Origin of the sequence: Rhizobium skierniewicense Ch11 (genome assembly GCF_023757665.1) — a bacterium.
Lineage (GTDB): Bacteria > Pseudomonadota > Alphaproteobacteria > Rhizobiales > Rhizobiaceae > Agrobacterium > Agrobacterium skierniewicense.
Genome location: NZ_RXPG01000028.1, coordinates 1,727 through 58,118, shown reverse-complemented (window position 1 = coordinate 58,118; position 56,392 = coordinate 1,727). Strand labels below are relative to the sequence as shown.

The 56,392-nt window shown below is 56.2% G+C and carries 56 protein-coding genes, 1 tRNA gene and 1 pseudogene (1 of these 58 only partly in view); 31 read left to right on the top strand and 27 right to left on the bottom strand.

The window, feature by feature from the left end:
* Nucleotides 1–362, bottom strand: partial view of a glutamine synthetase beta-grasp domain-containing protein gene (locus EKM04_RS16900; RefSeq protein ID WP_174153788.1) — the beginning only. 673 nt of this gene lie to the left of the window's left edge; 362 of the gene's 1,035 nt are visible here — the first part of the coding sequence; the start codon lies at nt 360–362; its stop codon lies beyond the left edge, outside the window.
* Nucleotides 363–846: 484 nt separating this feature from the next.
* Here EKM04_RS16900 and EKM04_RS16895 point away from each other — a divergent pair, with 484 nt between their 5' ends.
* The 17 genes from EKM04_RS16895 (at nt 847) to ureG (ending at nt 15,573) form a co-directional block, all read left to right on the top strand.
* Nucleotides 847–1,047 (top strand): DUF2735 domain-containing protein, encoded by a 201-nt coding sequence (locus tag EKM04_RS16895; RefSeq protein ID WP_183895785.1) that lies wholly within the window; start codon nt 847–849, stop codon nt 1,045–1,047.
* A gap of 185 nt (nt 1,048–1,232) precedes the next feature.
* The gene (gene urtA, locus EKM04_RS16890) at nt 1,233–2,522 is read left to right on the top strand and encodes an urea ABC transporter substrate-binding protein (protein WP_183895783.1); all 1,290 of its coding nucleotides are present in this window, start codon (nt 1,233–1,235) and stop codon (nt 2,520–2,522) included.
* Nucleotides 2,523–2,802: 280 nt separating this feature from the next.
* The gene (gene urtB, locus EKM04_RS16885) at nt 2,803–4,410 is read left to right on the top strand and encodes an urea ABC transporter permease subunit UrtB (protein WP_183895781.1); all 1,608 of its coding nucleotides are present in this window, start codon (nt 2,803–2,805) and stop codon (nt 4,408–4,410) included.
* Nucleotides 4,407–5,567, top strand: a complete 1,161-nt coding sequence (gene urtC, locus EKM04_RS16880; protein WP_183895779.1) for an urea ABC transporter permease subunit UrtC — start codon at nt 4,407–4,409, stop codon at nt 5,565–5,567. The genes urtB and urtC overlap by 4 nt, the downstream gene beginning before the upstream one ends.
* Complete coding sequence (gene urtD, locus EKM04_RS16875; protein WP_183895777.1) at nt 5,564–6,325, top strand: urea ABC transporter ATP-binding protein UrtD; 762 nt, start codon at nt 5,564–5,566, stop codon at nt 6,323–6,325. The genes urtC and urtD overlap by 4 nt, the downstream gene beginning before the upstream one ends.
* Before the next feature lies 1 nt (nt 6,326).
* A complete protein-coding gene (gene urtE, locus EKM04_RS16870; protein WP_183895775.1) occupies nt 6,327–7,022 on the top strand; it encodes an urea ABC transporter ATP-binding subunit UrtE in 696 nt (231 codons plus the stop codon).
* A gap of 253 nt (nt 7,023–7,275) precedes the next feature.
* Nucleotides 7,276–8,493 carry a CE1 family esterase gene (locus EKM04_RS16865; RefSeq protein WP_183895773.1) on the top strand — a complete coding sequence of 406 codons (1,218 nt, stop codon included), beginning with the start codon at nt 7,276–7,278 and terminating at the stop codon, nt 8,491–8,493.
* Nucleotides 8,424–9,251 carry an urease accessory protein UreD gene (locus tag EKM04_RS16860; protein WP_252094085.1) on the top strand — a complete coding sequence of 276 codons (828 nt, stop codon included), beginning with the start codon at nt 8,424–8,426 and terminating at the stop codon, nt 9,249–9,251. The genes EKM04_RS16865 and EKM04_RS16860 overlap by 70 nt, the downstream gene beginning before the upstream one ends.
* Before the next feature lie 76 nt (nt 9,252–9,327).
* Nucleotides 9,328–9,630: an urease subunit gamma gene (locus EKM04_RS16855; RefSeq protein ID WP_174153780.1), complete on the top strand. Its 303-nt coding sequence runs from the start codon at nt 9,328–9,330 to the stop codon at nt 9,628–9,630.
* 9 nt (nt 9,631–9,639) lie between these two features.
* The gene (locus tag EKM04_RS16850; protein WP_183895771.1) at nt 9,640–9,897 is read left to right on the top strand and encodes a DUF1272 domain-containing protein; all 258 of its coding nucleotides are present in this window, start codon (nt 9,640–9,642) and stop codon (nt 9,895–9,897) included.
* An 18-nt stretch (nt 9,898–9,915) separates the two neighbouring features.
* On the top strand, nt 9,916–10,221 hold the full coding sequence (locus EKM04_RS16845) for an urease subunit beta (protein ID WP_183895769.1): 306 nt from the start codon (nt 9,916–9,918) through the stop codon (nt 10,219–10,221).
* 2 nt (nt 10,222–10,223) lie between these two features.
* Nucleotides 10,224–10,658, top strand: a complete 435-nt coding sequence (locus EKM04_RS16840) for a lysozyme inhibitor LprI family protein (RefSeq protein ID WP_183895767.1) — start codon at nt 10,224–10,226, stop codon at nt 10,656–10,658.
* 48 nt (nt 10,659–10,706) lie between these two features.
* Complete coding sequence (ureC, locus tag EKM04_RS16835) at nt 10,707–12,416, top strand: urease subunit alpha (RefSeq protein WP_183895765.1); 1,710 nt, start codon at nt 10,707–10,709, stop codon at nt 12,414–12,416.
* A 420-nt stretch (nt 12,417–12,836) separates the two neighbouring features.
* Complete coding sequence (locus tag EKM04_RS16830; protein WP_183895764.1) at nt 12,837–13,628, top strand: GGDEF domain-containing protein; 792 nt, start codon at nt 12,837–12,839, stop codon at nt 13,626–13,628.
* 120 nt (nt 13,629–13,748) lie between these two features.
* A complete protein-coding gene (gene ureE / locus EKM04_RS16825; RefSeq protein WP_183895762.1) occupies nt 13,749–14,228 on the top strand; it encodes an urease accessory protein UreE in 480 nt (159 codons plus the stop codon).
* Nucleotides 14,229–14,231: 3 nt separating this feature from the next.
* Complete coding sequence (locus EKM04_RS16820) at nt 14,232–14,897, top strand: urease accessory protein UreF (RefSeq protein WP_183895760.1); 666 nt, start codon at nt 14,232–14,234, stop codon at nt 14,895–14,897.
* A 64-nt stretch (nt 14,898–14,961) separates the two neighbouring features.
* Complete coding sequence (gene ureG / locus EKM04_RS16815; RefSeq protein ID WP_174153772.1) at nt 14,962–15,573, top strand: urease accessory protein UreG; 612 nt, start codon at nt 14,962–14,964, stop codon at nt 15,571–15,573.
* 136 nt (nt 15,574–15,709) lie between these two features.
* On the opposite strand, the gene EKM04_RS16810 is transcribed toward ureG, so the two are convergent.
* From EKM04_RS16810 to EKM04_RS16770, 9 genes are all read right to left on the bottom strand, one after another.
* Nucleotides 15,710–19,036, bottom strand: coding sequence for an efflux RND transporter permease subunit (locus tag EKM04_RS16810; protein WP_183895758.1), 3,327 nt, complete (start codon nt 19,034–19,036; stop codon nt 15,710–15,712).
* A gap of 13 nt (nt 19,037–19,049) precedes the next feature.
* A complete protein-coding gene (locus EKM04_RS16805) occupies nt 19,050–20,231 on the bottom strand; it encodes an efflux RND transporter periplasmic adaptor subunit (RefSeq protein ID WP_183895756.1) in 1,182 nt (393 codons plus the stop codon).
* 345 nt (nt 20,232–20,576) lie between these two features.
* On the bottom strand, nt 20,577–21,569 hold the full coding sequence (locus EKM04_RS16800; RefSeq protein ID WP_183895754.1) for an ABC transporter substrate-binding protein: 993 nt from the start codon (nt 21,567–21,569) through the stop codon (nt 20,577–20,579).
* Nucleotides 21,570–21,591: 22 nt separating this feature from the next.
* Nucleotides 21,592–22,464, bottom strand: a complete 873-nt coding sequence (locus EKM04_RS16795) for an ABC transporter permease (RefSeq protein WP_183895752.1) — start codon at nt 22,462–22,464, stop codon at nt 21,592–21,594.
* The gene (locus EKM04_RS16790; RefSeq protein WP_183895750.1) at nt 22,461–23,336 is read right to left on the bottom strand and encodes an ABC transporter permease; all 876 of its coding nucleotides are present in this window, start codon (nt 23,334–23,336) and stop codon (nt 22,461–22,463) included. Before EKM04_RS16790 ends, EKM04_RS16795 begins: the two co-directional genes overlap by 4 nt.
* Nucleotides 23,333–23,713 (bottom strand): endonuclease domain-containing protein, encoded by a 381-nt coding sequence (locus EKM04_RS16785; protein ID WP_183895748.1) that lies wholly within the window; start codon nt 23,711–23,713, stop codon nt 23,333–23,335. The genes EKM04_RS16790 and EKM04_RS16785 overlap by 4 nt, the downstream gene beginning before the upstream one ends.
* 193 nt (nt 23,714–23,906) lie before the next feature.
* Nucleotides 23,907–24,701, bottom strand: coding sequence for an ABC transporter ATP-binding protein (locus EKM04_RS16780; protein ID WP_183895746.1), 795 nt, complete (start codon nt 24,699–24,701; stop codon nt 23,907–23,909).
* 2 nt (nt 24,702–24,703) lie between these two features.
* On the bottom strand, nt 24,704–26,158 hold the full coding sequence (hydA, locus tag EKM04_RS16775; protein WP_183895744.1) for a dihydropyrimidinase: 1,455 nt from the start codon (nt 26,156–26,158) through the stop codon (nt 24,704–24,706).
* Nucleotides 26,155–27,426, bottom strand: coding sequence for a Zn-dependent hydrolase (locus EKM04_RS16770; RefSeq protein WP_183895742.1), 1,272 nt, complete (start codon nt 27,424–27,426; stop codon nt 26,155–26,157). Before EKM04_RS16770 ends, hydA begins: the two co-directional genes overlap by 4 nt.
* A gap of 262 nt (nt 27,427–27,688) precedes the next feature.
* Here EKM04_RS16770 and EKM04_RS16765 point away from each other — a divergent pair, with 262 nt between their 5' ends.
* Nucleotides 27,689–28,348: a TetR family transcriptional regulator C-terminal domain-containing protein gene (locus tag EKM04_RS16765; RefSeq protein ID WP_183895740.1), complete on the top strand. Its 660-nt coding sequence runs from the start codon at nt 27,689–27,691 to the stop codon at nt 28,346–28,348.
* A 99-nt stretch (nt 28,349–28,447) separates the two neighbouring features.
* Complete coding sequence (locus EKM04_RS16760; RefSeq protein WP_183895738.1) at nt 28,448–28,858, top strand: DUF2325 domain-containing protein; 411 nt, start codon at nt 28,448–28,450, stop codon at nt 28,856–28,858.
* A 2-nt stretch (nt 28,859–28,860) separates the two neighbouring features.
* On the opposite strand, the gene EKM04_RS16755 is transcribed toward EKM04_RS16760, so the two are convergent.
* The 3 genes from EKM04_RS16755 to EKM04_RS16745 form a co-directional block, all read right to left on the bottom strand.
* Complete coding sequence (locus EKM04_RS16755; RefSeq protein ID WP_183895736.1) at nt 28,861–29,229, bottom strand: DUF423 domain-containing protein; 369 nt, start codon at nt 29,227–29,229, stop codon at nt 28,861–28,863.
* On the bottom strand, nt 29,226–29,627 hold the full coding sequence (locus tag EKM04_RS16750) for a group II truncated hemoglobin (protein ID WP_183895734.1): 402 nt from the start codon (nt 29,625–29,627) through the stop codon (nt 29,226–29,228). The genes EKM04_RS16755 and EKM04_RS16750 overlap by 4 nt, the downstream gene beginning before the upstream one ends.
* A gap of 104 nt (nt 29,628–29,731) precedes the next feature.
* The gene (locus EKM04_RS16745; RefSeq protein WP_183895733.1) at nt 29,732–31,147 is read right to left on the bottom strand and encodes a phosphomannomutase; all 1,416 of its coding nucleotides are present in this window, start codon (nt 31,145–31,147) and stop codon (nt 29,732–29,734) included.
* A 210-nt stretch (nt 31,148–31,357) separates the two neighbouring features.
* Between EKM04_RS16745 and EKM04_RS16740 the strand changes: the two genes are divergently transcribed.
* Complete coding sequence (locus EKM04_RS16740) at nt 31,358–31,567, top strand: hypothetical protein (protein ID WP_183895731.1); 210 nt, start codon at nt 31,358–31,360, stop codon at nt 31,565–31,567.
* Here the strand turns inward: EKM04_RS16740 and EKM04_RS16735 are convergent.
* The 3 genes from EKM04_RS16735 to EKM04_RS16725 are packed head-to-tail and all read right to left on the bottom strand — an operon-like array spanning nt 31,540 to nt 33,916.
* Nucleotides 31,540–32,091 carry a hypothetical protein gene (locus EKM04_RS16735; RefSeq protein WP_183895729.1) on the bottom strand — a complete coding sequence of 184 codons (552 nt, stop codon included), beginning with the start codon at nt 32,089–32,091 and terminating at the stop codon, nt 31,540–31,542. The genes EKM04_RS16740 and EKM04_RS16735 overlap by 28 nt on opposite strands.
* Before the next feature lie 3 nt (nt 32,092–32,094).
* Entirely contained in the window at nt 32,095–33,126 is a 1,032-nt protein-coding gene (locus EKM04_RS16730) for an SAM-dependent methyltransferase (RefSeq protein ID WP_174153755.1), read from the bottom strand.
* A gap of 1 nt (nt 33,127) precedes the next feature.
* On the bottom strand, nt 33,128–33,916 hold the full coding sequence (locus tag EKM04_RS16725) for a DUF1295 domain-containing protein (RefSeq protein ID WP_183895727.1): 789 nt from the start codon (nt 33,914–33,916) through the stop codon (nt 33,128–33,130).
* 180 nt (nt 33,917–34,096) lie between these two features.
* Here EKM04_RS16725 and EKM04_RS16720 point away from each other — a divergent pair, with 180 nt between their 5' ends.
* From EKM04_RS16720 to EKM04_RS16710, 3 genes are all read left to right on the top strand, one after another.
* Complete coding sequence (locus EKM04_RS16720; protein WP_183895725.1) at nt 34,097–34,468, top strand: DUF2147 domain-containing protein; 372 nt, start codon at nt 34,097–34,099, stop codon at nt 34,466–34,468.
* 24 nt (nt 34,469–34,492) lie between these two features.
* On the top strand, nt 34,493–34,909 hold the full coding sequence (locus tag EKM04_RS16715) for a DUF2177 family protein (protein WP_174153752.1): 417 nt from the start codon (nt 34,493–34,495) through the stop codon (nt 34,907–34,909).
* Nucleotides 34,910–34,987: 78 nt separating this feature from the next.
* Entirely contained in the window at nt 34,988–35,992 is a 1,005-nt protein-coding gene (locus EKM04_RS16710; RefSeq protein WP_234910929.1) for an alpha/beta fold hydrolase, read from the top strand.
* Nucleotides 35,993–36,011: 19 nt separating this feature from the next.
* Here the strand turns inward: EKM04_RS16710 and EKM04_RS16705 are convergent, their stop codons facing one another.
* Nucleotides 36,012–36,728 (bottom strand): SDR family NAD(P)-dependent oxidoreductase, encoded by a 717-nt coding sequence (locus tag EKM04_RS16705; protein WP_183895722.1) that lies wholly within the window; start codon nt 36,726–36,728, stop codon nt 36,012–36,014.
* A gap of 198 nt (nt 36,729–36,926) precedes the next feature.
* Here EKM04_RS16705 and EKM04_RS16700 point away from each other — a divergent pair, with 198 nt between their 5' ends.
* A complete protein-coding gene (locus EKM04_RS16700) occupies nt 36,927–37,076 on the top strand; it encodes a DUF2256 domain-containing protein (RefSeq protein WP_183895720.1) in 150 nt (49 codons plus the stop codon).
* A gap of 110 nt (nt 37,077–37,186) precedes the next feature.
* Here the strand turns inward: EKM04_RS16700 and EKM04_RS16695 are convergent, their stop codons facing one another.
* From EKM04_RS16695 to EKM04_RS16680, 4 genes are all read right to left on the bottom strand, one after another.
* Nucleotides 37,187–38,806, bottom strand: coding sequence for a diguanylate cyclase domain-containing protein (locus EKM04_RS16695; protein WP_183895718.1), 1,620 nt, complete (start codon nt 38,804–38,806; stop codon nt 37,187–37,189).
* 46 nt (nt 38,807–38,852) lie between these two features.
* Nucleotides 38,853–40,637: a methyl-accepting chemotaxis protein gene (locus EKM04_RS16690; protein ID WP_183895716.1), complete on the bottom strand. Its 1,785-nt coding sequence runs from the start codon at nt 40,635–40,637 to the stop codon at nt 38,853–38,855.
* A 193-nt stretch (nt 40,638–40,830) separates the two neighbouring features.
* On the bottom strand, nt 40,831–41,838 hold the full coding sequence (locus tag EKM04_RS16685) for a PAS domain-containing protein (protein ID WP_183895714.1): 1,008 nt from the start codon (nt 41,836–41,838) through the stop codon (nt 40,831–40,833).
* 723 nt (nt 41,839–42,561) lie between these two features.
* Nucleotides 42,562–42,638, bottom strand: a tRNA-Arg gene (locus tag EKM04_RS16680).
* A 458-nt stretch (nt 42,639–43,096) separates the two neighbouring features.
* Between EKM04_RS16680 and EKM04_RS16675 the strand changes: the two genes are divergently transcribed.
* On the top strand, nt 43,097–43,606 hold the full coding sequence (locus tag EKM04_RS16675; protein WP_174153745.1) for a MarR family winged helix-turn-helix transcriptional regulator: 510 nt from the start codon (nt 43,097–43,099) through the stop codon (nt 43,604–43,606).
* 97 nt (nt 43,607–43,703) lie between these two features.
* Here EKM04_RS16675 and EKM04_RS16670 read toward each other — a convergent pair whose 3' ends face one another.
* The 3 genes from EKM04_RS16670 to xylF all read right to left on the bottom strand — a co-directional run bounded on the left by EKM04_RS16670 (nt 43,704) and on the right by xylF (nt 46,995).
* A complete protein-coding gene (locus EKM04_RS16670) occupies nt 43,704–44,486 on the bottom strand; it encodes an ATP-binding cassette domain-containing protein (RefSeq protein WP_174153744.1) in 783 nt (260 codons plus the stop codon).
* Nucleotides 44,487–44,506: 20 nt separating this feature from the next.
* The gene (locus EKM04_RS16665) at nt 44,507–45,820 is read right to left on the bottom strand and encodes a sugar ABC transporter permease (protein WP_183895712.1); all 1,314 of its coding nucleotides are present in this window, start codon (nt 45,818–45,820) and stop codon (nt 44,507–44,509) included.
* Nucleotides 45,821–45,954: 134 nt separating this feature from the next.
* Complete coding sequence (gene xylF / locus EKM04_RS16660; protein WP_183895710.1) at nt 45,955–46,995, bottom strand: D-xylose ABC transporter substrate-binding protein; 1,041 nt, start codon at nt 46,993–46,995, stop codon at nt 45,955–45,957.
* Between the two features lie 227 nt (nt 46,996–47,222).
* Here xylF and EKM04_RS16655 point away from each other — a divergent pair, with 227 nt between their 5' ends.
* Complete coding sequence (locus tag EKM04_RS16655) at nt 47,223–48,440, top strand: ROK family transcriptional regulator (RefSeq protein ID WP_183895708.1); 1,218 nt, start codon at nt 47,223–47,225, stop codon at nt 48,438–48,440.
* 29 nt (nt 48,441–48,469) lie between these two features.
* A complete protein-coding gene (locus EKM04_RS16650) occupies nt 48,470–48,703 on the top strand; it encodes a hypothetical protein (RefSeq protein WP_174153741.1) in 234 nt (77 codons plus the stop codon).
* On the opposite strand, the gene EKM04_RS16645 is transcribed toward EKM04_RS16650, so the two are convergent.
* Nucleotides 48,704–49,159, bottom strand: a complete 456-nt coding sequence (locus tag EKM04_RS16645; protein ID WP_183895705.1) for a hypothetical protein — start codon at nt 49,157–49,159, stop codon at nt 48,704–48,706.
* 61 nt (nt 49,160–49,220) lie between these two features.
* Nucleotides 49,221–50,213, bottom strand: coding sequence for a LysR family transcriptional regulator (locus EKM04_RS16640; RefSeq protein WP_234900316.1), 993 nt, complete (start codon nt 50,211–50,213; stop codon nt 49,221–49,223).
* A gap of 266 nt (nt 50,214–50,479) precedes the next feature.
* Between EKM04_RS16640 and chvE the strand changes: the two genes are divergently transcribed.
* The 4 genes from chvE (at nt 50,480) to araD1 (ending at nt 55,455) form a co-directional block, all read left to right on the top strand.
* Nucleotides 50,480–51,544 carry a sugar ABC transporter substrate-binding protein ChvE gene (chvE, locus tag EKM04_RS16635; protein WP_174153738.1) on the top strand — a complete coding sequence of 355 codons (1,065 nt, stop codon included), beginning with the start codon at nt 50,480–50,482 and terminating at the stop codon, nt 51,542–51,544.
* Between the two features lie 86 nt (nt 51,545–51,630).
* Nucleotides 51,631–53,166, top strand: a complete 1,536-nt coding sequence (gene gguA, locus EKM04_RS16630) for a sugar ABC transporter ATP-binding protein GguA (protein WP_174153737.1) — start codon at nt 51,631–51,633, stop codon at nt 53,164–53,166.
* Nucleotides 53,166–54,362 carry a multiple monosaccharide ABC transporter permease gene (gene mmsB / locus EKM04_RS16625; protein WP_174153736.1) on the top strand — a complete coding sequence of 399 codons (1,197 nt, stop codon included), beginning with the start codon at nt 53,166–53,168 and terminating at the stop codon, nt 54,360–54,362. Before gguA ends, mmsB begins: the two co-directional genes overlap by 1 nt.
* A 97-nt stretch (nt 54,363–54,459) precedes the next feature.
* Nucleotides 54,460–55,455: an AraD1 family protein gene (araD1, locus tag EKM04_RS16620; protein ID WP_183895703.1), complete on the top strand. Its 996-nt coding sequence runs from the start codon at nt 54,460–54,462 to the stop codon at nt 55,453–55,455.
* A 261-nt stretch (nt 55,456–55,716) separates the two neighbouring features.
* Here the strand turns inward: araD1 and EKM04_RS16615 are convergent.
* Nucleotides 55,717–56,392, bottom strand: a pseudogene (locus tag EKM04_RS16615) (beta strand repeat-containing protein); the annotation flags it as partial.

Here is a 56,392-nt window from a genome sequence, read left to right as displayed (position 1 = left end):
AGAGGACGACCGTTTTCGTAGAAGAAATATTCCTGCTCGAAGCCGAACCATGCATCTTCATCGTCAAGGATAGTCGCGCGGCTGTTGGACGAGTGTGGCGTTACGCCATCCGGCATCATGACTTCGCACATAACGAGTGCGCCGTTGGTGCGGGCAGGATCCGGATAAAGAGCCACAGGCTTCAGAACGCAATCCGAGCTATGACCTTCGGCCTGCTGGGTGGAGGAGCCATCAAAGCCCCAGAGCGGAAGCTGCTCGAGTGTCGGGAATTCATCGAATTCCTTGATCTGCGTCTTGCCACGCAGGTTTGGTACCGGCTTGTAACCATCCAGCCAGATATACTCGAGTTTGAACTTAGTCATTACGAACCTCTCATAGGTTAAGATGCGGTGCCTTGATATCCTTCTGCGGGTAAAACCATTTTTTTGAACAGTCCCGCTTTCAAGTGCTGCGCCTATAGAAGCATTCCCCGTGCCAGTTTGACGGCGAGAAGGACAGCTTCGTTGTTTTTTGGCGCGACTGGGTTGCTGAAAGCAAAAAAACAAAAAATACGCACAGGATGAATTTTGGAAAATGCTGTGATTTTCCGTGTTTTTATGTGGGCAGGTCCAGTTTCTGATCAAAAATGAAGCCGTTTCCCCGACGAAGCATATTTTTCCCGCAGAAATGTCTGAAATTCTGAGGTGATCTGCATAAAGACTGTTCTTTGGACCTTCGCGATTTCGATGTGTCTATTTTTTAGGCGATGTGATATTTTTTTAATCAAAAGGGGTGCTTTTCGGCTTTTTTCGGCGTATATTCGAGATGAGGCACTAATGCTGGCTATTCAACGAAAGAGTGAATGTCATGAGAAGCGACCCGCAGATGGAAAGTGCAACGATCTACCAGTTCCCCGTCGGTGGCCGTGCAGGCTTTAAAGGTTTGCGTAAAGAGTCGATCCTCCATGGGCCGACCGCCGCCGCACCGAAAACCCATATCGATTTCGACAGTTGGTATCATCAGGAAGCGATCCAGGAACATTCGGACCTAGGCAAGCCTCACAACTGAGCGCTCGACCCACGCCGTGACCCGCGTTCATGCGCGGGCGAGGCACGGCCTGATTTCCTGTTTCGCCACCCCACCTACGTCAATTGACGTATACGGTTTTGCAGATGCGAGACCGATAGTCCCCTCCAGCAGCGGTAAAATAACCGCTGAGCCCAAAGAGGCTGAACAGGAGAGGGGTCCTTCCTATGACGTTAAAGAAAATGCTGTCCGGCGCTTTGCTCGGTGCCATTTTGTCTACAACCGCATTCCACGGCGCATTTGCCGCTGACGACACCATCAAGATCGGTGTTCTCCATTCACTCTCTGGCACCATGGCGATTTCCGAGACAACGCTTAAAGACGCCATGTTGATGCTCATTGATGAGCAGAACAAGAAGGGCGGCGTGCTGGGCAAGAAGCTCGAAGCCGTTGTCGTCGATCCCGCCTCTGACTGGCCGCTGTTTGCCGAAAAGGCCCGCCAGTTGATTAGCCAGGACAAGGTCGCTGCCGTCTTCGGTTGCTGGACCTCCTCTTCGCGCAAATCCGTTCTGCCGGTTTTCGAAGAGCTGAACTCCATCCTCTTCTATCCTGTGCAGTATGAAGGTGAAGAATCCTCCCGCAACATCTTCTACACCGGTGCCGCTCCGAACCAGCAGGCTATTCCGGCTGTCGATTATCTTGCCAGCACAGAAGGCGTCGAGCGCTGGGTTCTGGCAGGCACGGACTATGTCTATCCGCAGACGACCAACAAGATCCTGAAGGCCTATCTGATGTCCAAGGGCGTCAAGGAAGAGGACATCATGGTCAACTACACGCCATTTGGTCATTCCGACTGGCAGACGATCGTCTCGGACATCAAGAAGTTCGGCTCTGCCGGTAAGAAGACAGCCGTTGTTTCCACCATCAATGGTGATGCGAACGTGCCGTTCTACAAGGAACTTGCAAACCAGGGCGTGAAGGCTGAAGACATTCCAGTCGTTGCTTTCTCCGTGGGTGAAGAAGAACTTGCCGGTCTTGATACCGGACCGCTGGTCGGGCATCTCGCCGCCTGGAACTACTTCCAGTCTGTCGATGCGCCGGTGAATGCCGAGTTCATCAAGGAATGGCATGCCTTTACCAAGAACGACAAGCGCGTGACCAATGACCCGATGGAAGCCGCCTATATCGGCTTCAATGCCTGGGTAAAGGCCGTCGAAGCCGCTGGCACGACAGAGACCGACAAGGTTCTCGATAGCATCATCGGTGTTTCGGTACCGAACCTGTCGGGCGGCTACGCCACCGTCATGCCGAACCACCACATCACCAAGCCTGTGCTGATTGGTGAAATCCAGTCCGACGGCCAGTTCGAGATCGTGCAGCAGACTGCGCAGGTCGTGGGCGACGAGTGGTCAGATTATCTGCCTGACTCGAAGGACTTGATCTCTGATTGGCGCAAGCCGATGGAATGCGGCAACTTCAACGTCGCCACAGGCAAATGCGGTGGCAAGGGTAAGTAATCCTACGCCTCTCGGCCCCTCCACAGAATCGGAGAGGCCTCAATGTCTGCACTGACGCTTTCACCACTCTCGACGTCATCCTCGGGCTTGACCCGAGGATCTGCCACCACTCCTCCAAACTCTTCGTCAGCGAGAAAATGCCGCTGCTGTTGCAGATCCTCGGAGATAAGTCCGAGGGTGATGTTGGGTCGGGATTGCTCTGAGGGGGAAAGCGCCGTCGCTTACAGTTTTGCTTGCCGGTTTTCAAACACTGTGCTCGCTCCAAGGGAGACTTGGGATCATGTTTCTTCGTGTTTTGCTCATCATTGGCGTGCTGCTTGGCTTCGCTGCGCCCTCCGTTGCGCAGCAAACCGACCCCAAAGCCCTCATCAATGCGCTCGGCACCGCAGACTTCAAGCAGGCTGAGACACTCACCGGGCAAATTGCCGCAACAGGCGACCCGCGTGTCGTGCCAGCGCTCGAAGCATTTGCCGATGGTGACCTCTACATTCGCAAGTCCGACAACCTTGTCTTTATGACAGAGCCCGCTGGTGCCAGTTTCACGCTGATCGACCCATTGACAGGCGAGAGCGCGGGTGAAGCGCCCAAGGCTGCGGTGACGAAAATCCGCGTCAACAACAATCTCCGCCGGGTCATTCGCGCGGCCCTTGGTGGCCTGACGCTGCTGAGCCCGGACAAATCTGTGCGCCTCTCTGCTGCCGATGCCGTATTGAAGGCGCCGAGCGCTGAGAACCTCGCGCTGCTGGAAGCGGCACTCGCCAGGGAAACCGATGCTGACGTGCGGGCACGAATGGAGGAGGCAAAGGCTGTTTCCGTTCTGGCGTCACAGCGCTCCGTCGAGGAGAAACGCGCCGCTATCGAGACCATCAAGAATCTCGGTGGACGTGGTGCAATCAGCATTCTGATGGCGGCTTCATCCGTTACGGATCCAAGCCTGAAACCCGATGTCGACGCGGCGATTTTACATATAGAGAGCACGCTGGCGCTCTGGGATGCGGCGCAAAACATCTGGTACGGGCTGTCGCTCGGCTCTGTCCTGCTGCTAGCGGCCATTGGCCTTGCCATCACCTTCGGCGTCATGGGCATTATCAACATGGCGCATGGCGAGATGGTCATGATCGGCGCTTACTCCACCTTCATGGTGCAGGAGGTGATCCGCAGCCACTATCCCGCGCTGTTCGACTGGTCGCTGACCATTGCGCTGCCGGTGGCGTTTCTGGTCACGGGTGCTGTCGGCCTCGTGATGGAACGTGGCGTTATCCGTTTTCTCTATGGGAGACCTCTGGAAACACTGTTGGCGACCTGGGGCATCTCGCTCATCCTGCAACAGGGCGTGCGTTCCATTTTCGGGCCGACCAACCGCGAAGTCGGCAATCCAAGCTGGATGTCCGGTTCGTTCAGCGTCGGTTATCTGAACTTCACCTGGAACCGCGTGTGGATCGTCTGCTTCTCGCTGTCGGTGTTCTTTGCCTTGCTCGTTCTGCTCAAGCGCTCGGCTTTTGGTCTGCAAATGCGTGCCGTGACCCAGAACCGGCGCATGGCATCATCAATGGGGATCCGCACGCCGTGGGTGGATGCGTTCACCTTTGCGCTCGGTTCGGGCGTTGCCGGTCTGGCCGGCGTTGCACTGTCCCAGATTGACAATGTGTCGCCCAATCTCGGCCAGTCCTACATCATCGATAGCTTCATGGTCGTGGTGTTCGGCGGTGTCGGCAATCTCTGGGGAACGTTTGTCGGGGCGCTGACGCTCGGTGTGCTCAACAAGTTCCTTGAGCCGACGGTGGGCGCGGTACTCGGCAAAATTCTTGTTCTCGTCCTCATCATCCTGTTCATCCAGAAGCGACCCCGCGGTCTCTTCGCACTCAAGGGAAGGGCGATCGAAGCATGATTACCGGCTTCCTCCTTCGGGCGCTCGACCGCCGAATTCTTATTGCCATTGCCATCATTCTGGCCATTGCGGTGCTCGTTCCCGCATCCAACCTCCTGCTTCCCGCAGACAGTCCCTTCCGCATTCCGACCTACATCATGTCGATGCTGGGCAAATATCTCTCCTACGCAATTCTTGCGCTGGCGCTCGATCTGGTGTGGGGATATTGCGGCATTCTCTCGCTCGGCCACGGCGCATTCTTTGCCCTCGGCGGTTATGCCATGGGCATGTACCTGATGCGGCAGATCGGTACGCGCGGAACCTATGGCCATCCCATTCTGCCAGACTTCATGGTGTTCCTGAACTGGAAGGAACTGCCGTGGTTCTGGCACGGCTTCGACATGTTCTGGTTCGCCATGCTGATGGTGCTGGTTGTTCCAGGCTTGCTCGCCTTCGTCTTTGGCTGGTTTGCCTTCCGCTCGCGCGTCAACGGCGTTTATCTCTCCATCATCACGCAGGCCATGACTTACGCTCTGCTGCTGGCCTTCTTCCGAAACGATATGGGCTTTGGCGGCAATAACGGTTTGACCGATTTCAAGGATATCCTCGGCTTTTCTGTGCAGGCCGATGGGACGCGTGCGGTTCTGTTTGCAATGACAGCCATCATGCTGGCGGTGTGCCTCCTGATTGCATCCGGCATTGTCAATTCCAAGTTCGGCAAGGTGCTGGTCGGCGTTCGTGATGCGGAAAGCCGCGTGCGGTTTCTGGGTTTCCGGGTGGAAAACATCAAACTCTTCACATTCGTCGTGTCGGCCATGATGGCGGGTATAGCAGGTGCGTTGTTCGTGCCGCAGGTGGGCATCATCAATCCGGGCGAATTTTCGCCTGCCAACTCGATTGAGGTGGTCGTCTGGACTGCGGTGGGCGGACGTGGCACCCTGATCGGGCCAATTCTCGGTGCTGTCCTGGTCAATGGCGGCAAGAGCTATTTTACCGGCGCATACCCAGAGTTTTGGCTGTTTGCGCTGGGTGGCTTGTTCATCGCCGTGACGCTCTTTTTCCCAAAGGGTATCGTCGGCAGCGTCCAGCATTATCTGGCCGGGCGGCGTGAAAAGCGGCAGGTGGCTTCCTCAGACGCTGACAAGACGGCGCAACAGACAGCGGAGCAGGCAACATGAACACGGTTTCTGAAAACAGAATAAAAAGCCTGCTTTATCTTGATGGCGTATCGGTTTCCTTCGATGGCTTCAAGGCGTTGAATTCCCTGTCTTTCGTGGTCGAGCCAGGCGAACTGCGCGCCATCATCGGGCCCAATGGGGCAGGCAAGACGACGATGATGGATATCATTACCGGCAAGACCCGGCCCAACAGCGGTACTGTGCTTTTTGAAGACAGCATCGATCTGACCAAGAAGGATGAGGCCGATATTGCGCAACTGGGCATCGGTCGAAAATTCCAGAAGCCGACGGTGTTTGAGAGCCATACGGTGTGGGACAATCTGGAACTGGCCCTGAACCGCAAGCGGGGGGTCTTCGCCACGCTGTTCTACACGCTGACGAAAGAAGACAAGGTGCGGATCGAGGAGATTCTCGCAACCGTGCGCCTTGGCCATCGACGCAACGATCTGGCTGCAAACCTCTCTCACGGCCAAAAGCAATGGCTGGAAATCGGCATGCTCCTGGCGCAGGAGCCGAAGTTGCTTTTGGTCGATGAGCCCGTGGCGGGCATGACGGATGCGGAAACCGCAGAGACGGCAATTTTGCTGAAGGAAATCGCCAAGACCCGCTCGGTGGTGGTGGTTGAACACGATATGGGCTTCATCCGGGACCTTGGTGTCAAGGTGACCTGTCTGGCCGAAGGCTCGGTCCTGGCCGAAGGGTCGATTGATTTCGTGTCGAGCGATCCGAAGGTGATCGAGAACTATCTGGGGCGATAAAATGCTAAGCGTCGATAAAATCAATCTTCACTATGGTGCAGCGCAAGCGTTGCGCGGTATCTCTTTGAATGCGGAGATGGGCAAGATTACCTGCGTGCTGGGCCGCAACGGTGTTGGTAAAAGCTCCCTGTTGAGGGCCGTCACAGGCCAGCATGGGTTGAGTGCTGGCACAATCAGCTTCGGTGGCGAAAGCCTCAACGGTCTTGCACCTTACCAGCGCGCCAAGCGTGGCGTGGGTTATGTGCCGCAGGGACGCGAGATTTTTCCGTTGTTGACCGTGCAGGAAAACCTGCAATCGGGCTATGCGCCGCTGCCGCGTAAAGAGCGGTTTATTCCAGATGATATTTTTAGCCTGTTTCCCGTGCTGCAATCCATGCTCTCGCGCCGGGGCGGTGATCTTTCCGGCGGGCAGCAGCAGCAACTGGCGATCGGCCGTGCATTGGTGACACGCCCGAAAATCCTTGTTCTGGACGAGCCGACGGAGGGCATTCAGCCGTCGATCATCAAGGATATTGGACGGGCGATCAAGTATTTGCGGGATTCGACGGGTATGGCGATCTTGCTGGTGGAGCAGTATCTCGATTTTTGCCGAGAGCTTGCCGACTATGTCTATATCATGGATCGCGGAGAGATCGTGCACGAAGGGGTGGCAGAGACGCTGGATACACCGGAAGCAAGACGCCATCTCACAGTATAACCGACTATCTGAAGAGATTTTCCGCGTGCGGCGGCGCACAGATATTACAGGAATGTGATCCGCTATGCGCGGCTGCATGGCAATCATGCGCAATTTTAGCGTTTCATTGACTAAAAACGTGTGTTATTGGCAACGAAACTGCTGCACGCAAGACACAATGGCGAGGCCATCTGCATGCCGCTCCCGTCGATCCCTTACATTCCACGTATTTTCCGGCATACTGTCGGGGACTTGTGCCAATAAAGGCGTGCCGATGAATTTTACGACTGCTGCTGGCCGGATGTCCCGGTTTGTTCGTTCCGCTCGCGCCATTGCCGCGGGATTTGCCATTCTCACGGCAACAAGCTCCGCTGCTTTCGCGTCAAACTGCGGCCAGACCACTCAGCCGGGTAGACACGCGTTTTCGCTGATGTCTGAGGGATCTAAACGCAGCGGTGTTTATTTTGTTCCGTCTTCCTATGATGGTCGGAAAAAAATGCCGGTCGTGTTCGATTTTCATGGCAGCAACAGCAATCCGAACGGTCAACTCGACCGCAGCGGCTGGGACACGGTCGGCGAGCGCGAAGGCATCGTCGTCGTGGCGCTTCAGGGTAGCCTCAGCGGCGAACTGCCCGGCACGAATGCCTGGAACGTACCCGGCGTAACCAAGCGTGATGGCGGCCTGGATGAGCCCGCTTTCATTCGTGATGCGGTCAACATGATCAAAGCGAAGCTTTGCGTTGATGAGGCGCGTTTTTACGGCTCCGGCTATTCCGGCGGCGGGCGCATGTTGTCGCAATATCTCTGCAGTGGCAGCACCGATTTTGCTGCAGCAGGCTTCGTTGCCTCGTTACGCGCTGGTCTTCCTCAGGAAAATGAGGGCAAGTGGGCACCGGACGTAAAAAGCTGCGCGCCTGCAAAGCCGCTGTCCATTGTCGCTTTTGCTGGTCTGAAGGACCCGGCCAATCCCTATCAGGGTGGTGGAAAGCCTTATTGGCAATATAGCGGTGAGATAGCGTTGAAGCGCTGGGCGGAAATCGATGGCTGCAAGGGTGCGGTCAAGAGCAAGTCCACTGACAGCTTCACGGTCAACTCCTACGATGTCTGCAAAAGCGGTTCGCGCATCCATTCCTATGTCATCGAGGCCTGGGACCATGCATGGCCACGTGCGACGATGAAGGCGGATGTCGTTGCATCGGCGGCGGCCATCATCCGCAAGCCATCGAGCGACGTCACGGCGAAGGTACAGCAGGTGGTGGAGCGCAAATTGCCTTCGACCGAGATGGTCCAACGGCTTGATGCAGCCGAAAGAATGTGGGATTTCTTCCAGAACACGGAAGGGCAGATGGTTGTCGACGCAACTGCGAAGACCGATTGCTCTGTGAAAGCGGTTTCCGCATCCGCGAATGCTTCGGAGACGACGTGCAGGCAGACGAACAAATCATCCCTCAACACCGCCCGCAACGTGCCCGAGGCCGCGGGCGCGTTGTAACCAAAGCTCTGAATGGACGCAGCCGTCTGGACGAATTGTTCCAGGAAGGCTGCGCCAAGATCAGGCTACCCAATACCTTCTCCAATGAAATGGAGGCCATTCTCATCAACTCTTCCGGTGGTTTGACCGGGGGGGACGAGTTGGAGTGGCATGCCGTTGCCGGTGCTGGCACGTCGCTTGTTGTCACGACGCAGGCCTGCGAAAAAGTTTACAAGGCAGCAGCCGGCACGACCACGGTTACTGCCCGCGTCACCGCCGGGCCCGACGCCAGGCTTCACTGGCTCCCGCAGGAAACCATTCTGTTTGACCGCGCATCGCTGACCCGCCGACTGGAAGCGGATATCGATGCTTCCGCTGAATTCATCGCTGTCGAAGCCGTTCTTCTCGGTCGTCAGGCCATGGGAGAAGCGATGGAGGAGGGGTTGTTCAGGGATCGGTGGCGCATACGTCACGGCGGCAAACTGGTTCATGCAGAGGATATCAGGCTCGACGGGAGAATTGCCGAACTGACCAGTGCCGCCCCGGTTCTATCCGGCCAGGTGGCATTTGCGACGCTTCTTTATATCGGCCCTTTTGCGGAGGCTCTTCTGCCTAAAATACGGGCGGTTGCTGGGTTTTCCGGCGGTGCCAGCGAGTGGCAGGGAAAGCTCGTGGTGCGCCTGTCGGCTTCGGACGGATTTACCTTGAGAAAAATGCTGTTTCCGATCATTTCGCTCTTGCGGAATGGCGCGCCAGTGCCGAAAGTCTGGAATCTCTGATGCGCGAGTTGAATAAGAGTTCGAGTGCCCTTTATGCGTCCTAAAGAACGCATGGCGCTCTACAGACGGGACAAACATGAACCTGACCCCCAGAGAAAAAGACAAGCTTCTGATTTCCATGGCCGCCATGGTGGCGCGTCGGCGTCTGGAACGAGGCGTGAAGCTCAATTACCCCGAAGCCATTGCCTTGATTACCGATTTCGTCGTCGAAGGCGCGCGCGATGGCCGCGCTGTCTCTGATCTGATGGAAGCCGGCGCGCATGTCATCACCCGCGATCAGGTCATGGATGGAATTGCCGAGATGATCCATGACGTGCAGGTGGAAGCGACGTTCCCGGATGGCACCAAGCTGGTGACCGTTCACGAACCCATTCGCTGAGGACGCATCATGACACTTGAACTCCGCCCTAACTGTGAATGCTGTGACAGGGATCTGGCCCCCGATAGCCTGGATGCCGTCATGTGTTCGTTCGAATGCACCTATTGCAGCGATTGCGCCACCAACGTGCTGGGCGGCAAGTGTCCCAATTGCGGTGGCGAACTGGTGCGGCGTCCGGTCCGTCCGGCGGAAAAGCTTGTGAACAATCCGGCTTCGACCAAACGGGTCTTGAAAGCCCAGGGTTGTTTCCCAGTCAAAGCTGCGTGACGATGAGAGGACAAGATCATGATCCCAGGTGAAGTCATTGCCGCCCAAGGCGAGATCGAACTCAATGCCGGGCAGCCGACCGTTACGATCGAGGTTTCCAACACGGGCGACCGGCCGGTTCAGGTTGGGAGCCATTATCACTTTGCGGAAACCAATGCTGCCCTGCATTTCGAGCGGGAGACGGCGCATGGTATGCGGCTGGATATTCCTGCCGGAACCGCTGTTCGCTTCGAGCCTGGCCAGAAGCGCGAGGTGACGCTGGTACCGCTTTCCGGCAAACGCGAGGTCTATGGTTTTCGCAAACTCGTCATGGGAAAGCTGTGATCATGATTGCCCAGTCGCTCCGCTCCGCGCCACTCAGCCTGTTGCTTGCCTGCGCGGCATTCTTATCTGGCACACTAGCCTTTGAAGCACGAGCGCAAGATGAACCGAATTGTGCGGAGCCCTCGACGCAGAGCGACATGAATGCCTGTGCCGACCTCGACTATGAGAAGGCAGACAAGGATTTGAATGCGGCGTATCAGCAGGTTCGCAAAAAGATGAGCGATTGGGACAAGAGCGCCGAGGACGACACCAAGGGCGCGGTCGATGCGCTTGTGGTAGCCCAACGCGCCTGGGTTTCCTTTCGCGATGCCAATTGCGAATCTTTCGGTTTTCAAGCGCGTGGTGGGTCCATGGAACCTATGCTCGTGTCCTCGTGCCTTGCCGATATGAGCACAAAACGCGCCGAAGACCTTCGCGCGCTATCAGACGGTTTCTGATCTGACTTCTGCCTTTGTATTCTCCGCTTCCCAAGGAGCTTGATTTTCATGCCTTACAAAATTTCCCGCGCATCCTACGCCAGCATGTTTGGTCCCACCGTGGGTGACAAAGTCCGTCTTGCCGATACCGAACTCTTCATCGAAATCGAGAAAGATTTCACGACCTACGGCGAAGAGGTCAAGTTCGGTGGCGGCAAGGTCATTCGTGATGGCATGGGGCAAAGCCAGGCCACGCGCGCTGAAGGTGCTGTTGACACCGTCATTACCAATGTCGTCGTTGTCGATCATAGCGGTGTCTACAAGGCCGATATCGGTTTGAAGGATGGCCGCATACACGCCATCGGCAAGGCTGGGAACCCGGATACGCAGTCAGGTGTAACCATCATTGTCGGCCCCTCGACCGAGGCGATTGCGGGTGAAGGGAAAATTCTCACAGCTGGTGGTATGGATGCCCATATTCATTTCATCTGCCCGCAACAGATCGAAGAAGCCCTGATGAGCGGCGTCACCACCATGCTGGGCGGGGGCTCGGGTCCAGCGCATGGCACGCTGGCCACGACCTGCACGGGCGCATGGCACATCGAGCGGATGATCGAAAGCTTCGATGCCTTCCCGATGAATCTGGCACTGGCGGGCAAGGGCAACGCATCCCTGCCAGCCCCGTTGGAAGAGATGATCCTTGCAGGCGCGTCTTCGCTGAAACTGCATGAGGACTGGGGCACGACACCCGCTGCCATCGACAACTGCCTGACGGTTGCCGATCAGTTCGATGTGCAGGTGATGATCCACACCGATACGCTCAATGAGAGCGGCTTCGTGGAAGACACGATTGCGGCCATCAACGGGCGCACCATCCACGCCTTTCATACGGAGGGGGCGGGCGGCGGTCATGCGCCCGATATCATCAAGATTTGTGGCAACCCCAACGTCATTCCGTCGTCCACCAATCCAACGCGGCCCTATACGATCAACACACTGGCAGAGCATCTGGATATGCTGATGGTTTGCCATCACCTGTCGCCGTCGATACCGGAAGACATCGCCTTTGCGGAAAGCCGTATCCGCAAGGAAACCATCGCGGCCGAAGATATTCTGCACGATATCGGCGCGTTCTCGATCATTTCCTCTGATAGCCAGGCCATGGGCCGCGTGGGGGAGGTCGCGATCAGAACGTGGCAGACGGCGGACAAGATGAAACGGCAGCGTGGTCGCTTGACAGAGGAAAAGGGCGAAAACGACAATTTCCGTGTTCGCCGCTATATCGCGAAATACACCATCAATCCCGCTATTGCGCACGGTATCAGCCACGAAATCGGCTCTATCGAGGTCGGCAAGCGTGCCGATCTTGTTTTGTGGAACCCGGCCTTCTTCGGTGTGAAACCGGAAATGGTGCTGTTGGGCGGCTCGATTGCCGCAGCACCGATGGGCGACCCCAATGCCTCGATTCCAACGCCGCAGCCGATGCATTATCGACCGATGTTTGCGGCTTACGGTAAGCTGCGTACCAATTCCTCGGTGACTTTCGTATCACAGGCGTCTCTGGATGGTGGGCTGGCACAGCGCCTCGGCGTTGCCAAGAGGCTTCTGGCGGTGCGCAATGTGCGTGGTGGAATCTCCAAGGCGTCTATGATCCACAATTCGCTAACGCCGCATATCGAGGTCGATCCAGAGACTTATGAGGTTAGGGCCGATGGCGAGCTTTTGACGTGTGAACCGGCAACGGTTCTGCCGATGGCGCAACGTTATTTCCTGTTCTAGGAAGCGCCTTCGGTTGCACTGAAGCCCGCAGCCGGTCGAGCTTTCGTCGCATATGCTCACATCGAAGATCCAGACTGCACCATGAAATCGTTAATGATTGTCATAGGTTGCACCTGTTTTTCACTCTTTTGGAAATCGGTAAATTCCGGTTTAAATAAAAGCGGCATCTGCTTGATCGGGCCATAGACGTCGGCCCCTTTGCCCTCCATTCAAAGGCACTTAGCCTGGAACAGCATTTCAGTCACGCGCAGAATTAAGCGTATATTTACTGTCAAAAGTAATTTTAAAATATACCGATGGTAGATAAAAATTTATACAACCACTTTACTTTCAACCAATCTCTGAAGGTTATCGATAGGTCATGCAAGGGGAGGTGTGATGATTGAACATTTTAAAAAAATGATTTCGTTAGAAATGAGTTTGAGCGAGACCGGCCAAGGCCAGAATCTCCGCAACTTTGCAGCCAAGATGGTTTTTATTTCCATTATTCTGTCCGTTATCGTCAGTACCGCGGTTATCGCTGTGGGCGCATTTTTCGATGTCTTGCCGCTGCCGCTTTACAGCGCGCTGGCTTACAGCGTGGTCATGGCATGGATCGTCGGCGGCATCGTCACACTGATCTTGTGTGCTGTCCTATCCAAAGCGGTTCGTAAGCTGCACGATTCCCATGCGGAGTTCGAGCGGCTGAGCAAAACCGATACGCTCTCCGGCCTTGCCAACCGTCGTGCGTTCAATCAGTGTTTCGAGGAAGTCCTCAACGATGCTTCGCTCGCGATTTTCGATCTGGACCGGTTCAAGGGGATCAACGATAACTACGGCCATGCTGCCGGAGATGTCGTCATCAAGAAAGCTGCTGCAGCCATCGCCGATGTATTTGGTGAGTTTCACTGCGTGGCGAGACTCGGCGGCGAGGAGTTTGCGGTTATCGTTCGCGGTGGTCAGATCAAGGATCGGCTTGCTTTGATAGAGCTGGCACGGATTCGCGTGTCTTGCCTGACGATCAACTTTAACTCGCATCAGGTGCAGACGACAGTCTCTGTCGGTGTTGCCGATATCGATTCTGTACGTTCCAAATACGATACGTTTTCGGCCGCCGACAAGGCGCTGTATCTGGCTAAGGCCTCCGGTCGCAATTGTGTGCGCCACGAAAGCGACCTGCCCATCGCACAAGCCGTGGGAGACCTGAAAGCGACTTTGGCGGTCGCGTCCTAATTTGTTGATTGTGGACGTTTTTATGTCGCGGATCGCGCTGCTTTCACCATAAGCGGCTTGCATTCGCCAGCAGCATCCTTCAGGTTTCGGTGTCGATGAAAACCAATTCTGGATGATCTCATGCTGCGCGTACAATCTTATCTTCCCGCTGGCACACCAGGTGACGAACCCTCCGGTTACGTCACGCTCGCCCATGACCAGAGGCACCTGCGTCGCAAGTTGCTGCATCTCCAGAATGATGAGATGGTGATGCTCGATCTCAAGGAGCCTGTGCTGTTTGCGCATGGCGATCTGCTGGTCATCGAGAATGGCGACCTCGTCGAAGTTCGAGCAGCCAACGAAAAGCTGTTTGAAGTGACGGCCAAAAGCACGCTCCATCTCATCGAGCTCGCCTGGCATCTTGGCAACCGCCATCTTGCTGCCCAGATCGAGGATAAGCGCATCCTGATCCTCCGCGACCACGTCATCCGGTCCATGCTCGAGGGCCTGGGTGCGAGGGTGTGTGAGGTGGAAGAACCGTTTCAGCCCGCGCGCGGTGCCTATCACGCCCATGGTGGCCATTCGCATGGGCCTGACCATCACCACCACAGCCATGATTGATCCATGCCCCATACGGTGGATGCGTTGCTGAGGCTGCTGGCCTGGATGTCTCCGGCCTTTCCCGTTGGGGCGTTTTCCTACTCCGGCGGTTTGGAAAGTGCCGTGAACGACCGGCACCTTTCAAATGCGACCGATCTTCGTCATTGGATACGCCCTATTCTGCACCGTGGGACTCTATGGAATGACGCCGTATTGCTGGCGCATGGATGGCGATCTCACGAAGACCGGGAGGCGCTTGCCGAATTGGTCGAATTGGGGCAGGCTTTGGCCGGTTGTGCGGAGCGGTATCGTGAAACGGTCCAACTGGGGGATGCATTCATCGACGCCGCAGGCGCGTGGCCGCACGCCGTTTTCAAACGCCTTGCCAAGGCGACGCCTTACCCCGTGGCGGTGGGTGCTATAGCGGCGGCCCATGACATTGCGCTCGAAGATGCGCTGGCAGCATATTTACATTCCGGCGTTTCCCAGCTTGTCTCTGCGGGCATTCGTCTCGGGATTGCGGGACAAAAAGACGGTGTTGCGACCCTTGCGCAACTGGAAGCCGACATCGCATGCGTTGCCAAGCGTGGAGCCACGTCAACGCTGGATGATCTTGGGTCCGCGACAATTATGGCCGATACCGCATCCATGCGGCATGAAATACAGGAAACACGGCTTTTCCGTTCTTAGTCCGTTGGATGGGCTTTGCGAAACCATCTTTGTCAGAACCAACAGTATTCGGAAGGAAAATCGAATGAAATCGGGAAATGGCCCGCTTCGGGTCGGTATCGGTGGGCCTGTCGGCTCAGGCAAAACAGCTCTGACGGACAAACTCTGCAAGGCCATGAGCGCCGATTACTCGGTCGCTGTCGTGACCAACGATATCTATACGAAAGAAGATGCAGAAGCGCTGGTGCGCATGCAGGCGCTGCCTTCCGAGCGCATCGTTGGTGTGGAAACCGGAGGTTGCCCGCACACGGCCATTCGCGAAGACGCGACCATCAATCTTCAGGCAATTGCGGGCCTCAACGAACGTTTTCCAGATCTCGACATCGTCTTCATTGAATCCGGCGGTGACAACCTGGCTGCGACGTTTTCGCCTGATCTTGCCGATATCACGCTCTACGTCATCTCAGTCTGTCAGGGTGAGGAAATCCCGCGCAAGGGTGGCCCCGGCATCACGCGCTCCGATATGCTGGTCATCAACAAAAAGGATCTTGCGCCCTATGTCGGTGCCGACCTTGGTGTGATGGATACGGACGCAAAACGTATGCGCAAGGACATGCCATTTGTTTTCACGGATATGAAACGCGGCGAGGGCGTCGGAACCATCGTCGACTTCCTCCGGCAACATGGCGGGTTGTGAGGCCGGAAAATAATTGAAGCGGAATCGAGGCCGTTTCAACGACCTCGATTTCGATCAACCCGTTTGCTTCTCTCATCCGCAGACTGAACAGAAACGCCGGACCGTTCCGGTGTTTCCTTGGCTGTCGCTGATAATGTTATTCTGCGGCCAGCGGCGGCAGACGCAGAACATTGCTGGCATTATCGTTGTTGTTTTGGCCTGCACCGTTTTTTCGCTCGATGTTTGCCAGACGCTCTTCAAGGCCAAACAACGCGTCTTGATTGGTACGGGCCGCTTCCGATAGTTCCTCGCTGGACAGGACCGGATGTTCCTCTTCCTTCTTGCCGATGAAGCGGCCGAAGAGGCGACCGAGGAGTAGCGACAGGTCGTCCATGATGAGGAAGAAGGCCGGAACGACAACCAGAGATAGAACCGTCGACACGATGATGCCGCCAATGACGGCAATGGCCATCGGCGAACGGAAGGATCCACCTTCGCCCACGCCCAGCGCAGACGGCAGCATGCCTGCCGACATGGCGATGGAGGTCATGATGATGGGGCGGGCGCGCTTGCGCCCGGCCTCAACCATGGCGTGAACCCGCTCCATGCCATGACGACGCATTTCAATGGCGAAATCCACCAGAAGAATGGCGTTTTTGGTGACGATACCCATCAGCATCAGGATGCCAATCAGGACCGGCATCGACAGCGCGTTGTTTGTGATGATGAGAGCCACCGCTACACCGCCGATCGCCAACGGTAGCGAGAACAGGATGGTGAAGGGCTGGATGACATCCTTGAACAACAGAATGAGAACAACCAGCACCAACAGGAGGCCAAGCAGCATGGCATTGGTGAAGCCCTGCTGCATTTCCCCCTGTACCTTTGCGTCACCACTTTCGGCAAGACGCACCGTGGCAGGCAGCTTGGTCTCGGCAACGATGCGCTTGAACTCGGCCGAGGAGGTGTCCAGCGCCGTGCCAAACGGGACATCAGAGCCGATGGAGACCACGCGGTTGCGATCGTTGCGCTTGATCGAACTCGGACCCTCGGAGTAGTCAATGTCGGCAACGCTGGAGAGTGGCACCGTGGCGCCGGTTGCCGTCTTGATCTTCAGGGCTCGGATGGAGGCTAGATCACGACGAACGTCGAGCGATGCCTGAACGCGGATCGGGATTTGCCGATCATCCAGCGAAATCTTGGTGAGTTGCGCATCGATATCGCCGATGGTCGCCACGCGTACCGTCTGCGATATCTGCTGCGGGGTGATGCCGAGGCGTGCGATCTCGTCCTTGCGCGGACGAATTTGCAGTTCCGGGCGTGGAAGTGCGCCTTCCGAGCTGATATTGACAAGGATCGGCGAGGCGCGAAGACGCGTCTCCAGAGTGCTCACCGCTTTTTGCAAATCCTCTTCACTCGACGACAGGAAGTTGAAACTCAGTTCCCGTTCGCCACGATCGTTCAGCTTGATGATGCGAACGTCCGGTATGGTGTTCACCCTGGCGAAAATATCGCGCTCCACATCCCATTGCGGTCGTGTTCTGCCCCTGTCTTCGACCTTGGGAAGGTAGGGGCCGATGAGCGGTATCGAGCCCAGCCCGCTATTGACGAGTGTTTTCAGAAGCGAATGATCGATGTTCTGGAGAATGACGCGCACTGTCGCACGTCGTAACTCAAGGTCGCCCTTGGGCGATGCGCCGCCAAGAATGAAAACGCTCTGGACGCCGTCGATATCTTTCACGGCCTGAAAGATTTTCGATGTCGTCGCGTCGGTTTCTTCAAGTTTCGCGTTTGGTGGAAGTTCTACGGACAGCACGACGCGCGATGCGTCATCCGGCGGCAGGAAGCTGCCTGGAACGCCGCTGAGAAGCACGATGGACCCGACGAGGAAGCCGATGGCACCCAGCAATGTCAGATAACGCGCCCACCATTTGCTGGTGGTCGCCGTGACCATCCGCGTATAGGATTTCATCAGCCAGCCGTCATTGTCGTGGTGGTCATCGACAGCATCATCGGAACGCATGAGGTACGCGGCCATCAGCGGTGTGATGAGGCGCGCGACCATCAGTGAGAAAAACACCGAGAACGCAACCGTGAGGCCGAATTGAATGAAATACTGACCCGGTATGCCCGGCATGAAAGACACCGGTACAAAGACCGCAATGATGGTGAAGCTGGTGGCGATGACCGCTAGGCCGATTTCATCGGCGGCCTCCAGCGAGGCACGATAGGGCGATTTGCCCATCTTTATGTGGCGGGAGATGTTTTCCACCTCCACGATGGCATCGTCCACGAGGATACCCGTTGCCAACGTCAAGGCGAGGAAGCTGACGAGGTTGAGTGAGAAGCCTAGGACGTCCATGACCCAGAAGGTCGGGATAGCTGACAGTGGCAACGCCACAGCGGCAATCAGTGTCGCACGCCAGTTTCGCAGGAAAAGCAGGACCACGACAACGGCAAGAATAGAGCCTTCAACGAGCGTGTGAAGGGCGGCCTCATAGTTGCCATAGGTAAAATAGACGGAGTCATCGACCATTTCGATGGAGACATTGGGATGGTCTGCGCGCACCTTATCGAGATTTTGCGCGACCGTTTCGGCAACGGATACCTCGCTTGCGCCTTTGGAACGGAAGACGGCAAAGGTTACGCCCGGGTTGCCGTTGAAGCGCGAGAAGGATTTCGGCTCTTCATAGGTGTCGGTGACGGTTCCGAGTTCCGACAGCTTGACGAAGCGACCATTGGACAGCGAAATCGTGGTGTTGGACAGCTGCGCCACATCACGAGTATCGCCCAAGGTACGGATCGTCTGTTCGTTGCCTGCCACCTGTCCGCGACCGGAGCCGAGATCGATGTTGGTGCCGCGCAGCTGTGTGTTCACGTCCGATGCGGTGATACCGTAGGCATCGAGTTTGGCTGGATTGAGAGACACACGCACTTCGCGGTCCGCGCCGCCGTAGCGGTCGATCTTGCCGATACCCGACTGGCCCTGAAGCGCCCGCTTGATGGTGTCGTCCACGAACCAGGACAGCTCCTCCAGCGTCATGTTGGGCGAGGAGACGGCAAAGGTCTGGATTGCCTGCCCCTCAACATCGATCTTGCTGACAACGGGCTCTTCGATATCCGCAGGCAACTCGCTGCGGATTTTATCAATGGCATCCTTGGTGTCCTGAACCGCTTCTTCCGTTGGCTTTTCGATTCGGAACAGAACAGTGGTAAGGGACTGGCCGTCTGTGACGGTTGACTGTATCTCATCGATGCCGCTGATGGACGCGACCGCGTCTTCGACTTCCTTTGTGACCTGCGCTTCGAGTTCGGACGGTGATGCGCCGCTTTGTGTGACGGTAATCGCTACCACCGGCACGTCGATGTTGGGAAAGCGGGTGATCGGCAGATCATAAAATGCCTTGACGCCTAAAAACAGCAGCAATGCGAAGCAAAGCAGCGGTGCTATCGGATTACGGATGGACCATGCGGAAAAATTCATGGTGTTCTCTCAGTCAGTTCGAGGCTGCGGCATCAGCCGGGACCGGGTTGATCTTGTCACCATCGCGCACGAATGCGCCCGCTTTTTCGACGACCACGTCTCCCACAGAAATCCCGTTCTTGATTTCCACGAAACCACCGTCCTGAATGCCGATTTCGACAGCCACCTGTTTAACCACGCCATCTTCGACGCGCCTGGTGGTCGAACCATCGCGGCCTGAGGTAACGGCCGAAAGCGGGAGTGCCAAGGCATTGGCGGAGGCTATCACCACTTCGGCGCTACCATACATACCGGCGCGCGCTGGGCTATCAGCTGGCAGCAAAATATGGACGGAGCCGAGACGCGTTGTCGCGTCAACCGTGGGTGAGACCAGCCGTACCTTGCCTTCTATCTTGTTGCGACCACCAGCAACCGTGATGACGGCCCGTTGCCCGGGCTCGACTTTCTGGATGTCGGTTTCCGAGAGATCGGCAACCAGTTCGATCGCATTGTCCTTGATAACCGTAAAGAGCGGATCGCCGCTGCCGCTGGCGATGGCACCGACACGGGCATTCTTGGCCGAAATAATACCGGCGACGGGTGTTTTGACGCTGGTGCGCGATAGTTTCAGATCGATATCGCCGATCTGCGCATCCACGACCTTGATGTCGGCTTCACCAACCGTGACGGCCTGCCTGGAGGCCTGAAGGCGTGCCAGTGCTACCTCTGCAGCGGCAGCGGTCTGTTCGACCTGAGAAACCGAACCAGAACCGGATTTACCGAGACGGTCTGCCCGGTCACGTTGGCGAATGGCGTCGTCGTAATTGGCTTGTGCCTCTATGACCTGAGCCTTGCTTTGCGCAACGGAAGCTTCCGCCTTGGCCCTGTTGGCCTGAAGCTGACTTTTTTCCAGGATCAGACTGTCCTTTGAAAGCTCGGCAAGCGAGGTGCCTGCCGCGACCTTATCGCCGATATCGACATTCAAGGTGTCAATCGACAAGCCATCCACCAGCGGCTGAACGTAAATCTCATCGACCGGCCTCAGCGTTCCCGTCGCCACAACACGGTCCACGAGTTCGCGCGTCGTTGCTTCACTGACGACGATGGAGGGTAGATTTTTGCGGTCAGCTCCACCCTGGGCACCAGCAAGTCCGGGCGCAATAAGTGCCGAAGCCATGATGATTGCGAGCCCGGATGCGATTGTCTTACGCTGCATGTGCCTGTCCGTTCCAGATATCGGATCGCACGTCCAGCCAACACATCAGGTGCCTTTGAAGGTCATGCGAAAATGAAAGCAAAAATCCGGGTGACAAAACCTTCGCCCACCTCGCAGCTTTCTGCGTCCTTCAAGAAACATGCCCGTCCACAAAAGGCAAAATTTATCGCAAGGCAAATATTCAACTTTGTCGTGATGGAGTGTAAATGGTCGCGCGAGGTAATTCAATCCGTCTTACAGGTCGGTTGGGTCTACATTTCGTATGTTAAATCTCGTGGCTTGATAACGTCCCATTGGAAGCTCAGGGCGCGAAAAATTGCTCCGCGCCCTGAGAATGGCAATATCCTACTTCAACGCAGCATCGGTGATGTCAGTCGTGAATGCGCCGGTCGGCTCCTTTGTGATGACGGGGTCGGAGCCGCCGCCCAGCAACGTTTTGACGGTGCGGTCGTAATCGGCTTTGTCGAGAGCGCCCGTGGAGCCGGCGGTCAGCTTGGCAACTTCCGTCATCATGCCCTTCTGGTGCGCTTCGGTCTGCGCGCCGGATGCGTCGTTTTCCAGGATGATGTCAGCGGCATCGTTGGGGTTTTCTTCCGCCCACTTCCAACCCTTCATGGAGGCGCGCACGAACTTGACCATGTTCTCCTTGAACGTGGCGTCTTTCAATTTGTCTTCCAGCACGTAGAGGCCGTCTTCCAATGTTGCCACACCTTCGTCCTCGTATTTGAAAGTGACGAGGTCGCTGGCCTTCACGCCCGCTTCCAATACCTGCAAATATTCATTGTAGGTCATGGTGGAAATGCAGGCGGCTTGCTTTTGCAGCAACGGATCGACGTTGAAGCCCTGCTTCAGCACGGTCACGCCATCGGCACCGCCCGTGGTTGGAATTTTCAGATGCGCCATCCATGACAGGAAGGGATATTCGTTGCCGAAGAACCAGACGCCGAGCGTCTTGCCCTTGAAATCTTCCGGCTTGGTGATGCCGGTTTCCTTCAAGCAGGTCAGCATCATGCCGGATTTCTTGAAAGGCTGGGCAATGTTGACCAGTGGAACGCCCTTTTCACGGGTTGCCAGCGCAGAAGGCAGCCAGTCCACGACAACGTCCGCACCGCCGCCTGCCAGAACTTGGGCGGGTGCGATGTCAGGGCCGCCGGGCTTGATATCGACGTCGAGACCTTCCGCCTCGTAGAAACCCTTGTCCTTGGCAACATAATACCCGGCAAACTGGGCCTGCGTGACCCATTTGAGCTGAAGCGTTACCTTTTCGGCGGCGTGCGCGCCGAACGCCGTCATCAGCGTTGCCCCGGCCAGAAGCATGGATGCAAATCTGTTTCTCATCGCTGTTCCCTTTTTTCGTTGTTTACGTGCGTCCACTGCGGACGGACGGATGCCAGAAAGTGACGGCCCGTTCTGCGAGCGCCACCAAACCGTAAAAGCCCGAGCCTGCGAGTGCCGCCACGGCAATCTCGGCCCAGACCATGTCCACATTGCTCCGGCCCATTTCGGCCGAAATACGAAATCCCATGCCCACGATGGGCGTGCCGAAGAACTCGGCGACGATGGCACCGATCAGCGCCAGCGTAGAGTTGATCTTCAAAGCGTTGAAGATGAAAGGCCAAGCGGCCGGAAGGCGCAGCTTCACCAAGGTCTGCCACCAGTTTGCGGCATAGGTGTGCATCAAATCGCGCTCCATGTGGCTGGAAGCCGAGAGCCCCTGCACCGTGTTCACCAGCATGGGAAAGAACGTCATGATGACGACGACAGCGACCTTGGACAGCCAGTCGAAGCCGAACCACATGACCATGATCGGCGCGATCCCGACCACTGGCAGGGCAGAGACGAAATTGCCAATCGGCAGCAGCCCGCGTTGCAGGAAGGGGGAGCGATCTATGATGATGGCAACGGCAAAGCCGAGACCACAGCCCAGCACATATCCGGTCAGCACCGCTTTCAGAAACGTCTGTCGGAAATCAGCCCACAGGATGGGAACGGAACTGATGAGGCGCAGAAAGATGGCGCTCGGCGCTGGCAGCAGGATCGATGGGATGGCAAAGCCGTGAACCATGCCCTCCCACAGCACGATGATGGCCGCACCGAAGATCAGCGGGATGGCGATGCTGCTCGCACGTTTTGCGACGGGCGTCTGAAAACGCTGGCGCACCAGCCATTCGTTCAATGCCCAGGCGGCGAGCCAGAAAATGACAGCGCCGATAACCCAACCAGGATTGCTCATGGCCGCTCTCCCATTCTTCTCAGCACAGCGGTGTGGGCGATGCCGACCATCGCAACAAGAATGGCGGCGACTGCGGCGGCCATGAACAGTGCGGCCCAGATTTGTACTGTCTGGCCGTAATAGGAGCCGGATAGCAACCGTGCGCCCAGACCCGCAACGGCCCCTGTCGGCAGTTCACCGACGATGGCACCCACCAGCGAAATGGCGATGGCGATTTTCAGCGAAGTGAACAGATAGGGCAGGGCAGACGGCCATCGCAACTTCCAGAAGATTTGCGAAGGTGCTGCATAATAGGTGTGCATCAGGTCTAACTGAATGCTCTCAGGGCTGCGCAGCCCCTTCACCATTCCGACCACGATGGGGAAGAAGCTCAGATAGGTCGAAATCAGTGCCTTTGGCAGCAGCCCCGATATGCCGATGGAATTGAGCACGACGATGATCATCGGTGCCACCGCGATAATCGGTATGGTCTGGCTGGCAATGACCCACGGCATGACCGAGCGATCCATAGCCCGATTATGGACAATGGCGACCGCCAGCAAAACGCCGAGCGCGGTGCCGATGGCAAAACCCAGTAGCGTCGCCGAGAGCGTGATGCCGGCATGGTAGACGAGACTGCGTTTGGAGGTGACTGACTTGTTGACGGTGGTATCCCACAACTCGGCGATAATCTGGTGCGGCGCGGGCAGGACAGGACGTTCCTGCGCGAAGGTTTGCGGCAGGAGTTCCGAAAAGCTCAGTTGCTGGCCTGCTCTGGCGGCCTGATCACGCGCGAAGGGCATGTTGAGGTAGACGACTGCGATGTGCCATAAGACGAGGATCGCGACTATGATGGTGAGGACGGGCAGGATGCGCTGTCGGAGGGTGGTCATGGCTGGCCTCGATCCAGACATTGGGAGATGGATTGCTCCAGTGAGATTACTATGTAGTCGGGGTTATCGATGATCTGACTGTTATCAAACCGCAGCACCGTAAAGCCTTGAGACACGAGAAAAGCATCGCGCTTGATGTCATGTTTCCGACCATGGGTTGTTTCATGGCTATCGCCATCGACCTCTATGATGAAACGTGCGGATAGCCAGGCGAAATCCGCGATGTAAGGCCCAATAGGCGTTTCGCGACGAAACCTTGCGCCTCTGGGACGGAAATCCCGAAGGATATCCCACATGATCCGTTCGGCTTTTGTCATTTCCCGACGCAGGGTCCTGGCACGCTGACGCGTTATAAGCTCGATATTCGAATGCGCCATGCCTACCCCTCGCATCACCGTTAGCGTTTTGCGGCGTTCCCCCTCTGGCCTGCCGGCCATCTCCCCCACAAGGGGGGAGAAACCGTGCTGCATCGCCGAGGCTTCATTGAGCCGGAAAGGATGCGGCTGGGTTAAGCCCCTCCCCCTTGTGGGGAGGGGATGGGGAGGGGCTCTTGACCTCGACGTCGAAACATCACCCCTCATAACTATGCCCCGCCTTCAACCCCTCACGCACCCGATGAGCAATCTCCAGAAACTCCGGTGTCTCGCGAATCTCCAGCGGTCGCTCCCGTGGCAAGGTCGACTCGATGATATCCGTCACCCGGCCTGGACGGGGGGACATGACGACGATTTTGGTGGAGAGATAGACGGCTTCGGGAATGGAGTGGGTGACGAAGCAGATGGTTTTGCCGGTTGCGCTCCAGAGTTTCAGAAGCTGCTCGTTCAAATGGTCGCGGACGATCTCGTCCAGCGCGCCGAACGGTTCGTCCATCAGCAGCAGGTCGGCATCGAAAGCGAGCGCGCGGGCGATGGAGGCGCGCTGCTGCATGCCGCCGGACAGTTGCCAGGGAAATTTCTTGGCAAAGCCGCTGAGATTGACCAGATCGAGCGTTCGTTCGATGCGCGCTTGTTGTTCTGTCTTGGTGTACCCCATGATTTCGAGCGGCAGGGCAATGTTCTTTTCAATGGTGCGCCACGGGTAGAGCGCTGCGGCCTGAAATACGTAGCCATAGGACCGATCCTTGCGGGCGTTTTCAGGCGTGGTGCCGTTGACGGTAATTTCGCCCGATGTGTGCTTTTCGAGATCGGCGATGACGCGCAGAAACGTGGTCTTGCCACAGCCGGACGGTCCGATGAAGGAGACAAATTCACCTTTCTTCACATCGAGATCGACATTTGAAAGCGCGTGGACGGGCCCGTCATTTGTATTGAAGGTGAGGCCAAGATTTTTGGCGGAAACGACGGAAAAGGGAGGCGACACGCTCATCATCACACTCCACTTGCCGGTATGCCCGCACGCTCCACCTTACGCGGCGCGACGAGTTCCTTCCATGTGGACAATGCTTTGGCTACTGCAGGGTACGGCTCTCGGGCCACGAACTGGCCGTGGCCTTCACGCGTCTTCACTGTGCCTTCCTCGATTGCCACCACACCGCGCGAGAGCGTGAAGCGCGGCAATCCCTTCACCGTGTGGCCTTCGAAGACGTTGTAGTCGATGGCGGATTGCTGAGTTTTGGCCGCGATGGTCTTTTCACGCGTCGGGTCCCAGACAACGATGTCGGCATCGCTGCCGACAAGGATCGCACCCTTTTTCGGGTAGAGATTGAGGATTTTGGCGATGTTGGTGGAGGTTACAGCGACGAACTCGTTCATCGTCAGGCGACCTGTTGTCACGCCATGTGTCCAGAGCAGCGGCATGCGGTCTTCGAGCCCGCCGGTGCCATTCGGTATTTTGGTGAAATCTCCGACACCGTTTCGCTTCTGCTGCGTGGTGAACGCGCAATGGTCGGTGGCCACGCATTGCAGCGAGCCCGCGGCGAGACCCGCCCACAGGCTGTCCTGATGCTGCCTGTTTCGGAACGGAGGCGACATCACCCGGCGGGCGGCGTGGTCCCAATCCGGGTTGGCATATTCGCTGTCGTCAAGGATCAGATGCTGGATGAGCGGCTCGCCGTAAACCCGCATACCGCTCTGCCGCGCCCGGCGAATGGCCTCATGCGCCTGTTCGCAGGAGGTGTGCACGACATAGAGCGGTGCGCCTGCCATATCCGCGATGATGATGGCGCGGTTGGTAGCCTCCCCCTCGACGGAGGCAGGGCGGGAATAGGCATGGGCCTCCGGACCGTTATTGCCTTCCGACAGAAGTTTTGCCTGCATCTGCGCGACGATGTCACCGTTCTCAGCATGCACCATGGGGAGCGCGCCGAGTTCTGCGCAGCGGGAGAAGGACGCGAACATCTCGTCGTCATTCACCATCAACGCGCCCTTGTAGGCCATGAAGTGCTTGAAGCTGTTGATGCCCTTGTCTTGAACGACGGTCTTCATCTCGTCGAAGACCTGCTCGCTCCACCAGGTCACGGCCATGTGGAAGGTGTAGTCGCAGGTTGCGCGGGTCGCCTTGTTGTCCCAGCGATTGAGGGCATCGAGCAGTGATTGTCCAGGTTCTGGCAGGCAGAAGTCCACCACCATCGTCGTCCCGCCGCTCAAGGCCGCGCGTGTGCCGCTCTCGAAATCATCCGCCGAATAGGTGCCCATGAACGGCATTTCCAGATGCACATGCGGATCGATACCGCCGGGCATCACGTAGCAACCCGTCGCATCCAGAACGCTGTCGCCGGAAAGGTCCAGCCCGATCTCGGTGATGACGCCGCCATCGATCTTGACGTCGGCCCTGTAGGTCAGATCGGCGGTGACGATAGTACCGTTCTTGATGATGGTGGTCATTCCACGATCTCCGCAGTTTCCAGCACGGCGTGTAGCAATACATTGCAGCCAGCCGCGGCCCATTCGGGAGAAATGTCTTCGGCCTCGTTGTGGGAAAGGCCGTCCACGCAGGGGCAGAAAATCATGGTCGAAGGCGCGACCTGTGCTGCCCAGCAGGCATCGTGGCCCGCGCCGGAAATGATGTCCATATGGCTGTAGCCCAGCTTTTCTGCCGCGTCGCGCACACGTCCGACCAGAACGGGATCAAAGGTCACCGGGTCAAAATGGCCAATAGCCTCTATTGTGCATCCAACGCCGAGCTCCGCCGCGATGTTCGGGATTTCCTTTTCGAAGATCGCGCGCATTCCATCCAGCTTTTCCTGCGACGGTGTGCGCAGGTCGATGGTGAAAACCACTTTTCCAGGCAGTACATTGCGGGAGTTGGGTGAAAAGATCATCTGCCCGACACCGGCAACCGCGCCGGGTTGATTGGCCATCGCGACATCCTGCACCTTTTCCAGAATGCGGGCAGCCGCGAGCCCTGCATTGACGCGCATGGCCATGGGGGTGGAGCCGGTGTGCGCTTCCTTTCCAGTCAGCGTCACCTCCAGCCACCAAAGGCCCTGACAATGGGTTACGACGCCAATCTGTTTGTCCTGCGCTTCGAGGATGGGCCCTTGTTCAATGTGATATTCAAAATAAGCGTGCATCTTGCGTGCGCCGACCTCTTCTTCGCCGAGCCAGCCGATGCGTTTCAGTTCGTCACCATAGGTCTTGCCTGCCGTATCGGTACGGCCATAGGCGTAATCGAGGTCGTGCATCCCAGCAAATACGCCGGATGCCAGCATGGCGGGGGCAAAGCGAGCGCCTTCCTCATTGGCCCAGTTGGTAACGACGATTGCGTGTTTCGTTTTGATGTCGAGGTCGTTGAGGCTTCGCACCACTTCCAACCCTGCCAGAACCCCCAGGACGCCATCAAACTTTCCGCCGGTCGGCTGCGTATCGAGATGGCTGCCGATATAGACGGGTCGTGCTTGCGGATCGGTGCCGGGCCGCGTTGCGAACATCGTGCCCATGGCATCGACGCCCACGCTCATTCCTGCAGCCTCGCACCAGCGTTTAAAGAGATCACGGCCCTGCGCATCCTCATCCGTCAGGGTCTGGCGATTGTTGCCGCCAGCAATGCCGGGGCCGATTTTCGCCATGTCCATCAGACTGTTCCACAGACGGTTGCCGTCGATGGTCAGGTTTTTTCCGATTGCTTCATTTTTTGCGGGTGTTTCCGGCATGCCAGTCTTTTCCTCACCTGTTTTGGGCGTCATCATGCAAGGGGCGTGCCGTTCGCAGTAGGATTCGATGAAATACAAAAGCGAAGCGGCATGCCGTTAATTTGACCGACTGGTAAACATTGTTATTTCGAACTTTGACGGTTAGAAAAGATCGAGGGATTTTCACCGTGTAAAGCGGTATTTCATGATTGAGCGTTCATTGCCGATTATTTTTTGCCCATACCGACCTGCCGATTGCATGTAAAACAGACAGAGATCCTTCATGGCCATACCCAGAGCGGCGAAAACGCAAAAACGAACGCGGATACAGGAAGAAAAAGAAGAGATCATTTTAGAAGCGGCTTTGGATGTCTTTTCCGTAAATGGATTTCGCGGCACGACCATCGACCAGATCGCCGAAGTGGCGGGGATGTCGAAGCCGAACGTGCTCTATTATTTCCGTACCAAAGAGACCATGCACCGCGCGCTGATCGAGCGTGTGCTGGATACCTGGCTGGACCCGCTTCGCGCGTTCGATGCCGAGGGCAATCCCGAAACGGAAATCAAATCCTACCTTCGCCGCAAGCTGGAAATGGCACGGGACTATCCGAGAGAAAGTCGTCTGTTTGCCAATGAGGTTCTGCAAGGTGCGCCTCATGTGGAAGATGAGCTGAAAGGCCCGCTGAAACAGCTGGTCGATGAAAAGGCAGATGTCATTCGCACCTGGGCCAAAGCCGGACGGATCGCGCCGTGCGACCCTTATCACCTGATTTTCTCTATCTGGGCTACGACCCAGCACTATGCCGACTTCGATGTTCAGGTCCGTTCAGTTTTGGGGTCAGCGCATGCAGGCGAGGGGCGGTTCGAAGACGCAGCACGGTTTCTGGAGCAGCTGTTCATGGGTGGTCTGGGCATCATCCCGGCGCCGCTCAAAAAAACATGACGTAAATTATCAACTTTATACTTTACTCTAAAACTCATCTTTACTATCGTGTCGCCAGCCTGAGCGAACAGGCGGCAGATTTTGATAAAAAGGTGAGGCATGGCGCGGAAAGAAAAGAAGAAAGTTGAGCGAAGCGGTAAGCGGGACAATCGCCCGCAGCAGGTCGCACCTTCAGCCTCTCTGCAAGCGCCAGCCGCGCCGAAAAGCTTTCTTTACGTCGGCGGCCGTGACTGTCAGGTGGCCCATCTTCGCCAGATTGCCAGCAATTTCGATGCGGAACTCATCCATCACGACGGCGGCCTGCGAGAGGCTGTTTCGCGCATTGATACGTTGCTGCCGTCGGTGGATTGCGTGTTTTGCCCCATCGACTGTATCAGTCACGATGCGTGTTTGCGTGTGAAGTCCGGCTGCAAGAAATTCGGCAAGACTTTTGTTCCCTTGCGAAACGGCAGCAAATCCAGTTTGGAACGAGCGCTCCAGACGATGAATGATCGCACCACTGCAAACTGACGCTATCGACGCGCCTCTGCGAAAAAAGCGGCGCTGGCAAGAGCGAGCCAACCCAAGATCATCCCCAGCCCGCCCATCGGTGCGGCCATGGGAAACAGACCGCTTTCGGTAAAATGTCTCGAGACGAGATCGCCTGCGAAAATGAGCGTTCCCAAACCCAGTAGAACCGCTACGGGTGCAGCCGTCCTGATGCGTTCCCAACCCAGGTAGATGCCGATGAGGACAGGGGCGTGGGCCAAGCACATGGCTGACGCGTTTCCCAGCAGCTGCGTCGCGCCCGTGTGTGTCGCCGCAGCTGCAAGGGCAACGCCTGCTGCGCCCAAAATGCCCGAGAGGAAAAGGCTTGTCGGGCGCAGCCAGCTGCTTTTCATGGACGTTGTTCTTCGTGGTTTTGCATGTGGAAAGCCAATCGCTCGATGGGCGTCCAGATGATCTCGCGTAGCTTTGGGTTTTCGATGGTTTCGTTCATCGCACGGCGGAAGCACAGCAGCCACTCGTCACGCTCAGTGGCGCCGATTGGCGCCACGAAATGGCGTCTGCGCAGCATGGGATGGCCGTGTTTCTCGACATAGATCGGCGGACCACCAAGATAGCCAATCAGATATTCGGTAAATTTGTTCTCGCTGCCTGACAAGTCCGGCGGGTGGATCGCACGGCAATTGGAGGCTTCCGGCAAAGTGTCCATCAATTCGTAGAAGCGACGCGTCAAGGCACGAACGGTGCGCTCCCCGCCGATGGCCTCATAAAGCGTGATGGTTTCATCTGCCACGTCTCGCGGTCTCCGTTTTCAGGCGTTTTGCCGCTTTCGTCCAGAAAGCGCAAACGCAAACAGCAGATGCGACAAAGCGTATTGTCGCACCCGGTGAGTGTGTATCAACCGAAATTGCGAAGAAGGTCCATTCCCTTGGCCAGTAAGGCGTTGGCTTCATCCTCGTTGGCTGCTTCCACATAGCAGCGCATCTCGGGCGCGTTGCCGGATGGGCGGAAATGGATGGTGCTGCCATCGGTCAGCGTAACGCGAAGTCCATCTATATCGCTGGTGCCCTTTACGGTACCTACGGGTGCGAGGAATGCATCGAGGTTGGCGCGCGAAGACCGCAGATGATCCATAATGGCGGCACTCTTGTCTTGCGGAAAATCCTGCAAACGATCAGCAGCAGCGACGGGCAGCTGATAGGCCGCTGCGATCTGTGACATCGGTTCTTTGTGGTCCGCAGCCAGCTTCAAGGCAGCCAGCAGGGGCAGGAAGCAGTCGCGTGTCGGAAGCGGGGAGATGGTTTTGTCGCCAAGTTCGAAGGGTGACGCTGTCAGAAATCCACCATTGGCTTCAAAGCCGATAATGCCTTTTTTACCGGCGGCCATCGCTTCATCCATTCCAGCAATCACAAAAGGTGAACCAACCTTGGTGCGCACAACCTCAAACGCGCCACTCGATTCGATGCCGGAGTTGGAGGTCACCGGCGTGACAACCACATCCGCTTTCAAGAAGTTTGCCGTGATCAGACCGATGAGATCGCCGCGCAGGGGTACTCCACGTTCATCGGCCAACAGGGGACGGTCACCATCACCATCGGCGGAGATGAGAGCGTCGAACTGATGTTCGGCAGCCCAAGCTTTAAGCTTTCCCAGCGTATCGGTGGAAACGGCCTCCGTGTCGACAGGAATAAAGGTCTCCGAGCGACCGACTGCTACGACCTCTGCCCCGTAGTGTTTCAGAACATCGACAAAGAGATCGCGGGCAACGGTGCTGTGCTGGTAGACGCCGATTTTGAGACCTGTCAGGGCTTGTTGCGAAAGCAACGAAGCATTGCGCTGGAAAAACAGGGTGTTGGCTTGCTCAGCGTGGTTATCGGCCTGTGCGGTGTTTGCGGTCACGCCATCGACTTCAACTTGGCTGGCGAGTTCAGCAATCGCTAATTCGTCCTTCTTGTCGATCTCTCCATCTGGGCGATAAAATTTGATGCCGTTACGATCTGCCGGAATGTGGGATCCGGTGATCATCAGAGCTGCGGCTTTCAACGAGAGACTGTAAAGCGCCAGAGCAGGGGTTGGCAGCGCTCCGCAATCGAGCGGCGTCAATCCGGCGGCCTTCAAGGCGCCAATGCAAGTCTGGGCGATATCCGGGCTGGAATCGCGGAAATCCTGGCCGATGAGGATTGGATCACCCACTTGCGCCATGCCTGAAGCCAGAAGGTGTCTCGCAAAGGCTGTCGCGTAGATTGCCGAGGCCTTGCCTTTCAAATCCTGTGAAAGTCCGCGAAGACCGCTCGTTCCAAACTTCAGGCTCATGTTAAATCCATCCTTATTCCGGTCGTTTCATGCTGTTTCGATCAAGATGATCGGGAACGTAACGCAATGATGCGCCGCATCGATCCAATCGAGATGTTTTCAAAGGTGGTAGCCGATCAGGAATGAACTCTCAAGTTTTGACAGTTCCGACACACGGAGGCTATATCAAACCCCGCGCCGTAATGGCTCGTTTTGACGGGATTGGATTGCATGGATACTGTGTCGATAGACAATCGCGGCGATTTCGGCCTTTGGGCCATTGAACGCGCCAAAGCCATTATTTCGATCGAAGGGTCAAATCTGGCGATTGCCTCGCGCCAGGGCGACGACGTCGCCATTCGCGATGCCGCTAATGCTCTAGGCACCGCAATCTCTGCTGCATTGCTGGAGGTTTACGACGGTCTCGCACCGGAGGACTGATCCCGCTTGTCCAGACCGGAATAGCGCAACGCGATGAAGGCTGTCAGGCATGCCACGGCGAAAGCGTTGAGGTTGAACAGTTTGGCGAGATCAGGCGCGGTCCAGATATGCATTGCGTCACCGATCAGGTAGCGCGTGAACAGAAATCCGGCGAAGACCACGCCGGTCATGCCGATCTGCCACATCTTTTCGTTTGCCTTGAACGAGAGGGCGACGAGCATGATGCAGGCGGCAAAAAACAGCTCAGTTCCAGCTGCGGTGCCAAACAGTTTGGTCTCAAAAATCGTATCGATGGTGCCGATCAACGGCAGTGCGACACGTGCAGCAAGCGCTGATCTGCGGGCGATCAGGGGTATGGCCAGAAAAAACAGCATGGAGGCAACGCTGATCAGCGATGCCTCTACGCCATTACCAACCAGCCACCAGATGGACAGCGGGTAGAACGGTTTGTTCAAGATGATGACCCAGGCAACGGTAATGGTTGCTGCGGTCAAGGGATCACGCGTTCCGTCCGAGTTTGTCATCGGTTATCGTTTCGCGGGCGCAAGCAGGTAGTGGCCAACGCCCCAAACCTCGCCTTGTTCATGGCCAAAGAGCCCGGCTGTGGCGAGGAAGAACAGTCGCCAGCGACGACGCCACAGAGCCGCATCTGCTCCGTAAACCTGCTTCAAGATCGGTGTGATACGCTCAGCTTCCCGGTCGAAGTTGGCCAGCCAGTGCATAGCCGTTCGGCGGTAATGTTCACCTGACCAGCGCCATTCAGCCTCAACTTTGTATGTCTCGTCGAAGCGATGCGGCAGGTCATGCGCTGGCATGATGCCGCCGGTGAAGAAATGTTGTGCGATCCAGTCAGTCGGGTCGCTGGGGCAAAAACGGTAGGAGCGATTTTTGTGGGTAAAGACGTGCATGAACAGTTTGCCGTCGTCCCGCAACCAGCCGCGCGTGCGCTCAAGCAAGGTGCGCCAGTTCGACATGTGTTCGAACATCTCGACAGAGACTATCCGGTCGTAGCTTCCAGATGGTGCAAAGTCATTCATGTCCGCTGTGATGACAGTCAGATTACGGACGCCATGACGCTCTGCCTCACCAAGAATATAGGCGCGTTGTGACGCAGAATTGGAGACGGATGTGATGCTTGCATTCGGAAACTGGCGTGCCATGTAGAGCGAAAGCGACCCCCAGCCGCAGCCCAGTTCCAAGATATCCATACCGTCGTTAAGATCCGCATGCTTGACGGTTTCGGCGAGGGCGGCCGTTTCAGCATCGTCCAGCGTCGTGGTGGCGTCGGGATAATAGCAGCAGGAGTATTTTCTCTGCTGTCCGAGCACCAGCGAAAAAAATTCTGCCGGAACTTCATAATGCTGGCGATTGGCGTCGTCCGTATTGGTCGCAACGGGAAAGTCCGTCATCCGTTGCGTGAATGTCTGCTCTTCCTCCTGGGGGGATTTCTCCAGCTTCCGCTTGGTGCGGGCGCAGAGAAAATCGATGCCAGCCAGCGTCAGGCTGTCAGAAAGCGGTGCCCGTTCCGCGGCGTTGATGGCGAAAGCCAACATGTTCATACTATTCCTCCTCTTTTCTTGGTCCAGGAAAAAACGCATTCACGCGTCTTTGCAAGGATTTGAATTTCTCCCCGCGCGAGCGCAGCATGTGCTCTTCCAGCGGCGGGATGCCGGACGCGTGCACGAGCAGCCAGTACATCAGCGCAGGTGCGAGTAACGAAGCCCAGCTCAATGGTGAGGGTCCCGTGAGGGCAATCAATGGCCAGGAACACCAGAACAGCCACTCGAAAAAATAGTTGGGATGACGCGAGTAGCCCCACAGACCGTCTTCACACACGTCGGTTTTAGCTTCAGGCTTTTTGCGGAAATGCGCCAGTTGTCGGTCCGACACGGCTTCGCCCACGAGTGCGACGAGTGCAAGCACGACAGCGATGATGTCCAGCCATGTGGGAAACGGTGACGGATTGGAGGCGGCAAGGTAGATCGCCAACACAAGGACGAACCCGGCCAGTGCCTGTATCTGTAGAAACTGGAACAGGCGTTTCCCAGCTTTGCTGCCCCAGTCTTCCACCAGCTTGGCGTAGCGTGGGTCTTCACCCCCGCCCTTCGTGCGGGTGCCGATATGACTCCCAAGCCTTATCGACCAAATGGCGATGATCATGAAGGCCGCTATGCGCCGCTCGAACGCGCCTTGCGCGGCCAAAGCGGCAACAAGACCGCCGATGCCGACCGCGAAGGACCAGATCGTGTCGATCCAGCCGCTGGCGCCGGTCTTTCGCTGGATGGCCCACGCAGACGTCATGGCAAGACTGAGCCCAATGGCAATCAAGATCATCAATCCGTAGTTCATCGGGACATTCTTCCGCACTGATATGTTGCTTCTTTCAATAGACTACGGCGAAGGAAACGCCTTGGTTTGCTCGGGAAAGAAAAAAACCGATACGACGTTTCGAAGTGATCCAATGAAACTTTTCCACCGTTCTAGTCTTCAATACATCGCGACACAGTCAAACTGTCGGAGGAGACGGTGATGAAAACAGCATTCCCCTACGCTATCTGCATGGTCTTTTTTTCTGTGGGCATCGCTTCGGCGGCAGACATAACCGGCCAATGGGCGCGCGGCGATGGCAACGCCAAGGTTCGCGTCGCACCTTGTGGTGGCGATATTTGCGCCACCAACACCTGGATCAAACCCGGTACGCCGACAGAAAAAGAAGGCGACAAGCTGGTCATGAGCATCAAGCCGACCTCTGACGGGGAATATGCTGGAACCGCTTTCGACCCTCAGCGCGATCTGACCTACAAACTGACGGTGTCGGTAAAAGGCGATACAATGACGACCAAGGGTTGTGTTCTTGCTGGTGTTATCTGCAAGGGCGTTGAATGGTCGCGCATCAACTGATGATTTCTGGAAATTGGGGCTAAGATGAAGAAACGCGCTGTCGCTTATATTTCGACGCTGGTGGTGTTCGTGGCCATCGATTTTGTGTGGCTGAGCGTCATGGCAGACGTGCTCTATCGGCCGACATTGGGGCCGATGCTGGCGCCGGAGTTTCGGCCCATCCCGGCTGTCCTGTTTTACCTTATCTACGCCGCTGGCCTGACCTTCTTCGCGGTGCGCCCCGGGCTTGTGACAGCCAAGCTGGGGACGTCAACGCTTTATGGCGCAATGCTTGGCTTCATGGCCTATGCAACGTATGACCTGACCAACCAGGCGACGCTCGTCACCTGGACGACAACACTGACGGTTGCCGATCTGATCTGGGGTTCGCTGCTTTCCGGTGTTTCGGCGTGTGCAGGTCACTGGATCACCGAGAAGTTTGGTGGCCGCATCGCCCGTTGAAGGACGCGGACGTCCGCTCCACCCGGCATCTCGACAGCGGGTTCATTTTTCGTCACGCCTCTCACTTTCAGGTTCATCATGGCATCTCGTTTTGCGACTGTGTTCGGAATTTCTATCGCGATGATGCTCGGAAGTGGGGCCTTGGCGTCGGAAAAGATAAAGTCGCCAGCCACATCAGGCGAGGCTAGGGTTGACGTTGGTGGTTTCAAGCTCAACAGCATTCTCCTGCCAGCCAAGAAAGGCGCAACGCTTCCGCCACTCGTCTTCATTCACGGGGCCAGCACCAGCCTTTATGACCCGATGTATGCGTTCCGTGAAAAGCTGGAGGGCAAAGCGACGTTGCTGTTCGTTGACCGGCCCGGTCACGGCCGCTCCGACGTGGGGCCTAAGGCAAATGTGTCACCCGATGCACAGGCAGATGCCATCGCGGACCTTATGAAAAAACGGGGCATTCGCAAGGCGATCATCGTTGGGCATTCCTTCGGCGGCGCCATCACTGCCGCCTTTGCCGTGCGTCACCCAGACATGGTAGACGGTCTCGTCTTTCTGTCTCCGGCGGTCTACCCTTGGCCGGGAGGTGTTTCCTGGTATTATGATGCGGCACGGCTACCCTTCGCCGGGGTGCTCTTTAGCACGCTGATCGCGCCTCCAGCTGGCGCATTCGCCATGGATGCCGCTGTCAAATCTGTCTTTGAGCCCAATCCACGCCCGTCCGATTACATATCAAAAACAAAGGCGTATCAGGCCTTGCGTCCCATCGCATTCCGCCACAACGCGCAGGAAGTGGGTGGCTTGAACGCATGGGCAAAGACGGCGTCTCCAGCATTTCGCGACATCAAGGCCAGGACGGTCATCATCGCGGGCGATGCCGACACGGTTGTTTCAACCGATATTCACTCGCGTCATCTCGCGCGCGACATCAGAGGCGCCGAACTCATCGTCGTTCATAATCTCGGCCATAAATCCGATTATGTTGCCAGCGACCTCGCCATCGCAGCCATGGAGAAAATTGCCGGCAAAAAGCGGAACCTCAAGGCCATTGCGCAGTCGCTGGAGATGAAGATTGCCAGTGACGGAAAATGATCTTCCGATCGGCTGGAGGCTACCAGGGAATGTCGCTGCCGTCATAAGCGATGAACGTCCCGGACTGCTCCGGATGCAACTTGTTCAGTGACGACAGCATCGCATGAGCTGCCTCTTCCGCAGAGACGGTATTGTGGCCGCGCGAGTATGGCTCCGACAAGCCGGTCCGTACCGTTCCGGGGTGGATCGACACCACGACCGCCAAAGGGTGCGTGCGTCGATACTCGATTGCGCTGGTGTGAACAATCTGGTTCAACGCTGACTTTGCAGCGCGGTAGGACATCCACCCACCCAGCCGGTTATCGCCAATGGAGCCGACGCGTGCCGACAGGAACGCAGCGATGGAACGGTGTTGTCTGTCAAGCAGCGGCAAAAAATGTTTCGCGACCAGCGCAGGTCCCACCGCGTTTGTCCTGAATTGCTCCAGCATGATGTCAGGGTCCAGCTGTTTCAGCGATTTTTCCGGAGATACGCCGTTCGTTGTTAGAATGCCGGTCGCGCAAATAATGAGATGGACAGGACCGCCGGAAACCGCCTCTGCCGCGGCCTCGACGCTTTTCTCGTCATGCAGGTCAAACCCGTCAGCGCTGCGTGAAAAAGTGAAGAGTTCGCCAAGCTGCGGCTGCTGCTCCACCAAAGCAGCAATCGCTGACCCTACACCTCCACTCGCCCCCAAGATAACGGCGCGGAAGTCTGCTGGCAGGCAGGGTAGCACGAGAGAGGGCAATGTTTCCATCTGCTATAAACACCGAACGCAGGAAGAGGTTCACGGGATTGCTTATGGGTATTAACGTAATGCATTCGTCGGGCTTCTTGGCAAGGCATATATCCGTTATCCCGATGCCAACACGCTGACTGTGCGCACATTGTTGCCAAGCAGATCTCCCAATCGGGACGTAGCTTGTTTTAACGATAAAATATTCTGGAATAGCAGATGGCAAAACATCGCGAAAAATCAAACCTGCCTTCAAAGATTTGTCCGGTCTGCGGCAGGCCGTTTTCATGGCGAAAGAAGTGGCAGAAGAACTGGGATAGCGTCAAATTCTGTTCGCAACGTTGTCGGGAGACGAAGGGAAGATCGTGAGGCCATTACGATGGCGAGGGGCGGACAAGCAATAGGCTGATCCAGCTTGTTGAGGCTGTATCTGCAAAGCTATCCTACAACTTAATCCTTTGACATTCTTGGTGATGGCGCTAGTCGGCATCGAATACGTGGAACCCGTTTTTGCCGTTATGTTTGACGGTGTATAGAGCGATGTCCGCACGACGAAGCAGGACATCGAGTTCGTCGTCTCCAGATACGTTGACCGCAATTCCAATCGAGGCTCCTATCACAATGTCCAGTCCCGATATCGTAATGGGTCTTCGCAAGAGTGCCAGCAACTCGTCTGCAACAAGGCTCGGCACGAGGTTTGAAGACCCGCTGGCCGTTAGCCCAATGGCAAACTCGTCTCCTCCCAATCGTGCGACGAGGCCTTCTCCAGCAGTGATGACCTGGAGGCGGTGGGCGACCTCTCGCAAAACTTCATCGCCCACGAAATGCCCGTAGGTGTCATTCACGGGTTTGAAGCCATCCAGATCGACAAGCATGATAGACGTGAGATGATTTCCCTTCTGGCGCTCCTCTGCGAACCTGTTTCGAAGGCCGTATCTGTTCAAAACCTGGGTGAGGGTGTCGTGCGAGGCCGCATGGGAAATTGCGTATTCCTTGGCAGCAAGTTGGCGTTTCTGCTCGCTTATATCGCGTGCAAGTTTTATGATTTTACATGGTCGTCCAGAAGGTGACAGAACGGGATTGTAGATCGCCTCCAACCACACGTCGGATCCGTCCTTGGCAACACGCCGGAACTGCGACGCCTGGAAAAAGCCTTCCGTCAGCCGCTTCCAGAAGCTTTGATACTCTGGTGAATCTCTGAATTCCACGGGTGCGAAAACCGAGTGATGAGCACCCGCGAGTTCCTCGATCCGATAGCCAAAGAGATCGAGAAACCTATCGTTTGCGCTGATCAGAAAACCATCGAGCGTAAACTCGACCATGCACATCGACTTCCGAATAGCCTCTATCTGGCTTTCGTGATCCGCATCCCTGAGCTTCTGTCTCGTTATGTCGATTGCGAACTCTATGATCTTGTTGGGAGATCCTGCCGGACCTGATACGGGACAATATGCTGCCTGGATCCATTTTTCGCGGCCGTATTTGTCACGACGCCGAAACGGGGCTTCGAGTTTTAGACCTTTGCGGAGGGTTGCCCAGAAATGTCCATAGTCCATTGATGCGGCGTCGGCCGCGAAAAGCAGCATTGAGTGATGTTGTCCGGCCATATCCGCCAGGTCGTATCCAAACGCTGAAAGATAGTGTTCGTTCGCCGAGATCATGGTTCCATCGATGTCAAATTCGGCGACTGCGATAGAAGCCTGCAAGGTCTGAAGAGCATCCCTTGCAGGCGCCGTCCTGGCTACGATGATTGCCTCAGCATTTTTCCTTGAAGATTGCGGGGCCACGGGTGTCAGAACGGCATGAAACCAAGGGCCGGGTACGGTCGCTTCGGCAACCCGGCACCACCCAGCCCACTTGTTCTCACAAGTGATGACGTTCACGATGTCTTCAAAGGCCAATATTGTGCCGTTGTCGCCGCATTTGATTTCCAGACGATAGTTCGACGCAGGGGCTGTTGCTACAGACAACCCTTCGAAGAAATCAGGGCTGGCCATTTGAACCTGGCCCTGTTTGTCTGTGATACAAACGCGGATCGTGTCGGCTTCATCGCCGAACTCGATTGGTTTTGTCCGATGAACGACGGTTCCCTGCATCATCTGGCTATTTTCTCATCGCTTGGGGGACATCTCCTGGGAATGGAACTCAAAAGTCTTCCCAGGACGTCGTTGCAACCGCAGCATTGCCGGAAGATCCCCGTCTTGGCATCGAGCCCGTTCGACGGGTCTGTGATACGATAGCCAGCTCTGGCGCCTTGTGTCTCTGAGCACGCGAAGCTTCCCGCTCTTCGACTTGAAACTGGCTGAGCAAGCTGAAGAGGGAGTCCGCTTCCTGTGCAAGACCATGGCTGGCTGCTGTGGATTGTTCGACCATGGCGGCATTCTGCTGCGTGCTCTGGTCCATCATGTTGACCGCCTGATTGATCTCTTTCAGTCCAATGGACTGTTCTTTCGACGCGCGCACGATCGCTTCGACGTTGCCGTTGATGGTTTGGACTTGCCGCACGATCGATTCCAGTGATCTGCCTGTCTCGCCAACGAGTGAAACACCGTTTTTGACATACTCGCTTGAGGCGTTGATCAGCACCTTGATCTCTTTTGCGGCTTTTGCGGAGCGCTGCGCGAGTTCCCGGACTTCCTGAGCGACAACCGCGAAGCCTTTGCCCGCATCGCCCGCACGTGCGGCTTCGACGCCCGCATTCAGGGCCAAGAGGTTTGTCTGGAAGGCGATGTCGTCGATGACCCCGATGATGTTCGATATCTCGCGGGAGGACGCCTCGATCTGATCCATGGCTGCGACGGCATTCTTTACGACGGTGCCAGAATTTTCCGCGTCTGCCCGCGTTGCTTCGACCAGACGACCGGCTTCTTCGGCGCGTCTGCTGGAATCGGCGACCGTGTTGGTGATTTCCTCAAGTGCTGCTGCAGTTTCTTCGACCGAAGCTGCCTGCTGCTCAGTTCGTTTGGAGAGGTCGTCTGCAGAGGATTTTATCTCGCTGGATCCTGCCGCAATGCCTCTGGCGTTTTGCCCTACCATCTGCATGGCTGAACGTAGCTTGTCGATCGCCTCGTTGAAGTCATGCCGGAGCGCCTCCATCGTGGGAACGAACGGCGTGCTCAAATTCTGTAGCAGGTCTCCTGCCGCCAACGATTTGAGTGCGTCGGCCACCGTCGTCACAGCGCCCATGCGGGGTGTGACGTCGGTCGCAAACTTTATCACCTTGGTGACTTTACCGCTGGGATCGATGATCGGGTTGTATGCGGCCTGTATCCAGACCTCGCGCCCATCCTTGCCGACCCGAAGGAACTCGTTCGCGAGGACTTCGCCTTTGCTGAGGCGACGCCAGAAGTCCCGGTATTCTTCTGAATTTGCGTAGTCAGCTTTGCAGAATATACGATGATGTTTTCCGCGGATATCGGACAGATCATATCCCATAGCGCTGCAAAAATTAGCATTTGCCGTGAGAATTTCCCCATCCAGATTGAATTCGATGACCGCCTGCGAGCGTGAAATCGCCACCAAAGTGTCTGCATCGTTCAGGGAAGCAACCTTGGAGGCGGTGATATCGGTGGCGAACTTCACGACCTTGAACGGCTTCCCGTTCTTGAGGATCGGATTGTAGGTTGCCTCGATCCAAACTTCTTTTCTGTCTTTCGACATGCGCTTGTACTGCCGCCGATCAAACTGACCGCTGCGGAGGCGAGCCCAGAAATCCTGATAGTCTTGTGACGATGCTTCTACTTCAGCCACGAATATTCGGTGGTGTTTCCCTACGATTTCCGATTGGGTGTAGCCCAGTGCCGAACAGAAGTTTTCGTTCGCGCGCAGGATGGTTCCGTCCATTGCAAATTCGATAACCGCTTGGGATTTTTCCAATGCTGCGATGACGGCTTTATTGCTCGAATTCAGTGTAAGATTCAACAATGACATCTTCTTCCCCTATATTAGACCATCACTTGGACTGTCTGTAACTATATTTCCGCAGGATTTACGCTTGCATAAGGGGGGTAAGTCAAACGTTGCTTTATTTTGATATTTATATGCTCAGTGAACGTCCATTGAGCATCAAATGCTCAGTCGGTGTTGAGTTATTATTCGCTGCTGCGCACTTTCAAACCAGTGACTACGCGCTCGCCAGCGCTGAGATGGCCTGTAAAACTTCGTTCTGTTTCAACGATATGGCGACCTCGCCGTCCCCGACTTGATGATAGCAAATACCAGCATCCTGGAAGGCTTTCTTCACATACACCAGGCTTTCCCTCTTTACCGTTCTGGCATCATGTTCCATTCGCCTGACCGTCGAGAATGAAACCGCCGCGCGTGCTGCCAGTTCGGGCGCAGTCCAGTCGAGAAACGCTCTGGAAGCTCTGATTTGAGCGGATGTTAGCAGCTTTTCTTCCTCAAGCTTCGTGCGGTGCTCTTTCACGATGACAGTGTGGCCGACCCATTGGGTCACTGAACCGCCGGCATCCAGTACCGGGAAAGCGCGGCCTCGTATGCATTGATATGTTCCGTTCACCAGTCTGATCCGGATCGTCACATCGAAAACACTTCGGTGTTCGATCGCGTCCTTCCACGCCTCCCGAAAGAGCGATCGGTCTTCGGGGTGGATGGCAGCCAACTTCTCCCAGTCGTGCGTTTCCTGAGGGGTCTGCCCGGTCAGCTTGGTCCAATGCACGGTCTCTATCAGCTTGCCATTCGGATATGCGCGCCAGACATCGCCACCCAAGAGTTTAGTCAGCGCTTTCGCAGTCTCTTTCTGCAGGACGCAGTCAAGTCGCGACTGCTCCTCTTCGGTAATGTCCCTTATGACGCCGATGACCATCACGGCCTTGCCATCCCTGTTGAAATGGGGATGTGCCTTACTTTCCAAAACCCGCAGCGTTCCATCCGGCCGGATTATTCGGAAACGGCGATGTTCGAGCTTTTTTGAGGCAGCCAATAAAACGGCATCGTCAAATTCTAGCTGGTCGTCAGGATGTACCAGCGACTGATACAAATCGATATTTGGCACGACCGTATTAGGGTTGACTCCGAGAATCCGACAGAGCCCCGTGGACCAGACCAGCTCTGACGTCTCTAGATCCCATGTCCAGGTCCCAAGGTCCAGTTTCTCCTCTAGCAGTTTCATCTTCGCGTCTGGTGTCTTCAACGTCTTTCGCGTGGGCATTATCTTCCGACTTCCTCATCTGGGACTACAGCGACGACAAGATTTACTGGAATACAAGCAACTGACTGATGGCTCGGCGGGGGTTTTCGAGCGAAGGGCATCTCACATTGCGTCGTGTTGTTGGGAAATGATCTTCATCAAATTTGCACTTAAATATTAGATTATACTGCTACATTTTATTCTAATTCGCAACTGAGTTGAGTCTGGATCTGAAAATAATCTTAAAAATTGTTTTCCAGAATTCCGGAGCCGAGCGGATTATCCGGCCCGACTTCCGTTCTTTGGTTCGGGCAGACTCCCGTTGCCAGGGCCGGAGCTGCCTTGGTAACGAGAGGCATTTTTCTCAATCAGCGACGCACGCCTGTTTGAAGTGGTGATTCCTCCGAATCTCAAAATTCGAAGGAAAACGACGTCCTGAAGGACTTGGCCTCCCGCGCTTTGATGGGGCGGAACTTGCTTGACGGCAATATACTATTTCAAGTCGCTTCATGGGCGGAACAGGTTTTGCCGGTGCAAAAGGAACGTACCAAGTAGATGACGACCCGCCTGCCACTTTCAGGCTCTGAGCCCGGCATTTTCGCAATCAACCTAAGTGTCTTTCGCCCTTCGGAGTCTATGGGCGACCGCTCGTTGGTTCACTATTTTGGGGTGACGGTCCACACGGATGGATCATTCATAGAATTTTGGCGCACCCGGCAGGATTCGAACCTGCGACCTTTGGAATCGGAATCCAACACTCTATCCAGCTGAGCTACGGGTGCGTCCGTGCGGGCAATGAATCGCCGCTGGTCATGATTGGTTCTTAGCCTAGCTTGTCCTGCGCATCAATGCGAAAAATTGGGGTTGGAGTTGAGACAGGGCGTCATCCTTGTCCAACCGCATCTGTGTGTGCACTTTCGTTCTCCTAAAACGTGTGCATTTGCTCGCAAAATAAGCGCCTCTGCTGGAAACTTCACCATCGCGTCTTCGACTTTTTTTGGGATTCCCGGCAGCCGTTGGACCGCCATTCGGGGCGGTAGATTTTTTTCCTAGCTCTCAAAGATAAGAATTGGAACACTAAGTCTTTGCAACTTTTCCTTTATTTTGATTGGTGTTGTTGTGGCGATTAATTGCGGGTGGAAAATTTTATATCGTTGCTTTATATATTATTAAATGTTGTTCTAATACACCTAATTCGATAGTTTACTACAATCTTGAAACGAATCAATGGAGGCTATGCATGACGGAAGGTCTCGCATTCGACTATCGCGTTGATGAAACAAAATATATGTATGCGGCTACCGCGCCGTCGACACCAAAGGTCGATATCGATTACTCGATTCTTTCTGATGCTGTCGTTTACAGGCTTCGGAGGGCGCAGCTTTCGGTTGTGTCTGAATTCAACGACAGTCTGTTAACGCTCGGTCTGCGGCCAGCCGATTTTTCGGTTCTCGTCCTCGTCGCCAACAATAGCGGCTTAAAACAAAGCGATGTCGCGGAAGCACTCGGTATCCAGCGTGCCAACTTCGTGGCCATCATTGATGGTCTTGAGGACAAGAAGCTCCTCCAAAGACGTCGATCCATGTCCGACCGTCGCGTTCACTATCTGGATATGACGCCTGAAGGTCATGTCGTGGTGGAAGACGTGTCCCGTTTATGGCAGGAGCACGAAAACAAGCTGATTGATCGCTTGGGCGGCGAAAAGGCGCGCGATCAACTGGTGAAACTTTTGCGACGCATCAAGGACTGAAGGTCTATCTGAGGGTGTATGGACGTCAGACGTCTGTACGCTGTGTTTCAATCCGCACGATCAAGGGTGCGCTTGGCGGCACCCTTGTGATGGGTCATCAAAGCCTCATCGCGCCTGGGCCTGGCGTTGCCTTTGCGGGCACCTTGCCCAGGATGATCATACCCAGCACTTCGTCCTTGGTCACGTCCTGCGTTCTGGCGTGGCCGACGACTTTACCGTTCTTCATCACAAAGACACGGTCTGCGAGATCGAAGACGTCGTGAATGTCGTGGCTGATGAGGAAGATGCCGATGCCTTCTTTCTTGAGCTCCTTTACCAGATCACCCACCTGCGCGGTTTCCTGCGGTCCAAGTGCGGCCGTGGGCTCATCCATGATGAGAATGCGGGCATCGAACAGAATGGCGCGGGCAATGGCGACGGATTGCCTTTGTCCGCCGGATAGCGCCTTCACTGGCTCCTTGAAGCGCTTGAAGTTGGGGTTGAGACGGCCCATCACTTCGCGGGCGGAGGCCTCCATGGCGACATCGTCCAGCGTGCCCCAAGGGGTGCGTAGCTCACGGCCGAGATAGAGATTGGCCGCAGCATCAACATTGTCGGCGACGGCGAGCGTCTGATAGATGGTCTCGATGCCGAATTTCTTGGCGTCGCGCGGATTGCGAATATCGACATCTTCGCCATTGATCAGGATCTCTCCGCCATCGCGACGATAGGCGCCGGACAGGATCTTGATCAGCGTCGATTTGCCTGCACCATTGTGGCCGAGCAATGCCACGACTTCGCCGCGATGGAGATCGATCGAGGCATTTTCCACCGCGTGGATACCGCCGAAGGAGATGGAAATATTGCGCATTTCCACAAGCGGAGTGGATTGGTCCGTCATATCGGAAACTCCTCTTATTCTTACTTGGCTCTGGCGCGGTAAACGGTGTCCAGCCACACGGCCAGAACGAGTACCATTCCGATGACGATGCTTTGCAAGGGCGTGTCCATGCCCAGCAGCACCATGCCGGAATTGAGCGATTGCATGACGATAGCGCCCAGAATGGCGCCGGCAATGGTGCCAGCACCACCGGCAAGCGATGTGCCACCGATGACAGCTGCGGCGATGGTATAAAGCTCGTCCAGCGTGCCCTGAGCATTGGTTGCAGCGTTCAGACGCGCGGTGGAAATGGTGGCTGCAACGGCGCACAGCGCTCCCATCAGTGCAAAAATGCGCACTGTTACCCAGCGGGTTTTAATGCCTGCGAGGACCGCCGCCTCTGGGTTTCCGCCGATGGCAAATACATAGCGGCCAAAGCGGGTACGGTTGGTAAGGAAGTTCATGACGAGGGCGATGCCGAGCGCGATCAGAACCGGTATGGCAACGCCCAGCGAGATATCGAGGCCCGCATCCGGCCAGACCATATTGTTGGCTTCGGCGTACTTGCGTGCGAGATTGACCGGCATATAGTAGCTATTCAGAACCTTTACGGCTCCCAGCACGATGCCGCAGCCAATGAGGCCCATAAAGAACTCGGCCCAGAGGGGCTTGAGTGGAAAGCCGAATCGCTTGCGTTGTCTGCGTGAATTGATGATAGACAGGACGATGAGGACGCAGGCTATGATGCCCACGACCCAACTGGCCGTTGCGCCGATCGATCCATCGGCACCGCCCCCCATCAGGCGAAAGCGGGTGTCCATGGGTGCAACTGTTGCGCCACTCGTCACCATCCACGCCGCACCGCGCCAGACAAGAAGGCCACCGAGCGTGACGATGAAGGATGGCACGTTCATGAAGGCGATGATGACGCCCTGAAAAGCACCGATTCCAGCACCTAGCGCAATGCCGACGCTGAGGGCGAAGACCCAGGACATGGGGTGGTCGTAACCCAGCCAGCCGGGTAGAAAGCGTGTTTGCGTTACGGCCATGATCATGCCGACGAAACCGAGGATTGAGCCGACCGAAAGGTCGATATTACGGGTCACGATTACCAAAACCATGCCGGTTGCCATGACGGAAACGGATGCGGCCTGAACGGAGAGGTTCCACAAATTGCGCGATGTCAGGAAGAGGCCACCGGAGAGGATGTCAAATCCGATCCAGATGGCAAAGAGTGCGACTACCATGCCCAGAAGCCGCGTATCGACTTCCGTCGCGTTTATGAAACGTCGAAACGGGTTGCCCCGTTCTGCCCGTGCGCCGGGTGACGATGCGACAACGGTTTGGTCCGTCATGTGTCCTGTGCTCCCTGAAACCTATCATGCCTCGCATATGCGAGACCGTCGCAAGCTTGGCTGCGGCAGTCCCGTCAAAGACGTGGGGAAACGTTGACGTTGTCGCCTTGCGTTTCCCCACGCCAGATACGGGGTTATTTGCAAGCGGCGACGGTTCCGCCCTTCACGCTTTGGCAAAGTTCGCTCTTGGTGATCCACTTTGCATCCAGAACGACATTGAGGTTGTCCTTTGTGATGGCCTGTGGCTCGAGGAAATAAGAGCTCATTTCAACGCCGTTGGTGCCGCCCTTGAACTTGATGGTGCCTTCCAGCGTCTCCATCTTGGTGCCCTTGGCAAGAGCCACGGCCACTTCGCCGGCCTTCTTGCCGAGCTTGCGGCTGTCTTTCCATACGGACACCGTCTGGGTGCCGAGCGCCACGCGGTTCAAGGCGGCCTTGTCGCCATCCTGACCGGATACGGGAACGGAACCGGCGAGCCCCTGGGCTTCCAACGCTGCAACCACGCCGCCTGCCATGCCGTCATTGGACGACACGACCGCATCGACCTTGTTGTTGTTGGCGGTCAGAAACTGCTCCATGTTCTTCTGGGCAATTTCGGGCTTCCAGCCATCGGTATAGGCTTCACCGACATTCTTGATCTTGCCGGAATCGATGGCAGCTTTCAGCACCTCCATCTGGCCCGAAAACACGAAGTCCGCATTCGGGTCGGTTGAGCCGCCCTTGATGAAGACGTAGTTGCCTTCAGGCTTGATCTTGAAGACTTCCTTGGCCTGCAAACGGCCGACCTCCTTGTTGTCGAAGGTGATGTAGTAGGTGCTGGGGTTTTCGATCAGACGGTCGTAACCCACGACAGGAATGCCTTCGGCGGCAGCCTTTTCAATGGCGGGACCGATGGCGCTCGAGTCCTGCGCTAACACGATCAGCGCGTTCGCCCCCTGTGCGATCAGGCTTTCGATGTCGGTCAGTTGCTTTGCGGCAGAGGTCTGGGCATCTGCGGAAATGTATTTTGCGCCAGCCGCCTTCAACGCGTCCTTGATGGCGGCTTCGTCGGTCTTCCAGCGCTCTTCCTGGAAGTTGGACCAGGACACGCCGACGACGAGATCGGCAGCGACAACCACTGTGTGCAGAGAAACGAGTACGGCTGTACCCGCCAATAGCTTGGCAAAAGAATTCATGAAGTCCTCCCGGGTAACGACGAAACGCGAAGCACCTCCATGCCTCTACGATCGCCACAAAACCTGCCAAGCAACGCCCAAAGCATTTTTTCTCGACAGTCGAGAAATTAAATGTCAGAGAATCCTGGGGCTGTCAACAGAACTCGGCGCGGCTTTTTTCAGGGTCGGTTGCGGCTTGATCACTGAGGGTCTATGGCGGTGAAAACAGGCGAAGGAACCGAATTGCAATGTCGGGCATAGCGAGTACAGAGCTGGTCCGGCAGCAAAACAGTTTACGGGTTTTGAGCGCCTTGCGACGCCACGGAAATCTGTCGCACACCGACCTTGCGGCATTGACTGGCCTTGCCTCCGCAACCGTGTCTGCCATCACCGCAGACCTTGAACGTTTCACCCTCATCGAGCGCACCGAGCAGCAGGCCGCATCGGGCAGAGGTCGACCGCGGGTTCTGTTTCAGCCAAACAGGCATTTCGGCTATGTGGCGGTGGTCGTCATATCCTCGGATGCGGTTCAGTATTCGCTGGTGGACTTCACCGGCAAGTTGATGGACCGATTTGGGGAGCCTCGCACGTCTGGCGAGGCGGATGATTTTGCGCTGTTGGTCTTGAGCGGTCTTCTCCGTCTCGTTGCTCGCTCCAAGATTATGCCAAGTGCCGTCCTTCATATTTCCATCAGCAGCAAGGGGTTGGTCGATCCGGCGAGCGCTACGCTGGTCTGGTCACCTGTCTTGGGGGAGGGGCAGGTCGAGTTTCGACAGGTCTTATCATCGCATTTTAGCGCCCGAATTTATCTCTATAACGAGACGCTGCTGGTTGCCGAGGCCTTGTGGATGCGTCAACGGTCTGAGACGCCGCCGACCTCCTCGCTTGCAGCCCTCTCGCTTGGCCACAGCATCGGACTGGGTGTCGCGCGCGACGTGGGGGAGGGCCGTGCGGCGGTCGATGCACCCAATTTCGGGCACATGCTGCATCTGCCGGACGGTGCGCTGTGCCGGTGCGGGGCGCGGGGTTGCGTTGAGGCATATTGCGGTTTCTATGGTATCTTGCGCACGGCTTTCGAGGTGCCAACCAACACGATCCCCGCGAAATTCGTGCCGTTGGCGGAGGTCGACAAAATCGCAGCATCCGCCCGTTCGGGAAACCGCATGGCGGCTTTCGCATTCCGGCAGGCCGGACTTGCCTTGGGCAACGGACTTTCGAGGCTGTTCAGCCTGCACGGTCCGATGCGTGTTTTCGTGACGGGACCGGGGACGCGGTTTTTCGATCTTCTCAAGACCAGCATTCAGGACGGCATGAAGGAGACAAATGCCATCCGCATCGGGGGGATGCCCCAGATCACAATCGAGCCAGATGAGCAGAGTCTGGTGTTCGATGGGCATATGGGACTTGCATTGTCGCGTCTGGATGGAGATATCCTGACCTCTGGCACGGCCGCAGCACAGACATAAGCGCAGCCGAAGACGCGCAGGGAGACATTATGCTGTTCATCGACACAAATCATCCGATCTATCAGCCTTTGTGGGTAAGGCTGTTGATTGTCGGTCTCTGCACGGGCTGGGCCATCATCGAATTCGTCAATCACGAGATTTTCTGGGCAACCCTCATTGGCGGCATCGCGGCGTATTCTGCCTATGTCTTGCTCATCACCTTCAAACCGACGCCCAAAAAGACCGAGGAAACGACGGCGCCGACGCCAACGGACGAGACGTAATCATCGGGCGATGAAGCGGATTGCCTGATCGATCAACAGATTGGCGGCTTTCATGCGCAGATTGGCATTTTCGCGAAATTGCGGGTTCACCATATCCGGGTGGTTCAACCGCGCAAAGTTGCGGCGCTTCTCGCTCAATGTCTCCAGTGTATCCTTGTCGTTGATCGCCAGTTCATCCGAGACATCGGACAATGCCGTTTTTTCCAAATGCGGTGGCATGATTTCCGGTTCTGGCTCCGGCGCGGCGTGGGCAACTGGATGCTCTATAAACCCCAGATACGAATCGAGATGGCGATTGGCGGCCAATGGCTCTTGAGTTGCTGTCTCGAAAACGAGGCTGGCACTGAAGCTGTTGATGGTGGAGCCGGACCGCGAGGTTTCCTCAGGCAAATCGCTTTCGTTTTCACGCTCAAGGCGCTCCACGACGGATTGAAACACGGATTGTCCAAACAGCATGCGGTGGTCCCTGATGATGGGCTGACACGATCATATCAACATGGCGTCTGGCTTGCGCCTGTCAATTCCATGTCAGATTGCGGCTTTCCTCGAGAACGAGGTCGTAAAGCAATTGGGCGCTTGGCGGCAAAGCCCGGTCTTTCGTGATGATCAGGCTGTAGGGCTTGACGCTCAATTCGAATTCCGTCGGAAGAATGCGGATGTCGCCCATGGGTGAATGCTGACCGGAGACGAATTGTGCCATTTCGAACGCAAGAGGAGCAATCGCGTTGGTTTGCGTGACGATCGCGAGTGTAAGGACGACGGATGGCGTGTTGATGACGTTGCGGGGCAGTGCAACGCCCTGTGACAGAAACACATCCTCCATTGTGCGCCTCAAAAGAGCGCCGGGTGGCTGGAACACCCAGTCATATTGCGAGAGGTCCTCCAGTCTTGCCGGAGAACCATTCAAAAGCGGATGATCTTTGCGGACAAGCAGGCATGCCGATTCGATGCCGATTTCATGCGCGTTGAAGAGAGCCGGATCGAGATCATCAGGGATGCGGCCGATCACGAAATCATGCCGGGCGGCCAGAAGTTCACGAGCCAGGACATTGCTGGTTTCGACCTGCACATTGATCTCGATGCCGGGATAGGTGTCCATCGCCTTTTGAAGGGCTGGGACGACAAGGCTGATGGCGGGTGCCGTTACCGAGCCGATGAAAACTGAACCACCATTGCCCGATTTCATCTGCGCAAGTTCGCGACTGGCTTCGCGCAATTCCAGAAGAATCTTCTTCGCGCGCTTGGCAAGCGCTTCGCCAAACTGGGTCAGCACGACCCCGCGCGAGGCGCGTTGGCAAAGCGGGCTTTTAACAATAGCCTCCATTTCGGCCAGCATGCGCGAAGCGGCGGGTTGCGTCATGTTGAGTGTGGCAGCGGCGGCGCTGACCTGACCATGCTCTTCGATCGTCACCAGCATGCGCAGATGAGCCATTTTCAGCCCCGCGCGTAGCAAGGGATTGTCTTCTGTCAGCGAGAGAAATTCGAATGTGTTCGTTCCATTTCGTTCCATGGATTTTTCCATTTGCACCCTGAAAAAAGAGGCCGGGCGATAATATCGATTTAATATACCAAAAATGACATAGGAAAAGCCGCATATTCTATTTGACAGTTATATGATTTCAGAACAGTTTGCGCCTGTGCCGAGGGGGAGTGGCGAAAGATCGGATTGTATTCGCGGTCCAGTCGAGTAAGCTAAAACTCCATTGCTCGGGCAGTGGATTTGAAGGCGGATTGTCGATAGACAGCGCCGGCAAGAGGGTTCAAGGGAGAGAGTTTATGAAATCCATCATTTCGTTGGTTGCGGCCTGTGCCATCGGCGCTGCAGCATTTGCGTCGCCGGTATGGGCGCAGGATAAGGGCACAGTTGGTATCGCGATGCCAACGAAGTCGTCTGCTCGCTGGATCGACGACGGCAACAACATCGTAAAGCAGCTGCAGGAAGCTGGTTACGCGACAGATCTGCAGTACGCTGACGACGATATTCCGAATCAGCTGTCCCAGATTGAAAACATGGTTACCAAGGGCGTAAAGGTCCTCGTCATCGCGTCGATCGACGGCACCACGCTTTCGGACGTGCTGAAGCAGGCTGGTTCGCAGGGCATCAAGGTCATCGCCTATGACCGCCTGATCCGTAACAGCGGCGACGTCAGCTACTACGCAACGTTCGACAACTTCCAGGTTGGCGTGTTGCAGGCAACATCCATCACCGACAAGCTTGGCCTGAAGGACGGCAAGGGCCCGTTCAACATCGAGCTGTTCGGCGGTTCGCCAGACGACAACAACGCTTTCTTCTTCTATGACGGCGCGATGTCTGTTCTGAAGCCTTACATCGACAGCGGCAAGCTGGTTGTAAAGTCCGGCCAGATGGGCATGGACAAGGTCGGTACGCTGCGCTGGGATCCTGCAACGGCTCAGGCCCGCATGGATAACCTCCTGTCTGCATACTACACAGACGGCAAGGTTGACGCGGTTCTGTCGCCTTACGACGGTATCTCCATCGGTATCATCTCCTCGCTCAAGGGCGTTGGCTATGGTTCTGGCGACATGCCGCTTCCAGTTGTTTCCGGTCAGGATGCTGAAGTTCCCTCCGTCAAGTCGATCATGGCTGGCGAACAGTACTCCACGATTTTCAAGGACACACGTGAACTTGCCAAGGTTACTGTTGGCATGGTCAATGCAGCAATGCAGGGCAAAGAGCCTGAAGTTAACGACACAAAGACCTATGAAAATGGCGTCAAGGTCGTTCCTTCCTACCTCCTGAAGCCTGTTGCCGTAACCAAGGACAACGTCAAGCAGGTTCTGGTTGACAGCGGTTACTACAAAGAAGACCAGCTGAAGTAATTTTATGATCGTGGCGGGGATGGATATCGTGTCCATCCCCGCTTCTTCAAATAAGAACGCCGGATTGTACGGCGCTGGATTGCGATATGGACAATACCATTCTCGAAATGCGGAATATCACCAAGACCTTCCCGGGCGTAAAAGCGCTTGAGAATGTGAACCTCAAGGTTCGCCAGGGTGAGATACACGCACTCGTCGGCGAAAACGGTGCTGGAAAGTCGACCCTTATGAAGGTCCTTTCAGGCGTTTATCCCGCCGGCACCTATGACGGCGAAATTCACTATGAAGGTCAGTTGCGGAACTTCCGCGCGATCAACGACAGTGAAGACGTCGGCATCATCATCATTCACCAGGAACTGGCCCTCGTGCCGCTTCTGTCGATTGCCGAAAACATTTTCCTCGGAAACGAGATTGCTACCAATGGTGTCATCAGTTGGCAGCAGACGTTCAACCGTACGCGCGAATTGTTAAAGAAGGTCGGCCTCAAGGAATCGCCCGAAACGCTGATCACCGATATTGGTGTGGGCAAGCAGCAGCTCGTGGAAATCGCCAAGGCCCTCTCCAAGAGCGTGAAGCTCCTCATTCTGGACGAACCCACCGCGTCCCTGAACGAAAGCGATTCGGAAGCTCTCCTCAATCTGTTGATCGAGTTCCGCAAACAGGGTCTAACGTCCATCATCATCACGCACAAGCTCAACGAAGTGCGCAAGGTGGCAGACCAGATCACGGTCCTGCGCGACGGAATGACGGTCAAGACTCTGGACTGTCATAATGAAGAGATCAGCGAAGACGTCATCATCCGCAACATGGTTGGCCGCGATCTTGAAGACCGTTACCCACCACGCGACGTGGCGATCGGCGAGACCATTCTGGAAGTGAAGAACTGGAACGCCTATCACCAGCAGCACCGTGATCGCCAGGTTCTGCACGATATCAACGTCAATGTCCGCAAGGGAGAGGTCGTGGGTATTGCGGGCCTCATGGGCGCGGGGCGCACCGAATTCGCGATGAGCGTGTTCGGAAAATCCTACGGTCACAAGATCACGGGCGACGTTCTGATCCACGGCAAGCCCGTTGATGTCAGCACGGTGCGCAAGGCCATCGACGCTGGTCTTGCCTATGTGACGGAGGACCGCAAACATCTGGGCCTCGTGCTCAACGACAATATTTTGCACAACACCACACTTGCCAATCTGGCCGGCGTGTCGTCTGCCAGCGTCATCGACGATATCAAGGAAATGACGGTCGCGAACGATTTCCGCAAGCGTTTGCGCATCCGCTCTTCCGGCATCTTTCAGGAGACGATCAACCTTTCCGGTGGTAACCAGCAAAAGGTTGTCTTGTCGAAATGGTTGTTCTCCAATCCTGACGTCCTCATTCTTGATGAGCCGACACGCGGCATCGACGTCGGTGCAAAATATGAAATCTACACCATTATCAACCAGCTCGCCGCCGAAGGAAAAGGCGTTCTGATGATCTCATCGGAAATGCCCGAACTGCTTGGCAACTGCGACCGCATCTACGTTATGAACGAAGGACGGATTGTCGCCGAATTGCCGAAGGGAGAGGCGAGCCAGGAAAGCATCATGCGCGCTATCATGCGCTCAGGGGAGAAGAACTGATGAGTTCGGCCAACACATCCACCGAAGAGAGCAACGTCGTATCCGTCGGCTCGTATATCCGGGCCAATATCCGCGAATACGGTATGCTGATCGCGCTCGTCGCCATCATGGTTTTCTTCCAGTTTTACACCGGCGGCATTCTGTTTCGCCCTGTTAACCTGACGAACCTGATCCTTCAGAACTCGTTCATCGTGATCATGTCGCTCGGTATGTTGCTGGTGATCGTGGCGGGACATATCGACCTCTCGGTTGGCTCGATCGTCGCCTTCGTCGGCGCAGTTGCGGCAATTCTGACCGTGCAATGGGGCATGAACCCGCTGCTGGCAGCGTTGATCTGCCTTGGCGTCGGAGGCCTCATTGGGGCCGCACAGGGTTACTGGATCGCCTATCACCGTATCCCGTCGTTCATCGTGACGCTGGCTGGCATGCTCGTGTTCCGCGGTCTGACGCTGTTCGTTCTCGGCGGCAAGAATATTGGCCCTTTCCCGGTCGATTTTCAGGTTGTCAGCACCGGCTTCTTGCCCGATATCGGTGGTATCGCCGGTTTCAATACGACGTCCATGGTGTTGACCGTTGCTATCACCGTTGTCCTCTTCGTGCTTGCGCTGCGCCGCCGTCAGGTGAACCAGAGCCATGGCATCAATGTCGAGCCTTTTGGCTTCTTCATTGCCCAGCACGCCCTGATTTCGCTTGCCATTGTCTTTCTGGGCTACCAGCTCTCGACATATCGCGGCCTTCCGAACGTTTTGATCGTCATGCTCGTGCTGATCGCTGTTTACAGCTTTGTCACGCGCCGCACGACCATCGGCCGTCGCATCTACGCCATGGGTGGCAATGAAAAAGCAACGAAGCTGTCGGGTATCAACACCGAACGCTTGAGCTTCCTGACCTTCGTCAACATGGGTGTCCTTGCTGGCCTGGCTGGCATGATCATTGCAACCCGCCTGAACTCGGCAACCCCCAAAGCGGGTGCCGGCTTTGAACTGGACGTCATTGCGGCCTGCTTTATCGGCGGCGCATCTGCATCCGGCGGCGTTGGCAAGATCACCGGCGCGGTTATTGGTGCCTTCATCATGGGTGTCATGAACAACGGCATGTCCATTGTCGGTCTCGGCATCGATTTCCAGCAGATGGTCAAGGGCCTTGTGCTTCTGGCTGCCGTGTTCTTCGATGTCTACAACAAGAACAAGGGCTGATCGCCAGATCGCCGCCAGATTTTAACAAGAACAAGTGGCCGGTTTCCGGCCACTTTCATGAGATGCAGGCGTCAGATCGTCTTTGAAAGGAACTACCGTGCTGATTTCTCAAATCAAGGATGCGAGCGGAAGCATCATCGTCGCCGTTCGTGAAGATGGCGGTCAGGCGCGCAGCGTCAACAATGCCGTGTCGGTCTATGCACTGGCGATGGAAGCTGCCAATAGCGACAAGTCGCTGGCAGACGTGATCGCGGCCAAGGGCTACGGCGATGCGGTCGATCTTGAGAAAGTTTACGCCGAAGGCCGCTTTCTGCCGCCGATCACGCATCCGGACCCCGCGCATCTGCATCTGACCGGTACGGGCTTGACCCATCTGGGTTCGGCCGCCACGCGCGATAGCATGCACAAAAAGACCAGCGAGACATCTGACGAGAGCCTCACGGACTCGATGAAAATGTTCAAGATGGGTCTCGAAAACGGCAAGCCAAAGCCCGGCCAGACCGGTGTTCAGCCCGAGTGGTTCTACAAGGGTAACGGCAATGTTGCCGCTGCACCCGGTGCTGCTCTCCTGTCGCCGTCTTTCGCGCTGGACGGTGGCGAAGAGCCTGAGATGGCTGGTATCTATGTCATATCTGACAAGGGCGAAGCCGTCCGTGTCGGCTTTGCGGTTTCGAACGAGTTCTCCGATCATGTGACCGAGCGGATGAACTACCTGTATCTCGCGCATTCCAAGCTGCGTCCGGCAAGCTTTGGTCCAGAAATCCGGGTAGGTGCACCGCCATCCGACATTCGCGGAACATCCCGCATTCTGCGCGATGGTAAGGTTATCTTCGAAAAACCGTTCCTGTCGGGTGAGGACAACATGTCCCATACCTTCGCCAATCTGGAATACCATCATTTCAAGTATGGTCTGTTCCGCGCACCAGGCGAAGTGCATGTCCACATGTTCGGCACCGCGACGCTGTCCTTTGCAGATGGTGTCAAGCCGGAAGCGGGCGACGTGTTCGAGATCGAGGCGACCGGTTTCGGTCTGCCGCTGCGCAATACGCTCAAGGTTGAAATGGAAGAAACGATTTCGGTCCGCCAGCTCTAAGCGGATCACATCGTTCAAATTATAAAAGGCCCTGAACCGCAAGGTTCAGGGCCTTTTTTTGACTGAGGCGTCAATCAAGAACAGTCCACATTCCGACGAGGGGAGAGGGCGTCTTGTAAAGAGAGTTGCTGCGGTGAGATGGATAAGACCGTCGTATCGTGTTTCTGTTTGGCTCGTCGAGATCGCATGCGCTCAGTCGAAATAAAAAACGGCGCGGGGTAAACCGCGCCGTTTCTATGTCGAGATGTCTGACTTTGGTTATCAGACGTTGTTGTATGCGGTGATGACTGCATCAACCTGCGCGCTGTCGAGTGCTTGCACCTGCTGTGTGGTGAAAGCATCGAGTGTCGTGTCGCTCAACCCTACGATGGCATCGGTCGTAAGACCAGCGAGCGCCTTGATGCCCAGAGCGGCAATCTCGGCTGTTTCGAAGCTGTTGAGTTCGGCAGAGCTGAGTGTCAGCACCTGCGCGGCGGTGAGAGCAGCGGCCTGCTTTGTCGTCAGGGCTGCGATGTTGTCGGAGCTAAGCGACTGGAACTGGTCGCTCGTCATGGCAGCGATCTGGGTTGGAGCGAATGCTGCAACCTGTGTGCTGTCTAGGGCGGCCAGGGCGGCTGTCGTGATCGTCACGATCTGTAGTGCGGTCAGTCCGGCGATCTGGCCTGTGGTCAGAACGTCAAGCTGTGCGGATGTGACGGCACCGATCTGTGCTGTCGAGAGCTTTGCGACCTGAGCGGCGCTGAGGGCTGCAAAGTTGGCTGTCGAGAGGCTCGCCAGTGTCGAGGAGTCGATACCGGAGAGGGAGGCGACGTTGAGGGCTGCAATCTCGGCTGTCTCGAAGCTGTTGAGCTCGGCAGAGCTGAGGGTTGCGACCTGTGCGGCGGTGAGGGCAGCGGCCTGCTTTGTCGTCAGGGCTGCGATGTTGTCGGAGCTGAAA

Coding starts and splice junctions, on each gene's coding strand:
- EKM04_RS16895 (WP_183895785.1), top strand. CDS start 847: ATGAGAAGCGACCCGCAGATGGAAAGTGCAACGATCTACCAGTTCCCC.
- urtA (WP_183895783.1), top strand. CDS start 1,233: ATGACGTTAAAGAAAATGCTGTCCGGCGCTTTGCTCGGTGCCATTTTG.
- urtB (WP_183895781.1), top strand. CDS start 2,803: ATGTTTCTTCGTGTTTTGCTCATCATTGGCGTGCTGCTTGGCTTCGCT.
- urtC (WP_183895779.1), top strand. CDS start 4,407: ATGATTACCGGCTTCCTCCTTCGGGCGCTCGACCGCCGAATTCTTATT.
- urtD (WP_183895777.1), top strand. CDS start 5,564: ATGAACACGGTTTCTGAAAACAGAATAAAAAGCCTGCTTTATCTTGAT.
- urtE (WP_183895775.1), top strand. CDS start 6,327: ATGCTAAGCGTCGATAAAATCAATCTTCACTATGGTGCAGCGCAAGCG.
- EKM04_RS16865 (WP_183895773.1), top strand. CDS start 7,276: ATGAATTTTACGACTGCTGCTGGCCGGATGTCCCGGTTTGTTCGTTCC.
- EKM04_RS16855 (WP_174153780.1), top strand. CDS start 9,328: ATGAACCTGACCCCCAGAGAAAAAGACAAGCTTCTGATTTCCATGGCC.
- EKM04_RS16850 (WP_183895771.1), top strand. CDS start 9,640: ATGACACTTGAACTCCGCCCTAACTGTGAATGCTGTGACAGGGATCTG.
- EKM04_RS16845 (WP_183895769.1), top strand. CDS start 9,916: ATGATCCCAGGTGAAGTCATTGCCGCCCAAGGCGAGATCGAACTCAAT.
- EKM04_RS16840 (WP_183895767.1), top strand. CDS start 10,224: ATGATTGCCCAGTCGCTCCGCTCCGCGCCACTCAGCCTGTTGCTTGCC.
- ureC (WP_183895765.1), top strand. CDS start 10,707: ATGCCTTACAAAATTTCCCGCGCATCCTACGCCAGCATGTTTGGTCCC.
- ureE (WP_183895762.1), top strand. CDS start 13,749: ATGCTGCGCGTACAATCTTATCTTCCCGCTGGCACACCAGGTGACGAA.
- EKM04_RS16820 (WP_183895760.1), top strand. CDS start 14,232: ATGCCCCATACGGTGGATGCGTTGCTGAGGCTGCTGGCCTGGATGTCT.
- ureG (WP_174153772.1), top strand. CDS start 14,962: ATGAAATCGGGAAATGGCCCGCTTCGGGTCGGTATCGGTGGGCCTGTC.
- EKM04_RS16810 (WP_183895758.1), bottom strand. CDS start 19,036: ATGAATTTTTCCGCATGGTCCATCCGTAATCCGATAGCACCGCTGCTT.
- EKM04_RS16805 (WP_183895756.1), bottom strand. CDS start 20,231: ATGCAGCGTAAGACAATCGCATCCGGGCTCGCAATCATCATGGCTTCG.
- EKM04_RS16800 (WP_183895754.1), bottom strand. CDS start 21,569: ATGAGAAACAGATTTGCATCCATGCTTCTGGCCGGGGCAACGCTGATG.
- EKM04_RS16795 (WP_183895752.1), bottom strand. CDS start 22,464: ATGAGCAATCCTGGTTGGGTTATCGGCGCTGTCATTTTCTGGCTCGCC.
- EKM04_RS16790 (WP_183895750.1), bottom strand. CDS start 23,336: ATGACCACCCTCCGACAGCGCATCCTGCCCGTCCTCACCATCATAGTC.
- EKM04_RS16785 (WP_183895748.1), bottom strand. CDS start 23,713: ATGGCGCATTCGAATATCGAGCTTATAACGCGTCAGCGTGCCAGGACC.
- EKM04_RS16780 (WP_183895746.1), bottom strand. CDS start 24,701: ATGAGCGTGTCGCCTCCCTTTTCCGTCGTTTCCGCCAAAAATCTTGGC.
- hydA (WP_183895744.1), bottom strand. CDS start 26,158: ATGACCACCATCATCAAGAACGGTACTATCGTCACCGCCGATCTGACC.
- EKM04_RS16770 (WP_183895742.1), bottom strand. CDS start 27,426: ATGCCGGAAACACCCGCAAAAAATGAAGCAATCGGAAAAAACCTGACC.
- EKM04_RS16765 (WP_183895740.1), top strand. CDS start 27,689: ATGGCCATACCCAGAGCGGCGAAAACGCAAAAACGAACGCGGATACAG.
- EKM04_RS16760 (WP_183895738.1), top strand. CDS start 28,448: ATGGCGCGGAAAGAAAAGAAGAAAGTTGAGCGAAGCGGTAAGCGGGAC.
- EKM04_RS16755 (WP_183895736.1), bottom strand. CDS start 29,229: ATGAAAAGCAGCTGGCTGCGCCCGACAAGCCTTTTCCTCTCGGGCATT.
- EKM04_RS16745 (WP_183895733.1), bottom strand. CDS start 31,147: ATGAGCCTGAAGTTTGGAACGAGCGGTCTTCGCGGACTTTCACAGGAT.
- EKM04_RS16740 (WP_183895731.1), top strand. CDS start 31,358: ATGGATACTGTGTCGATAGACAATCGCGGCGATTTCGGCCTTTGGGCC.
- EKM04_RS16735 (WP_183895729.1), bottom strand. CDS start 32,091: ATGACAAACTCGGACGGAACGCGTGATCCCTTGACCGCAGCAACCATT.
- EKM04_RS16730 (WP_174153755.1), bottom strand. CDS start 33,126: ATGAACATGTTGGCTTTCGCCATCAACGCCGCGGAACGGGCACCGCTT.
- EKM04_RS16725 (WP_183895727.1), bottom strand. CDS start 33,916: ATGAACTACGGATTGATGATCTTGATTGCCATTGGGCTCAGTCTTGCC.
- EKM04_RS16720 (WP_183895725.1), top strand. CDS start 34,097: ATGAAAACAGCATTCCCCTACGCTATCTGCATGGTCTTTTTTTCTGTG.
- EKM04_RS16715 (WP_174153752.1), top strand. CDS start 34,493: ATGAAGAAACGCGCTGTCGCTTATATTTCGACGCTGGTGGTGTTCGTG.
- EKM04_RS16710 (WP_234910929.1), top strand. CDS start 34,988: ATGGCATCTCGTTTTGCGACTGTGTTCGGAATTTCTATCGCGATGATG.
- EKM04_RS16705 (WP_183895722.1), bottom strand. CDS start 36,728: ATGGAAACATTGCCCTCTCTCGTGCTACCCTGCCTGCCAGCAGACTTC.
- EKM04_RS16700 (WP_183895720.1), top strand. CDS start 36,927: ATGGCAAAACATCGCGAAAAATCAAACCTGCCTTCAAAGATTTGTCCG.
- EKM04_RS16695 (WP_183895718.1), bottom strand. CDS start 38,806: ATGATGCAGGGAACCGTCGTTCATCGGACAAAACCAATCGAGTTCGGC.
- EKM04_RS16690 (WP_183895716.1), bottom strand. CDS start 40,637: ATGTCATTGTTGAATCTTACACTGAATTCGAGCAATAAAGCCGTCATC.
- EKM04_RS16685 (WP_183895714.1), bottom strand. CDS start 41,838: ATGAAACTGCTAGAGGAGAAACTGGACCTTGGGACCTGGACATGGGAT.
- EKM04_RS16675 (WP_174153745.1), top strand. CDS start 43,097: ATGACGGAAGGTCTCGCATTCGACTATCGCGTTGATGAAACAAAATAT.
- EKM04_RS16670 (WP_174153744.1), bottom strand. CDS start 44,486: ATGACGGACCAATCCACTCCGCTTGTGGAAATGCGCAATATTTCCATC.
- EKM04_RS16665 (WP_183895712.1), bottom strand. CDS start 45,820: ATGACGGACCAAACCGTTGTCGCATCGTCACCCGGCGCACGGGCAGAA.
- xylF (WP_183895710.1), bottom strand. CDS start 46,995: ATGAATTCTTTTGCCAAGCTATTGGCGGGTACAGCCGTACTCGTTTCT.
- EKM04_RS16655 (WP_183895708.1), top strand. CDS start 47,223: ATGTCGGGCATAGCGAGTACAGAGCTGGTCCGGCAGCAAAACAGTTTA.
- EKM04_RS16650 (WP_174153741.1), top strand. CDS start 48,470: ATGCTGTTCATCGACACAAATCATCCGATCTATCAGCCTTTGTGGGTA.
- EKM04_RS16645 (WP_183895705.1), bottom strand. CDS start 49,159: ATGCTGTTTGGACAATCCGTGTTTCAATCCGTCGTGGAGCGCCTTGAG.
- EKM04_RS16640 (WP_234900316.1), bottom strand. CDS start 50,213: ATGGAACGAAATGGAACGAACACATTCGAATTTCTCTCGCTGACAGAA.
- chvE (WP_174153738.1), top strand. CDS start 50,480: ATGAAATCCATCATTTCGTTGGTTGCGGCCTGTGCCATCGGCGCTGCA.
- gguA (WP_174153737.1), top strand. CDS start 51,631: ATGGACAATACCATTCTCGAAATGCGGAATATCACCAAGACCTTCCCG.
- mmsB (WP_174153736.1), top strand. CDS start 53,166: ATGAGTTCGGCCAACACATCCACCGAAGAGAGCAACGTCGTATCCGTC.